The 52,954-nt window shown below is 70.6% G+C and carries 42 protein-coding genes and 6 pseudogenes; 18 read left to right on the forward strand and 30 right to left on the reverse strand.

The features are described 5' to 3' along the window. The first annotated feature begins 178 nt into the window (after window positions 1-178). A complete protein-coding gene (locus ACH47Z_RS41195; RefSeq protein WP_399083816.1) occupies window positions 179-640 on the forward strand; it encodes a UvrD-helicase domain-containing protein in 462 nt (153 codons plus the stop codon). Between the two features lie 52 nt (window positions 641-692). Here the strand turns inward: ACH47Z_RS41195 and ACH47Z_RS41200 are convergent, their stop codons facing one another. Further along, window positions 693-947, reverse strand: a complete 255-nt coding sequence (locus tag ACH47Z_RS41200) for a hypothetical protein (RefSeq protein WP_399083819.1) — start codon at window positions 945-947, stop codon at window positions 693-695. Between the two features lie 18 nt (window positions 948-965). Here ACH47Z_RS41200 and ACH47Z_RS41205 point away from each other — a divergent pair, with 18 nt between their 5' ends. From ACH47Z_RS41205 to ACH47Z_RS41235, 7 genes and pseudogenes are all read left to right on the forward strand, one after another. After that, the gene (locus ACH47Z_RS41205) at window positions 966-1,517 is read left to right on the forward strand and encodes a pyridoxamine 5'-phosphate oxidase family protein (RefSeq protein ID WP_399083822.1); all 552 of its coding nucleotides are present in this window, start codon (window positions 966-968) and stop codon (window positions 1,515-1,517) included. Between the two features lie 1,012 nt (window positions 1,518-2,529). Continuing rightward, entirely contained in the window at window positions 2,530-3,486 is a 957-nt protein-coding gene (locus ACH47Z_RS41210) for an alpha/beta fold hydrolase (protein ID WP_399083825.1), read from the forward strand. A 73-nt stretch (window positions 3,487-3,559) separates the two neighbouring features. Then, window positions 3,560-4,504 carry an NAD-dependent epimerase/dehydratase family protein gene (locus ACH47Z_RS41215; RefSeq protein WP_399083828.1) on the forward strand — a complete coding sequence of 315 codons (945 nt, stop codon included), beginning with the start codon at window positions 3,560-3,562 and terminating at the stop codon, window positions 4,502-4,504. Window positions 4,505-4,570: 66 nt separating this feature from the next. Next, a pseudogene (locus ACH47Z_RS41220) lies at window positions 4,571-4,666 on the forward strand (sigma factor); the annotation flags it as partial. Window positions 4,667-4,805: 139 nt separating this feature from the next. After that, window positions 4,806-5,480: a sigma factor-like helix-turn-helix DNA-binding protein gene (locus tag ACH47Z_RS41225; RefSeq protein ID WP_399083831.1), complete on the forward strand. Its 675-nt coding sequence runs from the start codon at window positions 4,806-4,808 to the stop codon at window positions 5,478-5,480. Window positions 5,481-5,547: 67 nt separating this feature from the next. Then, on the forward strand, window positions 5,548-6,312 hold the full coding sequence (locus ACH47Z_RS41230; protein ID WP_399083834.1) for an MBL fold metallo-hydrolase: 765 nt from the start codon (window positions 5,548-5,550) through the stop codon (window positions 6,310-6,312). Window positions 6,313-6,776: 464 nt separating this feature from the next. Further along, window positions 6,777-7,040, forward strand: a complete 264-nt coding sequence (locus ACH47Z_RS41235) for a hypothetical protein (protein WP_399083837.1) — start codon at window positions 6,777-6,779, stop codon at window positions 7,038-7,040. A gap of 1,111 nt (window positions 7,041-8,151) precedes the next feature. Here ACH47Z_RS41235 and ACH47Z_RS41240 read toward each other — a convergent pair. Continuing rightward, complete coding sequence (locus ACH47Z_RS41240) at window positions 8,152-9,000, reverse strand: LLM class F420-dependent oxidoreductase (RefSeq protein ID WP_399083840.1); 849 nt, start codon at window positions 8,998-9,000, stop codon at window positions 8,152-8,154. 183 nt (window positions 9,001-9,183) lie between these two features. On the opposite strand from ACH47Z_RS41240, the gene ACH47Z_RS41245 reads away from it, so the two are divergent. The 3 genes and pseudogenes from ACH47Z_RS41245 (at window position 9,184) to ACH47Z_RS41255 (ending at window position 10,479) form a co-directional block, all read left to right on the forward strand. Next, a complete protein-coding gene (locus tag ACH47Z_RS41245) occupies window positions 9,184-9,318 on the forward strand; it encodes a hypothetical protein (protein ID WP_399083843.1) in 135 nt (44 codons plus the stop codon). 504 nt (window positions 9,319-9,822) lie between these two features. Next, a pseudogene (locus ACH47Z_RS41250) lies at window positions 9,823-10,056 on the forward strand (hypothetical protein); the annotation flags it as partial. A gap of 72 nt (window positions 10,057-10,128) precedes the next feature. Beyond that, window positions 10,129-10,479, forward strand: coding sequence for a transposase (locus ACH47Z_RS41255; RefSeq protein ID WP_399083935.1), 351 nt, complete (start codon window positions 10,129-10,131; stop codon window positions 10,477-10,479). Here the strand turns inward: ACH47Z_RS41255 and ACH47Z_RS41260 are convergent. The 3 genes and pseudogenes from ACH47Z_RS41260 to ACH47Z_RS41270 all read right to left on the reverse strand — a co-directional run bounded on the left by ACH47Z_RS41260 (window position 10,463) and on the right by ACH47Z_RS41270 (window position 12,845). After that, entirely contained in the window at window positions 10,463-11,005 is a 543-nt protein-coding gene (locus tag ACH47Z_RS41260) for a GNAT family N-acetyltransferase (RefSeq protein WP_399083938.1), read from the reverse strand. The two genes, ACH47Z_RS41255 and ACH47Z_RS41260, sit on opposite strands and share 17 nt — an antisense overlap. 66 nt (window positions 11,006-11,071) lie before the next feature. Then, a pseudogene (locus ACH47Z_RS41265) lies at window positions 11,072-11,694 on the reverse strand (SAM-dependent methyltransferase); the annotation flags it as partial. Between the two features lie 86 nt (window positions 11,695-11,780). Beyond that, window positions 11,781-12,845 carry a hypothetical protein gene (locus tag ACH47Z_RS41270; RefSeq protein ID WP_399083846.1) on the reverse strand — a complete coding sequence of 355 codons (1,065 nt, stop codon included), beginning with the start codon at window positions 12,843-12,845 and terminating at the stop codon, window positions 11,781-11,783. A gap of 354 nt (window positions 12,846-13,199) precedes the next feature. Here ACH47Z_RS41270 and ACH47Z_RS41275 point away from each other — a divergent pair. Both ACH47Z_RS41275 and ACH47Z_RS41280 read left to right on the forward strand, forming a co-directional pair. Next, window positions 13,200-13,586, forward strand: a pseudogene (locus ACH47Z_RS41275) (short-chain dehydrogenase/reductase); the annotation flags it as partial. Window positions 13,587-13,838: 252 nt separating this feature from the next. Beyond that, window positions 13,839-14,426, forward strand: coding sequence for a histidine phosphatase family protein (locus ACH47Z_RS41280; protein WP_399083849.1), 588 nt, complete (start codon window positions 13,839-13,841; stop codon window positions 14,424-14,426). A 39-nt stretch (window positions 14,427-14,465) separates the two neighbouring features. On the opposite strand, the pseudogene ACH47Z_RS41285 reads toward ACH47Z_RS41280, so the two are convergent. Next, window positions 14,466-14,642 (reverse strand): annotated as a pseudogene (locus tag ACH47Z_RS41285) (transposase); the annotation flags it as partial. A 609-nt stretch (window positions 14,643-15,251) separates the two neighbouring features. On the opposite strand from ACH47Z_RS41285, the gene ACH47Z_RS41290 reads away from it, so the two are divergent. Beyond that, window positions 15,252-15,737 carry a carboxypeptidase regulatory-like domain-containing protein gene (locus ACH47Z_RS41290; RefSeq protein ID WP_399083852.1) on the forward strand — a complete coding sequence of 162 codons (486 nt, stop codon included), beginning with the start codon at window positions 15,252-15,254 and terminating at the stop codon, window positions 15,735-15,737. 272 nt (window positions 15,738-16,009) lie between these two features. After that, window positions 16,010-16,516: a hypothetical protein gene (locus tag ACH47Z_RS41295; protein ID WP_399083855.1), complete on the forward strand. Its 507-nt coding sequence runs from the start codon at window positions 16,010-16,012 to the stop codon at window positions 16,514-16,516. A 369-nt stretch (window positions 16,517-16,885) separates the two neighbouring features. On the opposite strand, the gene ACH47Z_RS41300 is transcribed toward ACH47Z_RS41295, so the two are convergent. The 3 genes from ACH47Z_RS41300 to ACH47Z_RS41310 all read right to left on the reverse strand — a co-directional run bounded on the left by ACH47Z_RS41300 (window position 16,886) and on the right by ACH47Z_RS41310 (window position 20,362). Next, on the reverse strand, window positions 16,886-17,092 hold the full coding sequence (locus tag ACH47Z_RS41300) for a hypothetical protein (protein ID WP_399083858.1): 207 nt from the start codon (window positions 17,090-17,092) through the stop codon (window positions 16,886-16,888). A gap of 10 nt (window positions 17,093-17,102) precedes the next feature. Further along, window positions 17,103-18,458 carry a diaminopimelate decarboxylase gene (locus ACH47Z_RS41305; RefSeq protein WP_399083861.1) on the reverse strand — a complete coding sequence of 452 codons (1,356 nt, stop codon included), beginning with the start codon at window positions 18,456-18,458 and terminating at the stop codon, window positions 17,103-17,105. A gap of 251 nt (window positions 18,459-18,709) precedes the next feature. After that, window positions 18,710-20,362, reverse strand: a complete 1,653-nt coding sequence (locus tag ACH47Z_RS41310; protein WP_399083864.1) for a helix-turn-helix domain-containing protein — start codon at window positions 20,360-20,362, stop codon at window positions 18,710-18,712. A 280-nt stretch (window positions 20,363-20,642) separates the two neighbouring features. Between ACH47Z_RS41310 and ACH47Z_RS41315 the strand changes: the two genes are divergently transcribed. Then, window positions 20,643-21,329 carry a phosphatase PAP2 family protein gene (locus ACH47Z_RS41315; RefSeq protein WP_399083867.1) on the forward strand — a complete coding sequence of 229 codons (687 nt, stop codon included), beginning with the start codon at window positions 20,643-20,645 and terminating at the stop codon, window positions 21,327-21,329. Between the two features lie 7 nt (window positions 21,330-21,336). On the opposite strand, the gene ACH47Z_RS41320 is transcribed toward ACH47Z_RS41315, so the two are convergent. The 21 genes from ACH47Z_RS41320 to ACH47Z_RS41420 all read right to left on the reverse strand — a co-directional run bounded on the left by ACH47Z_RS41320 (window position 21,337) and on the right by ACH47Z_RS41420 (window position 48,774). Continuing rightward, window positions 21,337-22,662 (reverse strand): glutamate-1-semialdehyde 2,1-aminomutase, encoded by a 1,326-nt coding sequence (locus ACH47Z_RS41320; RefSeq protein WP_399083870.1) that lies wholly within the window; start codon window positions 22,660-22,662, stop codon window positions 21,337-21,339. 7 nt (window positions 22,663-22,669) lie between these two features. Beyond that, window positions 22,670-23,221, reverse strand: a complete 552-nt coding sequence (gene rfbC, locus ACH47Z_RS41325) for a dTDP-4-dehydrorhamnose 3,5-epimerase (RefSeq protein WP_399083873.1) — start codon at window positions 23,219-23,221, stop codon at window positions 22,670-22,672. After that, the gene (locus ACH47Z_RS41330; protein WP_399083876.1) at window positions 23,218-24,444 is read right to left on the reverse strand and encodes a polysaccharide pyruvyl transferase family protein; all 1,227 of its coding nucleotides are present in this window, start codon (window positions 24,442-24,444) and stop codon (window positions 23,218-23,220) included. Before ACH47Z_RS41330 ends, rfbC begins: the two co-directional genes overlap by 4 nt. After that, window positions 24,441-25,388: a glycosyltransferase family 2 protein gene (locus tag ACH47Z_RS41335; RefSeq protein WP_399083879.1), complete on the reverse strand. Its 948-nt coding sequence runs from the start codon at window positions 25,386-25,388 to the stop codon at window positions 24,441-24,443. The genes ACH47Z_RS41330 and ACH47Z_RS41335 overlap by 4 nt, the downstream gene beginning before the upstream one ends. Beyond that, window positions 25,385-26,692: a hypothetical protein gene (locus tag ACH47Z_RS41340; RefSeq protein ID WP_399083882.1), complete on the reverse strand. Its 1,308-nt coding sequence runs from the start codon at window positions 26,690-26,692 to the stop codon at window positions 25,385-25,387. Before ACH47Z_RS41340 ends, ACH47Z_RS41335 begins: the two co-directional genes overlap by 4 nt. Further along, window positions 26,689-27,963 carry a DUF4910 domain-containing protein gene (locus ACH47Z_RS41345; RefSeq protein WP_399083885.1) on the reverse strand — a complete coding sequence of 425 codons (1,275 nt, stop codon included), beginning with the start codon at window positions 27,961-27,963 and terminating at the stop codon, window positions 26,689-26,691. Before ACH47Z_RS41345 ends, ACH47Z_RS41340 begins: the two co-directional genes overlap by 4 nt. Then, the gene (locus ACH47Z_RS41350) at window positions 27,960-28,985 is read right to left on the reverse strand and encodes an NAD-dependent epimerase/dehydratase family protein (RefSeq protein ID WP_399083888.1); all 1,026 of its coding nucleotides are present in this window, start codon (window positions 28,983-28,985) and stop codon (window positions 27,960-27,962) included. Before ACH47Z_RS41350 ends, ACH47Z_RS41345 begins: the two co-directional genes overlap by 4 nt. 3 nt (window positions 28,986-28,988) lie before the next feature. Next, the gene (locus ACH47Z_RS41355; protein WP_399083891.1) at window positions 28,989-29,636 is read right to left on the reverse strand and encodes a PIG-L deacetylase family protein; all 648 of its coding nucleotides are present in this window, start codon (window positions 29,634-29,636) and stop codon (window positions 28,989-28,991) included. Then, entirely contained in the window at window positions 29,633-30,427 is a 795-nt protein-coding gene (locus tag ACH47Z_RS41360) for a sugar phosphate nucleotidyltransferase (RefSeq protein WP_399083894.1), read from the reverse strand. Before ACH47Z_RS41360 ends, ACH47Z_RS41355 begins: the two co-directional genes overlap by 4 nt. After that, complete coding sequence (locus ACH47Z_RS41365; RefSeq protein WP_399083897.1) at window positions 30,424-31,659, reverse strand: class I SAM-dependent methyltransferase; 1,236 nt, start codon at window positions 31,657-31,659, stop codon at window positions 30,424-30,426. Before ACH47Z_RS41365 ends, ACH47Z_RS41360 begins: the two co-directional genes overlap by 4 nt. After that, a complete protein-coding gene (locus ACH47Z_RS41370; RefSeq protein WP_399083900.1) occupies window positions 31,656-32,864 on the reverse strand; it encodes a glycosyltransferase in 1,209 nt (402 codons plus the stop codon). The genes ACH47Z_RS41365 and ACH47Z_RS41370 overlap by 4 nt, the downstream gene beginning before the upstream one ends. A 3-nt stretch (window positions 32,865-32,867) precedes the next feature. Continuing rightward, window positions 32,868-34,100, reverse strand: a complete 1,233-nt coding sequence (locus ACH47Z_RS41375) for an O-antigen ligase domain-containing protein (protein WP_399083903.1) — start codon at window positions 34,098-34,100, stop codon at window positions 32,868-32,870. A gap of 1 nt (window position 34,101) precedes the next feature. Next, window positions 34,102-35,640: a right-handed parallel beta-helix repeat-containing protein gene (locus ACH47Z_RS41380; RefSeq protein ID WP_399083906.1), complete on the reverse strand. Its 1,539-nt coding sequence runs from the start codon at window positions 35,638-35,640 to the stop codon at window positions 34,102-34,104. A 9-nt stretch (window positions 35,641-35,649) separates the two neighbouring features. Then, on the reverse strand, window positions 35,650-37,608 hold the full coding sequence (locus ACH47Z_RS41385) for an alginate lyase family protein (protein ID WP_399083909.1): 1,959 nt from the start codon (window positions 37,606-37,608) through the stop codon (window positions 35,650-35,652). Beyond that, on the reverse strand, window positions 37,605-39,785 hold the full coding sequence (locus ACH47Z_RS41390) for a bi-domain-containing oxidoreductase (protein WP_399083912.1): 2,181 nt from the start codon (window positions 39,783-39,785) through the stop codon (window positions 37,605-37,607). Before ACH47Z_RS41390 ends, ACH47Z_RS41385 begins: the two co-directional genes overlap by 4 nt. A gap of 19 nt (window positions 39,786-39,804) precedes the next feature. Then, entirely contained in the window at window positions 39,805-41,739 is a 1,935-nt protein-coding gene (gene asnB / locus ACH47Z_RS41395; RefSeq protein ID WP_399083915.1) for an asparagine synthase (glutamine-hydrolyzing), read from the reverse strand. A gap of 3 nt (window positions 41,740-41,742) precedes the next feature. Beyond that, window positions 41,743-43,260, reverse strand: coding sequence for a Wzz/FepE/Etk N-terminal domain-containing protein (locus ACH47Z_RS41400; protein ID WP_399083918.1), 1,518 nt, complete (start codon window positions 43,258-43,260; stop codon window positions 41,743-41,745). Beyond that, window positions 43,257-44,624, reverse strand: coding sequence for a polysaccharide biosynthesis protein (locus ACH47Z_RS41405; RefSeq protein WP_399083921.1), 1,368 nt, complete (start codon window positions 44,622-44,624; stop codon window positions 43,257-43,259). Before ACH47Z_RS41405 ends, ACH47Z_RS41400 begins: the two co-directional genes overlap by 4 nt. After that, window positions 44,621-45,886 (reverse strand): glycosyltransferase family 4 protein, encoded by a 1,266-nt coding sequence (locus ACH47Z_RS41410; RefSeq protein ID WP_399083924.1) that lies wholly within the window; start codon window positions 45,884-45,886, stop codon window positions 44,621-44,623. The genes ACH47Z_RS41405 and ACH47Z_RS41410 overlap by 4 nt, the downstream gene beginning before the upstream one ends. Then, window positions 45,876-47,192: a nucleotide sugar dehydrogenase gene (locus ACH47Z_RS41415; protein WP_399083926.1), complete on the reverse strand. Its 1,317-nt coding sequence runs from the start codon at window positions 47,190-47,192 to the stop codon at window positions 45,876-45,878. The genes ACH47Z_RS41410 and ACH47Z_RS41415 overlap by 11 nt, the downstream gene beginning before the upstream one ends. A gap of 103 nt (window positions 47,193-47,295) precedes the next feature. Next, a complete protein-coding gene (locus ACH47Z_RS41420) occupies window positions 47,296-48,774 on the reverse strand; it encodes a sugar transferase (RefSeq protein WP_399083929.1) in 1,479 nt (492 codons plus the stop codon). A 1,306-nt stretch (window positions 48,775-50,080) separates the two neighbouring features. On the opposite strand from ACH47Z_RS41420, the pseudogene ACH47Z_RS41425 reads away from it, so the two are divergent. Together ACH47Z_RS41425 and ACH47Z_RS41430 are read left to right on the forward strand one after the other, a co-directional pair. Continuing rightward, window positions 50,081-50,799 (forward strand): annotated as a pseudogene (locus ACH47Z_RS41425) (transposase). Between the two features lie 221 nt (window positions 50,800-51,020). Then, complete coding sequence (locus ACH47Z_RS41430) at window positions 51,021-52,241, forward strand: metallophosphoesterase (RefSeq protein ID WP_399083932.1); 1,221 nt, start codon at window positions 51,021-51,023, stop codon at window positions 52,239-52,241. The last annotated feature ends 713 nt before the right edge of the window (window positions 52,242-52,954 follow it).

A 52,954-nucleotide genomic window follows, 5' to 3' on the forward strand; every position in this document is an offset into this window, starting at 1 on the left:
GACCGCCGCGACCTGGCACAACGATCACACCGGCCAGCTCGTCCTGCGCTCACTGATCGCCTACGATCACTGACCCCTTGGAATAGATCATCTAGTCGACGTATCGCACGTGCCGGCCGAGGAAGGGCCGGGTTCCGCAGCCGGAGCGAGCCGAGAGGAGGATGCCGCAACTCCGTCCTTGGAGGCGCTGCTCCTGGACGACCTGAACCTGCCTCGCAACGGGACCACGCGCGACATCGTCGACACGGTGCAGCGCGAACAACTGCTGCTGGTGGCCCATCAACGGCCCGGCGCTCTGGTCATCCAGGGCGGACCGGGGACTGGCAAGACCGCAGTGGGCCTCTACCGCGTGATGTGGCTACTGGACAACCAGCGCTGCTCGGCCCAGGACGTCCTCGTCGTGGGCCCGCACCAGGGCTTCCTCGATTACGCCGGGCAGGTCCTGCCCGCACTCGGCGGGGAGACGTCACCACCCTCACCCTCGACCGCCTCCTGGCCGGCGACGGTTCCAGATCCGCGACGGACACCGACTCCCCCGAGGCGGCCTTCCTCAAAGGTGAGGACCGGTTGGCCGACGTGCTGGGGCGGGCCGCCGAGGAGAACTGCCGTCCCCACCGTGCCCGAGTCTCACCACTGCTGACGGTCAGTGAGGACGACGAGGCTGTCTTCCGCTTCGTGTGTAACGGCCGCACCTACGAAGCCGACGCCGATGCCCTGTTCGCCATCGCCGCGAGGCACTGCGTGAGTCCGGCCCCTTCAACGTGCGCCAGGCCAACTTCCGTCTGCGCCTGGCTGGCAAACTCCTTCGCTCCGTTCCTGGCGCCACACCGGAAGACGTCCTGTCCAGCCAGGAGGTCGCCGCCTTCATCCAACGCGTTTGTCCTCTGCTGCAGCAGCAACTCGGCACCAGTGACCGAGCGGCCGATTTCTACGACCGTCAGGTACACCCCTACCTGACTCCCGCCTTGCGGGAGTTCATAGCCCGGCAGAGCATGGTGTTCCTGTCGACCGCCGACTCCCGAGGAGCCTGCGACAGCAGCTTCCACTCCGGGCCGCCCGGATTCTGCGTCTCCCTCGACGACCGCACTCTGACCTACCCCGAATACCGGGGCAACGGTGTCCTGGCCAGTGCGGGCAACATGGCCGAGAACCCCCACCTCGGCATGCTGTTCATGGACTTCACTCATGATCACATAGGGCTGCACGTCAATGGCACAGTGCGGCTGTGCACCGACCGCGACCTCCGCGCGTGGTACCCGCATCTGCCGACCGACACCGCGCCCGGTCGCCAACCCCACCTGTGGGCCCACCTCACGGTCGAGGAGGCCTACGTCCACTGTTCCAAGCACATCCCCCACCTGGAGCCGGCCCCGCGCCCCCGCCTGACCACGGAACGAAACCGCCCCAAGGACAGCGCCTACTTCACCGAGTCCGCCCCTTCTCACCCGGCCCCCGACGCGGGAGATGCCGACACCGGCCGCACCTCATGGCGACAGCGCTTGCGGCTCCGCCACTGATTCTGATCATCTCGTCGCTCCTACGACACCTGACCCCCAGCGCCTCTGCCAATCCGCCTGCGGCCGCAGGGTCCACGCACTGATCCCCGCATCGCGAACGACCTGTGTCCTACGCCACTTGCGCCTCGGCTGCAGGCTGCGTTCGCACAACACCCTGATCGTCTCGACTCCGTCGGCCGTACGCAGTGACTCCAGCAACGGCATCAGGTCAGACCGGGACAAGGTCAACGTGCTCTCCCCGGGTCGAACTGCCCGTTCACCACTCGGTGGGGCACCTTCCGGTACTCGGCTCCCTGCCAGGGGCGCCGGGTCAGTACAGCCGGGCCGGCCGCAGGCCGCCCGTCGACCGGTCCCTACGCACGACGACCGGGTACTCCCAGGCGCCCCGGCTGGCCTCCGCGACCGACCCCACACCGAACGCAGGTAGAACGCGTACGCCACCGGCGCGCCGCGATGAGCCCCGCCACCTGGCCACGAAGCGCCGGGTGGTACTCCACCTCGCCGCGCCCAGCAGGCACTGAAGCTTCGTCCGCGCCATGGTGCCTCCGCCCGGCAGATGCCACGCGCCCGGCGACCTCTCGTCGCACAGCCCTACCCAGCGGGATCGTCCGCGCGACCAGCCGCAAGTCTCCTGCGGCGTCATACCGTCCCAGCAACAAAGTGAACGGCGCCTTCACCGGCCCGGCGACACCGCCCACCACGCCTTCGGTGCCGGCGCCGAAGGTGGAAGCCGACGGCTTCGCGGAATCTCGTGGTGGTCGACGGCAAGCAAGTCGCCGCCTGCGGTGGCTCGGCAACCGGATCCGGCTCACCGGCCGTCGGAGGGGCGCCAACCTCAAACTGACGTCATACCGATAAACCGCCGCCGCTACGACGGCCAGACGCCCGGCAACGGCCATGACGCTCGTCAGCCATGCCGAGACCACGGCTCCTGCCCAGGGGAATGTCATGACACGGGGAGCTGTCTCGTCCTAGGGGCGAAACGTAAACCTCGACCAAGGAGTGACACCCGATGAATCTGCGTTCCGGTCTAGCACTCGCGGGTACGGCGATCGCCCTGCCCGTCCTGCTGCACCGCCATCGCGGTGAGACGATCACCATGGACGCCCGCGCCAGACGGGATGCGCCCGGATCCTTCGTCCGGCTCCGCCGCGGCATGACGCACGTCTTGGTGGATGGACCCGAATCAGGAGAGCCGGTCCTGTTCGTTCACGGAGCGACCCTGTCGCTGTGGGTGTGGGACGGACTGTTCGAACAGCTGGCACGGGCCGGGTACCGGACCATCCGTTTCGATCGGTACGGCATCGGCTTCAGCGACCGTCCCGACACCGATTACAGCCAGGCACTGTTCGAGGAACAGATCACCGACCTGCTGGAGGTGCTCGGCGTCGACCGCCCGGTGACGCTCGTCGCGCTGGCGTTCGGCGGCCCGATCGCGGCCGAGTTCGCCGTGCACCATCCCGGACGGGTCGCCGGCGTGTGTCTGGTCTCCCCCGACGGGTTCGCAACCCCGCTCAACCTCGGCCTGCGCCTGTCCATGGTGCCCGGGATCGGTGGGCCGTTCTTCCGGCTGACCGGAAACCGGGCGTTGAAGTCCCGCCTGCCCGGCTACTCCCGTGACCCGCGCGTGGTCGCCCATGTTCAGGCGCGTCTGCTGCCGGAACTGCGCTACCGGGGTTTCAAGCGCAGCCTGCTCTCCGCGCTCGGCAACGTCCCGATCCACGGCGCCGAATACCTGTACCGGTTCCTGGACACGCGCGACATTCCCGTCCAGGTGGTGTGGGGGCGCCAGGACCCCATCACCCCGATGCCGCCGGACGAGGTCCTGCGCACCGTCTTCTCCCGCGCCGACCTGCGCCCGCTCGACGGCGTGGGACACCTGCCGCACTACGAGCGCCCCGACGAGACCGCCGCGATCATCCTGGACTTCCTGCGCGCTGCGGTCGCGGACCGCCGTGCCGTCCTGTGAACCGGGTCACAGCCGATCATGGGCTGCCGGGGCGCCCCGTCTCCTGTATGTCAGCACGACGAACGGAGATGCCATGAAGATCTTCATTGCCGGCGCGACCGGCGCCGTCGGCAGCCGGCTTGTGACTCAACTCGTGGCGCGCGGCCATGAGGTCGTCGGCACCACCCGCTCGGCTGCCAGGACCGGTGCCCTGCGCGCGCTCGGTGCCGAACCGGTCATCGTTGACGCGCTCGACCCCGACTCTGTGGCCGACGCGGTGGCCAAGGCCGAGCCCGAGGTGATCGTCCACCAGCTCACCGCGCTGAGCGGACCGGCCGGGTTGAAGAGCGTGAAGCGGATGGCGGCCGCCACCAACCGGCTGCGCACCGAGGGTACCGACCATCTGCTTGCCGCCGGACGCGCCGTCGGCATCCGCCGGTTCGTGGCCCAGAGCAACGCTCTGTGGATGGAACGCACCGGCGGCCCGGTCACCGACGAGAGCGGCCGGCTCGAGCCGAACCCGCCGCCGGACGGCGCGGAGGCAGTGGCCGCACTGCGCCACCTGGAGGAATCGGTGACGGGCATCAGCTGGGCCGAGGGCATCGCGCTGCGCTATGGCGGCTTCTACGGACCGGGGACCGGCATGAGCGCCGCGCCGGACGCCGTCATGGCCGCGCAGATCCGCAGGCGGAAGTTCCCGATCGTCGGCGGCGGTGGCGGGGTGTGGTCGCTGGTGCACATCGCCGATGCCGCGTCGGCCACGGTCGCGGCCATCGAACGCGGCACGTCCGGGATCTACCACGTCGCGGACGACGAGCCGGCACCGGTACACGTATGGCTTCCGGAACTGGCCCACGCGCTCGGCGCCAAACCGCCGCGCCGCATTCCCGCGTGGCTCGTCCGTCCACTGGCCGGCAAGGCCGCGGTGGATACGATGACGCGGGCTCGTGGGATCTCCAGCGAGAAGGCCAAGCGCGAGCTGAACTGGACGCCTGCGTACCCGAGTTGGCGCACGGGTTTCACCCAGGGATTGGAATAGGCCGGTATGTCCGCCTCGGACCTGTACAGCGAGCTGCGCCCCCGGGCGTTCGCCATCGCCTACCGCATGCTCGGCAGCGTGAGCGAAGCCGAGGACGTCGTACAGGAGGCGTTCCTGCGGATGCACCAGACCCTGCAACGGGACGAGCCCATCGCCTCGCCGCGCGCGTACATCGCCACCTTGGCCACCCGGCTGGCCATCGACCAGCTCCGCTCGGCACGCGTACGGCGGGAAAGGTACGTCGGCGAGTGGCTCCCGGAAACCGCTGGTCACCGGTCCGACGCCGGCCGACCTCGCCGAGATGGCCGACTCGCTGTCGCTGGCGTTCCTGGTGCTGCTGGAAAGTCTGTCGCCGCGCCAACGAGCCGCGTTCCTTCTGCGCGAGGCATTCGACTATCCGTACGCGGAGATCGCCGAGATTCTCGGCACCGACGTGGACGGCACGCGGCACCTGGTCGCGCGGGCCCGCAACCACCTCGGCAAGCGCCGACCGCGCTACCACGCCTCACAGCGGCAACGAGAAGAGCTGGCCCAGAGCTTCTTCGCCACCGCGCAGAAGGGCGATCTGCGAGCACTGGAGACGCTCTTGGCTGAGGACGTGGCGCTGCACGGAGACGGCGGCGGCAAGGTGCCGGCACTCGGCCGGCCGGTGGGCGGCCGGGAGCGTGTGGCTCGAACCGTGCTGCGAGGGTTCTCCGCATACGCACATCACGGCATACGCATCCGCCTCACCGAAGTCAACGGCCAGCCCGGTGCCTTGGCGTACGACGTGCAGGACCGGCTGGTCGGCGTCCTGGGCCTCGGCATCGCCGAAGGCCGGATCCAGACGATCCACTCCATCAACAACCCCGACAAGCTGCACCACCTCGACCAGGTCAGCGACCTCGGCATCCGGGCGCGCGCGGGCCACCGATCCGGTGGCATGGCTACCCCGTCGTCTGTCGGGGAAGGACCGATTCTCGTTCAAGGAAGGTGACTGCCGTGCTCTCATTGCAAGACCTGGACTTCGCTGATCGGCATCTCGTCGCGAGCGGGGCAGGCCGATGACACTGGCGCGGGCTCGCGGCTGGTACGAGCTGGAAGAACTGGACGACGGCCTCGTACGCATCACCGAGCCGCACGCCGACAAGCTGGTGCGGGCCAACCTGTGGTGGCTGCGCGGCACGGACCGCGACCTCGTCGTGGACGCGGGCCTGGGCGTCGCCGCCCTGCGCTGGCACATCCCCCGCATGTTCGAACGAGACCCGCTGGTCGTCCTCACCCACGCGCACCTGGACCACGTCGGCGGAGCGCACGAGTTCCGCGAACGGGCGGCCCACAAAGCCGCCGAAGAGACCCTGGCACAGGGCGTACCCGCCAGCCTGTACGGCCCCGAGCTCTACACGGAACTCGGCATGGATCCATCCGGAGAAGACCTCCCCGGCCTGCTGATCGACGCGCTGCCCCACACCGGCTACGACCCTCGCACCTACCGCGTGGAGCCGCTCACGGTGCACCACCCGCTCCAGGACAGGGACGTGATCGACCTGGGCGGGCGCTCGCTGACCGTCCTGCACCTCCCCGGACACACCCCCGGCTGCATCGCCCTCCTCGAAGAGCGCACCGGGGCACTGTTCACGGGCGACGTCATCTACAACGGCCACCTCATCGACGATCTCCCCGAATCCGACCCGTCGGCCTACCGGCGCAGCCTGGCACTCCTGGCCGACCTGGACATATCCAGCGCCCACCCGGGCCACGGCCGCAGCTTCGACGGGCACCGCCTGCGGGAACTGGCACACAACTATCTCCGCGCACCCAACGCGTAGGCCCACCCTGGTGCCGGGGACCTCGACCAGGTGGCGGGCGTGTACGCCTGCCGAGCGATGTGACCGGCCCGGTGCGGGACGCCGAGGTGCTGGCTGACCGTTCCCGGGCTGACGCCCAGCCTGTGGGCCAGACCGGTGGTGTCGCCGGTTCCGTCAGCAGGGCGAGGATGTGGGCGCGGGCACCGATCAAGTCGGCCAGAGCTGTCGGAGGGGCGGTCGCGTCCGTGTGCCGGACCGTGGCAAGACCGCGGGCCGGATACCGGATCCAGGGTGGCAGAGCAAGGTCGACACAGTGACGGCGTGGTCGCGGAACAGGAAGGGCGTGAACGCCACCCCGTGTCCGCCGACGGCCAGATCGTGGCGCTCGCCGGGGAAGGCGTCGACGGCCGAAGTGCCCGTACCGGGCTGCCACTCCAGGCCGGGGCCGATGTCGGCGCAGATGATCACGAGCGCGGGGATACGTGGTGCGGTACGGCCTGGTGGTGGAGGAGGAGCTGGCCTCCGACGTGATGGGCGAGCTGTCGGCGGAGGCGCTGCGCGAGGTCCTGGAACCCGTCGAGCCGGTGCGCGCGGACCGACGTGCGTGGCCGGACGTACGGGATCCCGGTAGCGTCGAGGAGATCCGCGAGACGTTCGGACACCTCCGCCGGATTCCGTACATGCCGCATACCGGGGCCATCGAGGTACGCGAGATCGGCTGGGCCGGACAGCAGCACCATCTGGCTTGAGCGCCCACGGACATCCATCCGCGCCGGACCTGGAAGCCGCGCTGCCGATTCGGCGCCCCCTACCCTGTCCGTCCAGACGGTCCTGGGCATCGGCGGCAGCGGCATCCTCGGAGCCGAGACGGTCCGCCAGACCGCCACTGCGGGGCAAGGGGACAGCACTTATGGCAAGCGGTTGCGGCCTCAGCCGGAGTACTGACCGCTCTGGTGGCACTCGCGGCCTATCTGTGGCCTTCCTCAGGCGGCGAAACGGCCCAGCCGAAGAACACCCAGCCGGCAACCACCGACAGGACCCCGGCAACGGCTCCGCCGCGCCCGTCGGTGCCCGCCTCGGACACCCCCGCACAGCAGTCGGCGGCCGTTCTCGGCCGTGGCACCGTGCGCATGTCCGAAGAAAACGGCGACTCGCTGGACGTCGGGAATCTGCCGCTCACGGTCTCCCCGTCCGCCGAGGACATCACTGCCTCGTTCTGGGTGTACGGCGGGAAGATCCAGGCGGGCGCCGGCCAGAGCACGGTCATCGCACCGTGGTCCGGATCGGAACCCCCCCACGGCGTCCGGGTGTGCGAACCTGCTCCGTACTCAGCCCACTTCCCTGCTGACCAACCATGCCGGTCTGCCATTCTGCATGGACGACGCGTTCAAGCACCGGGTGGCGGCAGGTCACGTGCTGTCCTACGACGGAACGGTGAGCCGGACCCAAGTGACGGTGTGGGACACCCAGTTGAACTGACGGCCGTCACCTTGCGCCGGCTCCGGAGCGCCCTGGTCGAGCAGTTGGTGATCATGCGTCAGCTGCCGCGCGGTCGAGGTGCCCCATCCTCTTTTTCGTGCCGCGCCATGCGAAGACCAAACCGCGCGTCGTACCGCTTCCATCTGCGGTCGTGACGCTTGTAGCGCTGGGAGGCCGGCAGGCAGCGTGGTAGTTCTGCCGCAGGTAGATACTCTTCCCGACCACCTCGACGTGCGTCGCGTTCGGGGACGGCTTCGGGGCCTTGGAGCGGGTGCTCAGGCCCTCGACGCCCTCGGCCTGCTACCGATGATCGTCGGTTTTGGACGACAACGACTCATCACGAACTGGACGTCACATGACTGCGCCGAAGCCCTGGCCCGGTCAGTGCGGGAGATCGGCGTGCCTCTCCAGAAACGCGCCCACCTCGACCGGGTCCTCCAGCGGCAGCGGGTAGACCAGCAGCCGGTCCACGCCGAGTTCCGCGTAGCGCAGCGCGCTGTCCGCGTCCACCTCGACCGGATTGATCTGCATGAAGTTGATCTCCAACCGGCCCAGCTGCGCCGGCCGGGACACCTCGGCCGCGGCCTTGCGTAGCCCTTCGAGGTGGGTGACCAGGTCCTCTGGGGAGCTGCCGTTGCCGATCCAGCCGTGCCCCTTGACGACCGCACGCCGGTACGCGGCCGGGCTGTGCCCGCCGATCATGATCCGCGGGCCGTCCGGCCGCACCGGGCGCGGATACGCGTCCACGTGTTCGAAGTTCGCGTACCGGCCGTGGAACGCCGGTTCCGGCTCGGTCCACAGCTGCCGCATCGCGTCCAGGTACTCGTCGGTGCGGCCGCCGCGCTCGGAAAGCCGCACACCCACCGCGGCCATTTCCGGCTCGAGGTAGCCGGGCGCGACGCCGAGAAGTACCCGGCCCTCGGACAGCACGTCCAGGCTGGCGACCTGCTTGGCCAGCACCACCGGATTGCGTTGCGGCAGGATGAGGATCCCGGTGCCCAGCTCCATCCGCTCAGTCAGCGCGGCCACATAGGACAGATGCACCAGGGGGTCGAGAATCGGGTCGGTGGGTGCCATCGGCGAGTCGGGCACCCGGGGGCTGGGCAGCACCACGTGGTCCCCCACCCACCAGGAGCGGTAACCCAACTCCTCCGCCCGGCGGGCCAGCCGTGCCGTGTCGGCCGGCCCCAGCGTCGCCTTGGCACTCAGGCCGTACACACCCAGTTCCACGAACCGCTACCTCCATCGATCCCTACTCGGCGGCACCGTGTCCCGGACCACCCGCAGGCCCACTGCCAGGTGTCATAGGTGATCGCCGCGTTGTTCACCAGCACGTCCAACCGACCGTGCCGGTCGCCCATTCCCGGTGTCGGAAGATCCGGCCCTGCCGACTGCGCCTCCCAACTGCCGCTCGTGCTGACCGACGACGTCATGCCCCAGGCCCTCGCCCTACCCGCCGCCTACGTCGTTGCACCGGCCGTCGTCGTCACCAAGACCCTCGTCGAAGTCCTCGGCGTGGTCGCTTACGTCCGCCCGTGCCCCGCCTGATCTCCGCCCCGGAGCGGGCCGAGGTCGCACGCTGACGAATACGACAGCCCGCGAATACGTGCCGGTTACCAGCTTGTCCAGCCGCGGGATGAACGGGCCGGACCGGGGAAGGGGAGCGCGAGTGACGATGCCCAGCAGCATCGGCTTGGACGGCCAGAACAGGATGCAGGGATGTGGTTCTGCTGGGAGTCACAGGACCGCTGACCGACGGGCTCCCACCTGATCGGGGCGTTCGCCCTGGTGTCGGAATGAGTGTCCGGATACAAGAACGGCCACCGGGTGATCTTGGAGATGTCGAAGGCCCGAAGGAGATCAGCACGATGACCGCTCCAGACAGTGTGCCCCCGCACGCCCTCGCGGAAGACAACCTCGCCGCGGTGAGTCCCGCTCTGCTGCACGAGATGGTCAAGACGTTCGCCGACGCGCTCATGTCCGCGGAGGGCGACCCTCTGCGGAGCCGAATACGGCCAGGTCGGCGACGAGAGAGTCAACCACCGCAACGGGTATCGCCCGCGCGAGTGGGACACCCACGCGGGGACCGTCGAATGCGCCGTTCCCAAGCCTCTCATCAGCGCGGTCACCACGGCCTACCTACTCGGCGTCTACACCCGCCGCGTCGAGAAGCCGGGCCGTCCTCGCGTACCTCCGAACGGCCGTCGATGGGGTGAGAGTGGCGGCGGAGCCGGTGACGACGTCGACTGGGGCGTGCATCGAAAGCGGATCTTGGTCGTGGGATGATCTTGGTTCGTGGCACGTGGAGATCTGGCGGACGAGCAGTGGGCGGTGCTGGAGCCGTTGTTGCCGATGGGCATGAACCCCGGCCGCCCGCTGACGTGGGCCCGGCGACAGCCGATCGACGGCATACGGTTCCGGGTCCGCACCGATGTCCCGTGGCGGGACATGCCCGCCGAGTACGGACCCTGGGGTCGGGTGTACGCACACGCACCTGGCCGTCGAACAGAGGCAGAAGCCCATGTCCATCGTGATCACGGCCGGCAGCGCGGGGATTCTCCGCAGTTCGAGGTCGTGCTGGGCCGCATCCGGGTGCCCCGACTGGGGTACGGCAGGCCCCGTGTGCGCCCCGACGGGTGCGGCACCAATCGCCTCAAGAGACATCGAGCCGTGGCCATAAACTTTGCCGCTGTCAACGAGTGGTTGTGACGTACTGGTCCGACGACAACTCGAACACCCGTACTCGCCGACCGCAGGTGGGATTGACGGTCTCACGGACCGGATGCATCCCCAGTTTGGTCATGATCCGTTCGGAGGCGTCGTTGCCCACTTGAGCGATGCTGACGATCCGCTCCAGCCCTCGCTCTTCGAACCCGAACCGTACAGCGGCCGTAGCGGCCTCGGTGGCCAAGCCCTGCCCCCAGTGGGAACGTCCCAGCCGCCAGCCGACCTCAACCGCCGGCAGTACCTCCGGCAAGAAGTCGGGCACCGAAAGGCCGGTGAACCCGGCCAGCTCGCCAGTTGACCGGATCTCCACGGCGAACAGGCCGAAGCCCTGTGACTCCCACTCGCTCTCCCATGCCTGGACCCCGCAGCGAGTCTGCTGTTCGTCACGGACGCTGCCGTCACGGATCCACCGCATGACCTCGGGGTCGGCATTGACGGCAGCCATGGGTGCAACGTCTTCCTCGCGCCAGCGACGCAGGATCAAACGGGGAGTCTCAAGCGTGACCATCCAATCATTCTGGATCACAAATGGGCTCTCCGCCATCCTCACCAGGCACTTTCGATACACGCGCCCTAGGCGCACCGCCTCGCCGACGAGGGTCAACTGCGCGTCAGGCACGGCGCACTGGGCGAGGAACCGCAGGTGGAACGCTTCCGCGGTGGCGGCAGTGATCCGCTCCGGGGCGTGTCGGGCTGCACGCCCGGCCTGGGCAGGCCCGCAGCCCGGTGAGCGGGGTTGCCGAAGACCGCGCGGCGTGGGTGCGGGCAGACATGAAGGAGACTGTGCCGCCGATCAGTTGGCCCTCGGCGGTGCCGTCGCCGTTCACCGTGAGCAGAACGCGGGCGTATCCGTAGAGTCAGCCCGACAGGGTGAGCAGGAGCTTCCCGCCCGGCCGGGTCTGCGTAAGCAGGGCCGGGAGTACGACGCGTAAGGAGCAGGCGGCCACGATCCTGTCGATGGACGCCTCGAACCAGGACCCGTACAGCTGCGTCCGCGACCGCCGGCGTCGGCGTGTATCCGCAGCCGTACAGCGCGCTCGCGAGCGCAGTCGAGTAGCCGGTGCCGGCGCCGGTCTCCAGCGCCGTGTGTCCCTCCTGGATATCCGCGTCCGCCCACATCCGTGCGACGAGCGAGGGGAGCGTGGACGACGAGATCGGTGCCCCACCGTGCTGTGGGTGCGGGTTCTTCCCGTGAGGAGGTTGAACTCGTGATGTCGTCTCGCTGCTTGGCTGCTGTCAGGGCATAGAGGCAGGGCGACCCAGCGGCATCGATGCTGCCGATGTCATCGGTGGAGGATAGAGCTCGACGTGTCAGCCTGCATGGTCGCCTCCTCGCGTGCCCGCAGGTCCCCATGGAGATGGGCGAACACCGCGCACACCAGCGGCATGACCACTGGGGGCAGCAGAAGGAGGGCCACGGCGGTCGGCAGAATCATCACCAGCACGCCGGTGATCCACACGTTGCCATCGCTGAGCCACAGCATGCCGAGCCCGGCCAGGTGCGCCAGGGGAGCCGCCGCGTACCGGGCCAGCCCGAAGACGGACACGGCAGCCACAGTGACCAGCGTGCCCACGCCGAGCGTGCGCCACCGTGCGTGGCGGGTCAGCACCCAGGAGCGGTGCAACGCCACGAACGGGGAGTGGCGCTCCAGCACCGACTCGGCGGTGGCCGCCGAGAGGCGGAAGTACAGCAGCGGGCCGAGACACCCGACGGCGATCGGCAGTACCCATCCGACCAGCGTGTACTGCGGGGTCGCGGTTTCATGCAGATACGGGGGCTCGACACCGGGCACGTCGCTGCTCTGGATGAGGCCCCACAACACCAGACCCGTCACCTCTATGGCGCCCACAGCCAGCCCGGTCAGCGCGTTGACCGCGAGGGCGGCCGGAAAGCGTGGACGGGTGCGCCGCCACAACTCGCGGGTGGCGAGCGGTCCGCCGTCGCGCCTGGCGTGGGAGTCACCGACGGCGTACGCGGCGTGCAGGACGGAGACGACGAGGAGGGCCAGGACGAACAGCAGTAGCGACACCACGGCACCGACCCGTACCAACGGGGACATGCCGCCGTCGGCGTAGGCCACGTACGAGTCCTCATTGGCGATGTTGGAGTCCGCATAGTCCCGGACAGCCTCGAAAGTGTCCCATGTCGCCGCGAACCCCCCGGCCACGATCACGCAGCCGAGCACGGCCGTCAGGGCGGACACGCGGAGGGTGAAGCCGTACAGCGCGCGGCGGTAGCGCCTGACGACGCCGAGTGCCCCGCCGATGCCGGCGCCCGGCCGCTCGACGGGGTTGTCGCCGATCCCGTCGGCCACCCGGACGGTCGGCTGCTTTCCGTCGTGCGCCATGGTTTGGCCTGACCTCCGTGCTACTCAGTGGTGACAGCGGCCAAGACGCCGTGCGGGGCGCGTGGGGTTCCCGGGGACCGGACTCACGCCCGACGGACCGGAAACAGGCGCGCCCCCACGCCACGGGGTTGCGCGATTCCCCTCCTCTGACCTTGAGTTTTCACGCCCATCCCGGCTCATGGGACGCAGCCACCACGGCCGACCGCTCCTCGCGGACCGGCGGGCGTCTCATGATCTGCGTGCTGCCCGTGCGAGGTCTCGGGCTGCCATGGCGTGCGCACCGTGCCCACCACCCGGTGGCCCGCGGCCAACGCCGCGCACGCGAGTGCGCGGCCCAGGCCGGTGCTGACGCCGGTGTCGGGCATCCTCGAAACGCTCGGCAAGGAGGTCGCCGATTTCGGCATCCATGTCACCGCCGTCGAGCCGGGTAGTTTCCGGACCGACTGGGCCGGTCGCTCGATGATCCGCGCCCCCCGTGTGATCGCCGACTACGACGAGCTGTTCGAGCCGCTGCGCGCCCGGCGCATCCACGGCAGCGGGCACCAACCTGGCGACCCGGACAAGGCCGCGGCCGCGGTGCTGCGCATCGTGGCGGCCGACCAGCCGCCGACGCGCCTGCTGCTCGGCACCGAGGCGCTTCGGCTCGTCCAGGCCGGACGCGACGCCTTCGAGCGCGACATGCTGGCATGGGCCGAGCTGTCGGCCTCCACCGACTTCGACGACGTCAGCCGGTCCGCCTGACGTCACTCGCCGTCAGGCCCCCAGCGCGGGCCTCGACGGCGGCCGTCATCACCAAGCTGGCCCGCTCTTGGTCCACCACAGCCGGACCTGCTCGTAGCCGTTCACGTCACCCAGCGCCTCCTGGTAACCGGGTGGAGGTTGAAGTTCAAGCTAAGAAGCCATCTTATTCGGCCAGTTGGTGGCGGCAGATGGCGGGAGCGAAGACGGGCAATCGGGCCCGCCGTGTTGCATGATCAGATAGCGTGCTCGCCCATGGGGGAGCTGATATTGATCAGGCACGGCCAGACCGAGTGGAGCCTGTCGGGCCAGCACGCGGGGCGCACTGACGTTCCGCTGACTGACGCGGGTGAGGCATCGGCCAAGGCGCTCGCTTCGAGGTTGGCCCGACGCCCGCTGGTCGGCGTGTTCAGCAGTCCGTTGAACCGCGCCATGCGGACGGCTGAGCTGGCGGGCCTGACCGGCGTCAGGCCCGATCCCGACCTGGTGGAGTGGGACTACGGCGGTTATGAGGGCCTGACCGCCGCGCAGATCCGGGAAGGGCGGCCGGGCTGGGACCTGTGGCGGGACGGCGTCATTCCCGGCGACGCTGACCATCCCGGTGAGCGGCTCGAGCAGGTGGCCGCGCGCACGGACGCGGTGCTGGACCGGATCCGGCCGCTGCTGAACGACGGCGACGTCGCCGTGGTCGCTCACGGTCATCTGGCGCGCGTGCTCACCGTGCGGTGGCTGGGCCTGGACGCGTCGGCCAGCCGACTGCTGGGCCACCCACATCCCGGAACTCTGAGCTTCCTGGCCACTGAGGACGGGCAACCGTTCATCTCCGCCTGGAACGTCCCGTAGTGGCAGCCCGCCGCACGACCGCAGTGAAAGGCGCCGCCAGCAGATGAGAGCCGCGGCGATGCCGGCGAAGGCAAGGAAGTGGTCGGCCTTGCGTTCGTAGCGACGGTGCAGTCTGCGGCATCCGGCGAGCCAGGAGACGGTGGGTTCGATGACCCAGCGATGCCGACCGAGTCGCCGGCCGGAGTCCGCACCCCTGCGGGCGATCCGCGGTGTGATGCCCGGGATCGGCGCGATCTGGTGGGACTTCGCCCTGGTCGGCGGCGGTGTCGGGCTGAGCCTGACGCCGATGACCACCATCGCGGTCACCTCCGTCGCGGCCGCCCGTGCCGGGATGGCTTCCGCCGTCCACAACGCACTGCGCCAGCTCGGCCAGGTGCTCGGCGTCGCGATCCTCGGCGTCCTCGTCTACGCGAAGCTTCCCCACGGCCACGGGGGCGGCGGCCGCCTCGACCCGAAAGCCGGCCGCCTCTTCGTCACCGGACTCCATCACGCCATCTGGGCCTCCGGCCTGATCCTGCTGGCCGCCGCGGCCATGGTCGCCCTCCACGCGGCAAGCAGCCGCAAGCCCGTGGCCCGCGCTGCGCGGCCCTCCGACGGACCCGCTCGCGCGGCGTCGGCCCGCGCTGATGGTCCAGCAACTTCCCTTGGCGGAGCGGTGATTCACGGACGGGTTCGCGGGGCTGACGGCACAGCGATCCCAGGAACCACCGTCACCCTGGTCGCCGCCGCGGAACGGCATCGCACGGAGGCATCGTCCGTGGTGATGGGCAGCGAGCCGCTGCAGCACGATGTCGTGCTCCACCGGAGCGGCAGCCTGACGGCGAGGTGCACAGCGCGGTCGGCGGGGAGGCCATCGCGCAGGCCGTGGTCGTGGTCACCGACCCGGTCGGTGAGGTGCTCGCCTCAGGTCACACCGTGGCGGACGGCAGTTGCTCCTTCGAGGCGCCACAACCCGACAACGTCACGGTCGTGGCCAGCACCCCGCGCCACCATCCGGTGGCCCATACGTACTGCAGGCTGGACCTCCCCGCCGCCTTCGTACTGCGCGGGGCGGTGCTGATCGGCGGTACCGACCAACCGATACCGGGCGCCCGAGTCTCGCTGATCGATGCCGCGGGTTGCACCGTCGCGGGGACCATCACCGGAGAGACCGGCGAATACCTCCTCACCGACCTCGACGAGGGCGAATACACCCTGCTCGTCACCGGCTACCCCCCGGTCGCGCTCGGCGTGAACATCTCAGCCGCAGAGGACAACCCGTTCATCGTCCGTCTCGGCCACACCGGCTCCCCCGATTCGGCAGGCGATTGAGACCAGGGCAGTCGGGCTTGCCTGGCGCTTCGACTGGTGGTGATCAGCAGGAGGTCCGCCGGGTCAGCGCCGCTGCGGCGCGCACCGTGGCCACCGCGCTCTCCCAGCGGCCGCCCCACGTGGCTCCCTGCCCGAACCGGTCGCCCGATCCGGGACGCATCTCCCTGCCCGACGCGGCCGCGCCGCCGCCGCGCGAGCCACCGCACCGAAGTCGCCAGCGCGTCTTCTCTGCGGCGGTACCGTCTCCGGAGACGATCAGCAGGAGGGGCGGGATGACGAATGAACTCCAGTTCAGTTGGGAACTGAGCGGCAGTGGTTGGGCAACCTGCCGCATCAAAGACGACTCTGCGGAGCGGAAGGACGTCGTCAGCTACTGCACGGATGCCCTTTCCGACTTGCTTCACAGTGTGGCCGGTCTCTACGGACCCTCAGATGTCCAGCGTTTCTCCTTCGATCTTGAGCCAGCCGAAGTGAGGTGGGTACTGCGACGCAGGGGCGTGGGCGTCGACATGGCGATCTACCGCTTTCCTGACATGTCCACAAGTTTCGACGCGTCCGACCAAGACGGCACACTCGTCTGGGGTTCCACGCAACCCCGAACCGTCCTCGGTCATGCCGTCTTGGAGGCTGCTCAATCAGTACTGCGGCTCCACGGTGAGGATGGTTACCTGGCGAAGTGGTTCCGGCACCCCTTTCCCGTCGCGGCACTGCAAGATCTCCGCCGACTGCACCTGCAGCACGACACATGTGAACGCCAACACGATGCGGCCTTTCCATAGAGGCTCGGAGACCGGCCTTCGGCCGCGAGGACTACGAGGCCCGCCACACGGTCGAGTGCGGTATCGATCGGCTCGCACGCAACCGCGCGGTGGCCACCCGTTTCGACAAGCTCGATCCGGCCCTCGTGTCACAGCTGCATGCCATGCCGGCCGTCGGCGACCACATCGACGACCGCCCACCCCTCCGAGCACGCCCTGTTCATGCTGCTTGACGAGCCGTCCTGGACGAAGGCGGCTACGAGATCGTCCGCCGCGAGCACAAGATCACCACCGACACCAGCATCGGCAGCATCGGCAGCATCGCCAAGGACCTCACTCGTCCGGCCACGTGTGCTCTGGAGCGATCCGGCAATTTTCGACGCCCGTCCCCTAGCCGATGATCTCCTTGAAGAACAGCACGGCCGTGGCCGCGGTGCCGCAGCCGACGCTCACGGCGACCGGCCACGCGTCGCCGGCCAGGGCCGCCAGCACGGTGGCGCCGATGCCGGCCAGCGCCGCCAGCAGGAACACGATCGCGGCACGCTGGGTCAGGAGCGGCCCGTCCCTCTCGGGCCGCTCGGGTTCGCCCCGGCTCACCCTCGTCCTCTCACCGGGCGTCGCCGGCCGGCAGGGCCGCCGGTTCGAGGCCCGTTACGGCCACGCCGTCGTGCCCGGGCACCTGCCACGGGTTCTGCGCGGGACGCAGGAGCGTGAACCGGATCCGGCCGTCCGCGTCCGCGCGGACGCCGTGCACCGCGGGTTCGGGAAGGCTGTTGTAGTGGAACGGCGTCGAGAAGTAGTAGGCGCCGGTGTCCGGTACGACGACGAGGTCGCCGGGCTGGAGCAGCGGCAGCGCGCGGTCGACGGCCAGCAGGTCCCCGGCGAAGCAGGCGGGCCCCGCGACGTCCTGGCGCACGAGCGGCCCCCGCTTGGCCCCGCCGGACCCGTCGTACGCCTCGATCCGCAGCGGCCAGGCGTCCGGCGCGAACACGGTCCGGGTGGCGACCTGGACACCGGCGTGGGTGAGGGCGATCGGCCGGTCACCGGAGGTCTTGGTGTACTCGACGTACGCGGCCATGAACCCGTTCTTCGCCAGCACGGACCGCCCGAACTCGGTGATGATCCGGTAACGGCGGTCCGCGAAGAGCTGCGGCGCGGACTTCTTCAGATGCCCGACATACGCGGCGAACGACGGCGTGACCTCGTCGCCGGCGAAGTTCACCGGGAGCCCGCCGCCGATGTCGATGCCGACGATCCGGCCCGCGCCGTACGCCGCGTCCACCTGCTCGGCGAACCGCACCGCCTGCGCCACCCCCTCCGCGATCAGAGGGAGAGGGCAGCCCTGCGATCCGGTGTGCGCGTGCACCCAGGTCAGCCACGGGTACGCGCCGAACGCCCGCACCAGCCGCTCGCGGCCGCCCGGGTCCGCCAGCGGCACACCGAACTTGGACGTGCTCGTGGCCGTGCTCATCGCGGCGATGCTGCCGCCACCCACCTGCGGGTTCACCCGAACCCCGATCCGCGAGCGGGAAGGGCGGCCTTCGAGGATCCGAGCGACCCGCTCCAGCTCCTGGAAGCTGTCCACGTTGACGGCCACTCCCAGCGCCAGCGCGCGCCGGAGCTCCTCGCGGGTCTTGGTCGGCGAGTCGAACACGATCCGCTCGGGCGGGAACCCGGCCGCCAGCGCCCGGGCCAGCTCACCGGCGGTGGCGACCTCGCAGCCCATACCAAGACCGTTCAGCTCGCTCAGCACCGGCACCAGGGAGTTGGCCTTCGCGGCGAAGGCGTGCAGGGCACCGGGCGAGTCGGCGAAGGCGCCGTACAGGTCCGAGACCGTCGCGGCGACACCGTCAAGGTCGACGAACGCGACGAGCAGGGATTCCTCGGGGTCCAGCAGCCCCTGCTCCACGGCCTGCTGGAGGATGTGTGCGCGCCGTGCGGCGGCGGGGGACACAGCGGTCATGGGTGAGCCTTCCGGAGTCGGATCGCTTCAGTCCGGGCCAAGCCCCGGCTGATGTCCAGGCTGCTCGTCGCGCTGCGGCCGTGTCTTCGTCGCATCGGCAGGAACATCGCCGTCGGCGCGGCGACCGGGCCGGGCGACGGCATGCCCCGGGTCACACCGTTGTGCACGCGCACGAGAGCGGCGCCCCCCGATGGTGCACGCGCACGAAAGCGGCGTCCGTCGTGCCGCGGGCGCGCACTTGGGCGCCGACCTCATTCCTTCCCGGATCCGTACTCCCGTAGCCGTAACTCCAGTTGGGCCAGCAGACGTGCGTCCGCGTTGCCCAGGTCCAGCCCGCAGACCTCGGTGATCCGGCGCAGCCGATAGCGCAGGCTGTTGGGATGGACCGCGAGCGCACGCGAGGCGGCGGCCACGTCACCGAAGTGGTCCAGGTAGGCGCGCAGCGTCTCCACCAGCCGTCCGCCGCTCTCCGCGTCGTGCGCGGCCAGCCGCGCCACCGACGTCCCCCGCGCCAACGTCACGTCTCGCAGCGCCTCCACGACCTGCAGGACACCGACCGTGTCCGCGACGTCCGCGGTCCGGCCGACGGCGCGCGGCCCCCCGGCGTACGTCAGGGCCCTCAGGGCCAGCTCGGCCGACCGGCGGGACTCAGCCGCTCCCGCCAGCCCCGGCACCACCTCACCGAGCCCCACGCGCAGCTGCGTACCGGTGGCCGCCGAGGCACGCGCGACCAGCGACTCACCCAGCCGCTCGACCTCGCCTTCGGCCCGCTCCACATCGGGGTCGAGCGAGCCGACCAGCACCAGGAGCCGGCCGCCCGCCGGCACCACCACCGTGCGGTGCCCGAACGCGGCGCAGTGCAGCGCGATCAGCGCGTGCCACCGGGACGGCTCACCGTCCGCGGTCCCGGACGCGGCGGCCACCGACAGGACGGCGCAGGGCGCCTGGGCCGTCAGCGCGGCTCGCTCCGCCAGCGCCTCGGCTGATCCGCGTCCCTCCAGCAGAGCGCGCGCCGCGTCCTCCACCAGGCGGCTGTCCGCACTGCGGGTACGGTGGTGGAGCAGGTGCGCGGCGGCAGCCCGGGCAGCCGCGCGCAGCACCTCGGACGCGTCAGGGGTCAGGGGCCGGCCCGTGACCGCGGCCACCCACAGGGACCCCAGCACCTCACCGCCCGCCCGCACGGCACACACCAGGCGTTCGGGGTCCTCGCCCTGGGCCCGCCGGTACAGGACGTCGTCCGTCCCCCACAGGGCGGCGAAGAACCCCGCCTCCCGCATCGCCGCGACGCGCCAAGGCGGCACGCGACGCCCCAGGATGGTCAGCCGGCGGATGTCGTCCACGTCCTCCTCGGTCGAGGAGTACGCCAGCACGCGGGAGTCCGTGTCCTCGACGGTCACCGCGCCGCCGACCAGGGCAGCCACCGCGTCGGCCAGTCCGTTGAGGTCGCCGGGGGCGAGGTCCGGGGCGGCGGACAGCGGGGGTACTCCGGCCGAGGCGAGCCCGGCCCGTAGGACGCCGACCAGTTGGGCCCAGGAACACCAGGGAGTGCGGAACAGCACCGCCGTACCGGTCTCCCCCGCGGCCGTACGCAGCGCCCCGGCGGCCCGACCGGGCCGGTCCGGCCCGAACACCACACCCGCGGCGCCCGCCTCACCGGCCCGGCGCAGGACGTCCACCGCCTGGGCCGAACCCGCGTCCACACCGACGGCGAGCAGCAGTTCGCGCGGCCGGACACCGGGGTCCAGCACGTCCAGTACGGCGACACCGGTGACGGCCGCCGTCAGCCCGCCGGGTGCCGAGTCCAGTTCCAGGGCGCCGGAACCTACGACGGACAGCAATTGCTCCAAGGTCACCCGGGACTCGGCGGCGGCACTCCACCCCGAGGACTCCCGTAGATCCGGCACGGTCCCCCCTTCCCGGGCGCGTCCGCACACACGCCCGGCACGCGCTGTCGAGAGGTACGACACCACACACCGGGCACGCACTCAACGGCGCACCCGCAGTAACTTTCCCCGATGCGGTGCGCCTCCCGGACCAACGACGGACCAGTGGGCCGATCCCTGCCCGCCAGTGCCCGATGATTGGTTAGGGTGACAAGCGGGTGTCTGCGGGGCGTTATGGTCGCTGAAGTGTGCGTCGGACACGAGGGGGGCTCGCGTTGGGTCGACCGGATGCGGTGGGCGTGTGACCGGCCGACCGGCGCCCGCGGTGCTGCCCCCGTCGCTGCGCGTGTGGCTCAGGCTGATCGCGGCCCTCGCCGCGCTGGTGGTCGTCGTGCTCGGGGTCCTGTACGCCGGCCACAGCGAGCCCAGCAGGGTGGACAGGTGGGTCATCCAGCCGACGGCGGACAGTGTGCGGCCGCCGTGGCGGTATGTCGCTCTGTCCTTGGACTTCTTGGGGGAGCCCGCCGGATCGGCGATGGTGATCATGGCCGCCGTGGCGGGCTGCCTGCTGCTTCGGCGTCCTCGCGCGGCGGTGTTCATCGTTGCCGGCGTCGGCATGACCGTGGGGACGGGGACGCTGCTCAAGCACCTGGTGGGACGCACCATCCACGGCGACGGCAACCTCTCCTACCCCAGCGGGCACGCCGCCTTCTTCACCGCGCTCGCCCTGACGGCGGCACTGCTCACGACCGGCCGGCTCGGCCTCGGCAGGACGGCCGGCACGTCACTCGTGCTCGCCGCGGCGCTGGTTGCGGGCGCCGCGATGGGATGGGCAGAGGTCGCCCTGGGCGCGCACTACCCGACCGACGTCCTCGGTGGCTGGTGCACCGCGCTGGCGGTGGTACCGGCGACCGCGTGGCTGGTCGACCGGACGGCTGACCGGCTGGCCGATCGGATGGCCGACGCCGGTCGGCGGGAGCGTCGCTGACGTCACGTCACGCCAGGCGGCGGAACACGGGCTTCACCGGTCGTCCGGCCAGCCACGGGGTGGGGTCGGCTGCGTCCAGTGCCTTCCGGTACACCGCACATGCCTGGGCCACCACGTCGACGGTGTGATCGATGTCGGCGTCCTCCAGCGCGCTGCTCACCACGAACGACGGGGCCAGCACTCCGCCCGCGAGGAGTTGGCGCAGGAACAGGGTGCGGTACTGCTGCGACGGCTGCCGGTTCTCGTCGAGGGTGGCGAAGACCAGGTTGCTGGCTCGGCCCCGGATGACGACGTGGTCGCCGACGCCCATGCTCGCCGCGGCGTCGCGGACACCGGCGGCCAACCTCTCGCCGAGGGCGTGCAGCCGCGCGGTGACGCCCTCCTCGACGTAGGTGGTCTGCACGGCCATCGCGGCTGCCAGGGAGTGCGTTTCCGCGCCATGCGTGGTGGACAGCAGGAACACCCGCTCACCGGAGTGACGCAGCCCGCCCCGCTCCATCAGTTCGCGGCGCCCGGCCAGCGCGGAGACGGCGAACCCGTTGCCCAGCGCCTTGCCGAACGTGGAGAGGTCGGGGACGACGCCGTACAGACCCTGGGCGCCCGCCTCGGACCACCGGAAACCGGTGATCATCTCATCGAAGATCAGCACGCAGCCGTGCCGGTCGGCCAGCTCGCGCAGGCCCGCGAGGTACCCGGGCGGTGGCTCGGTGTGGGAGGCGGGTTCGAGGATCAGGCAGGCGACCTCGTCCTGGTACCGGGTGAGCAGCTCCTCCGTGGCGGCCAGGTCCCCGTAAGGGAAGGACACGGTGAGCTCGGTGGTCGCCGCCGGAATGCCGGCGGACATCGGCGTGGTGCCGATGAACCAGTCGTCGACGGAGAAGAACGGATGGTCGCCGCAGATGGCCACCCGCGGGCGCCCGGTGACGGCGCGGGCGAGGCGCACCGCGGCGGTGGTGACGTCGGAGCCGTTCTTCGCGAACTTCACCATCTCGGCGGTGGGCACCGTGCCCAGGAAGCGTTCCGCGGCCTCGACCTCCACGACGGACGGCCGGACGAAGTTGCTGCCGCGGTCGAGTTCCCGCCGCGCGGCCTCGATCACGCGTGGGTGTGCGTGGCCGAGGCTGACCGACCGCAGGCCGGAGCCGTACTCGACGTAGCGGTTGCCGTCGATGTCCCACACGTGGGCACCGCGGCCGTGGCTGATGACCGGGGCCAGGTTCTCGGGGTATTGGTCGTCGCCCTTGGCGTAGGTGTGCGCGCCCCCGGGGATCAGGGTGTGCAGCCGCTCGTTCGCCGCCCGCGACCGGGGTAGTTGGAACTCTTCGGTGTCCAAGCCGACTTCACCCTTCCGTGTGCTTCAGGACCTCGGCGAGGCTCGGTGCCTCCCGGTCCCGCTGGGACATGGATGTGGCCGGCAGCGGCCAGGGGATGGCGAGCTCCGGGTCGTCGAAGGCGATCGTCACGTCCTCGGCCGGATCGTGCGGGCGGTCGATCCGGTACGAGGTGTCGGCGGTTTCGGTGAGCGCCTGGAAGCCGTGCGCGCACCCCGCCGGGATGTACAGGGTCGTCTGCGTCTCGCCGGACAGCTCGAAGAAGGCCCGGCCCAGGTACGTCGGCGAGTCCGGGCGCAGGTCCACTACGACGTCGAAGATCCTCCCGTACGAGCACCGCACCAGCTTGGCCTCGCCGGCGCCGGAGCGCAGGTGCAGGCCGCGCAGCACGCCCCGGACCGAGCGGGAGACGCTGTCCTGGACGAACGCGTGCGGGTCGAGGCCCACCGAGCGGACCACGTCGGCGTCGAAGGTGCGGCAGAAGAAGCCGCGTTCGTCGGCGTACGGCGTCGGCTCGAACAGGTACGCGCCGGCGATCTCCGGGACTTCGGTCGCCTTCATCGAACCTCCCGATACGCGTGGGCGTGTGCGTGGTCTGTCGTCGGAAACAGGGCTGCGGTCAACGCGGCGAATTGGTGGGCGAGTTGCTGTGCGGCAGCCTGGTTCCGCTCGGTGAGGGTCTGCCGCAGCTCCGTCGAGTGCTTCTCCAGGTCCCGGAACTGCTCGAGCAGCCGGTCGGCGTCGACCTCGCGGGCCGGGTGGCAGTAGGCCCCGAGGCCCATCCGCTCCATGAGCGCTTCGCTCTTCGCCGCATAGCTGAGGGCTAGCACCGGGGTGCCGGTCTTCAGCGCGCAGATCAGGTTGTGGTAGCGCACCGCGACCACGGTGTCGGCAGTCGACATCTCCTTCATCAGGTCGGCCAGTGAGGACGGTTCGGCTGCGGTGACCAGCGGCGAGTTCACCGCGTCGAGGATCGCGGCGACCACCGCCGCATCGCACCGGTCGCCGGTGAGCAGCCGGACCGGCCTGCCCTCCTCCACCAGCGCGCGGACGAACCGGATCGTCCCGTCGAGGTAGCGCCGGTATATCTCGTCGGCCCGGGCGCGGTCGTCGTTGCCGCCGTGAAAGTCCATGACGCCGACGCAGACCGTGCCCGGCGAGCCCGAGGGCGCGCCCGCCTGCGGCGTCGGCAGGGAGAACGCGAGGTCCGGGTAGACCTCGTCGCGCGCCGTGTCCACGCCCATCGCCCGCATCGCGTCGCGGGACTGGGCGTCCCGGTAGGACCGGTACGGGGCCAGCCGCGCCGACCAGCGCACCAGGGCCCGGGTCGGCCGGTTGCCGATCTCGGCGGCGCCGACGCTGACGAGCGCGACCCGGGTACCGAACAGCCGGCCACTCGCGCAGAGCAGGAACAGCGAGTACGGAAAGCCCCACGGCCGCAGCGGCAGCGTGGCCTCCAGGACGCCCATACCCGGCACGATCACCACGTCGTGCCGGCGCACCCAGGCGGCGGTGCGGAAGACGTCGACGAGTTTGCCCAGACCCTTCGCCGCGATCGCGCCCGCCCGTGACGCGGTCCGGTACTCCGCGCGGTTCCAGTGCAGCCGCGTGGCGGGGATCCCGAACCGGGCCGTCACGGCCTCGGGTCCGCCGCACAGGGCGTCCACGTCCGCCTCCGGGTGCTCGGCGCGGAGGTATCCGAGGACGGCCTCCAGCGAGCCGTCGTTGCCGAGGTTGCCGGAGCCGAGCAGGCCGAACACCCCCACACGTGTCGTCGTCTTCATGCCCGCCTCCCCTCACGGCCCGCGACGAGCGCGTCGACGGAGACGGTGAGCAGGGCCGGGTCGACCGGGGCGCGGTCCTCGACCCGCTCGCCGGCGCCCGGCCGGACCCGGCTGGCCATCCAGGCCGCCAGGTGGCGGTAGCATGCGCGCCGGTCGGCCGGGGACAACGGGGCCCGCCGGATCGCCGAGGCGAAGCCCCAGACGTACTCGGCGAGCAGCCTGGGCGTCGGGTGCAGCGGGCCCGCCCGGCGCGGGTCCAGGTTGACGCACCGGGAGCGCTTGGAAGGGTTCGCCCGCTCGGCGCGGGTGGGGTGGTCGCGGCGGAAGTACAGCAGCTCCGGCACCTGGTGGAAGCGCCCGTGCAGGGTGATCTCGGCGACGAAGGTGCGGTCCGCGTGGTGGTAGCTGTCCATCGGCTTCACCCGGCGCAGCGCGTCGGCCCGGATCACCCCGTAGAAGTCGTCGCCTCCGGGCTCGAACAGCAGGCTGCGGAAGCGCTCCGGCGCGCGCGGCGAGTCGGTGGCGAGCGTGTACTCGTAGGGGACCGTCACCTGGCCGTCGCCGTCGATGACCGCCTGGTCGGCGTGCGCGAGGATCACGTCGGGCCGCTCGTCCAGCGCCTGGACGCAGCGCCGCAGCAGATCGCGGGCGTACAGGTCGTCGTGCGAGGCCCACTTGAACAGCTCGCCGCGGCACTGGGTGAACACGTAGTTGTGGTTCGGCGTGGCGCCGACGTTGCGGAGCAGCCGGATGTACCGGATGCGCGAGTCCTGCGCGGCGTACTTGCGGCAGATGTCCTCGGTCCCGTCGGTCGAGGCGTTGTCCGAGATGACCAGTTCGAAGTCCTCGTAGGTCTGGCCGAGCAGGGCGTCCAGCGACTCGGCCAGGTACTCCTCGCCGTTGTACACGGGCAGGCCGATGCTCAGCCTGGGTCGGTCGGTCATGAGGTCCTCACTTCGGGAACGGAGTTGTGGTGGCGCTCGCGCAGGGCGGACCGCAGCTGCAGCCACCACACGGCCGAGCCGCTGACGGTCGCGGAGGCGACGCCCCAGGCCGAGCCGACCGTGCCGGCCATGGCCGCCCCACCGAGCCCGCCGCCGACGTAGCAGGCGGAGGCGAACAGCTGGCAGCGCAGGCTGCGCCGGGCCGCACCCAGCGCGCGCAGCCCGGCCGCCGCGCCGGTGCCGAGGCCCGCGCCCGCGACGCTGAAGGTGATCGCCACGATGAGCTGCGAGGCGGAGTGCCAGACGTCGCCGAGCCCGAACTCACCGAGCCGGTCCGGCATCAGCAGCAGCGCCCCGCCCCAGAGCAGCGCGGCGGCGGCCTGCCCGCCGCCCAGCAGGAGGCAGAACGGGCCGAGGCGGTGCGGGGCCTGCCGCAGCACCCGTGCCGCCTCCGGGACGGTGACCAGCGACAGGCCCATCAGTACAGCGAGGAACGGGCCCATCAGGAGCTCGGCACCCCGCACCGCACCCACCGCACCGACCCCGGCGATCGCGCCGAGCCCGTACGCCCGCAGCTGGCTCGCGCCGCTGAGGCTGACGTTCTCGACCAGGTACCGGTAGCCGAGGTCGCGCTGTTCACGAAGCCATCCGCGCGCCTCGGCCATCCGGGGCCGGATGCCGGACTGGATGTAGCCGTACCCTGCCGCCACCGCGGCGGACGCGCCCCAGGCGAGCACGAAAGCGGCCACGCTGCCCACACGGGCCGCCACGACCATGGCCGGGACGAGCGCGATGCCCCACACGACGTCGTTGACGAATGCCTTCCGCCCGTTGCCGGCGGCGAAGAACCCGAACCGCCAGGCGTCCTGCAGCAGCAGTCCGGGCAGCATGACGCCGAGGCAGGCGAACGCGGGCCCCAACCGGCCGCCGAGGCCCAGCCCGGCCAGCAGACACGCCGCACCTATGGCCGTACCGACGCCGAGTGCGGTACCCGTCGACCGGGCCACCGCCCCGCGCCAGGACACGTCCGGCACACCGCTGAAGCGCACCACGAGCGGGTCGGTGGAAAGGCCGCGGGAGACGTTGAGCACCACGCCGTAGGTCACCCAGGCCAGGCTGAACACGCCGAACGCGGTCACCCCCAGCGAGCGGGCCACGTAGATGCCCACCGCGAAGTTGGACATGCTGGAGGCCGCCTGGTCGGCCAGCCCCCAGGACAGCCGGCCGAGCAGGGCCCGCTTGGCGGATCCGGCCGGTGGCGCCGTTGTCTGTGGATTCTCCCCCTCGATGGTCATCGGCGTCATGCCTTGATCAGCCCGGCGCCCTGCAGGGCGTCGGCCGCGGCGGCGACGGTGTCGAACGGCAGCCCGGACCGCTCGGCGACGTCCAGCAGACTGTGCTCGCCGTCGGAGAGGTTGAGCACCCAGAGCATGGCCATCTGGGCCTGCTTGGTGTCGCTGCGGCCGCCGAGCGCGTCGTACAACCCGCGTCGGCCCAGCTGTGGTTCGCCGTAAGGGCTGAGGTTCAGGTACGTGCGGTTGCGGTCGAGCACGGCGAACGCCTCACGGCAGACGGCAAGGGTGTCCGCCATCGCCTCCGGGGAGACGAAGTCCAGGTTGTCCGCCGAGGTGTGGTACTCGGGGTAGCCGGCGTACGGGGTCCGGGTGAGCGAGCCCACGCCCAGATTGAACCCGGGCGAGCAGAACTGCCGCTCGTCGTAGCCGTACGGAGTGAACTCGTTGACGTGGTGCGGGCGTTCGGATGCGGCCAGCACGTGCCGCATCACCCGGTCGATCTCCGCGTCGCCGCGCCTGCTCTGCTTGTACGTCACCTGGCCCCGGTCCCCGGCGCAGGCCAGCACCAGGCCGTGCTTGACCCGGTCCACCCGCTCCGCGTTGCGGGCCAGCCAGGTGATCGCCCCGATGGTGCCGGGCGCGAACAGGAACCGGTAGGTGTAGTACGGCGTCTGCTCCGCCAAGGCGCGGGCCAGGAACGTCGCCACCGCGATGCCGGCCAGGTTGTCGTTGGCCAGCGAGGGGTGGCAGACGTGGCAGGAGACGATCACCTCGTCGGGGACCTGCCCGGGGACCACGTGCTCGGCGTAGGTGAGGTGGCCGTCCGCGAGTGTGGAGTCGATGCGTACCTCGTACTCGCCGTCCGGCAGCGCGTCCAGGGTCTCCTGGGCCAGGCAGAACCCCCATTCCGGCTTGTAGTAGCTGGTGCGGTACGGCACCCAGGACGGGTGGTCCGGCAGGGTGTGCAGGTGGCCGCGCAGCTCGGCCAGCGGCATGGTCGCCGACACCGGCACGCTGTAGCCGAGCACGTGCAGGCTGGACGCGGCGAAGTCGACGACCCGGTGGCCGGCGGTGTCGGCGATGTACGCGTCGCGGATGTTCCACTCCTGCGGCACCGTCCAGTCGAGCACCTGCGTCCCGGTCGGCACCTCGTGCACCCGCAGCGGGACGTACTCCCCGACGATCTCCAGGGTGGCGCGCACACCGTCGCCGGTGATGCTCCGGCACAGCGGGTACATCCGCTCCACCAGGGCGTGCATCTCCTCGCCGGCGTTGGTCATCGGCGCCACCGCAGGGTGTCGTCGACGGCGCCGGCGTCGGACGCCGCGCGCAGCACGGCGAGCCGGGTGAAGCGGCGGTCGAAGTCCTCCTTGGTCAGCCCGAACTTCCGGTAGGCGTCGGCGAGTTCGAGTGCGCCCTGCTTCACCGTCCACTCGCAGTCGAAGCCGGGGATCGCGGCGCGGAACCGGGAGAAGTCCACCCGGTACGAGCGCGGGTCGGCGCCGTTCTCCCCGGTGATCCTCACCTTCGCGCCGGACACCGCCTCGGCGACCTGCTCGGCGATCTCGGCGACCGTGACGTTGTTGGTCTCGCTGCCGATGTTGAACGCCCGGTCGTGCACCGCGTCGCGCGGCGCGGTCAGCGCGGCCGTGAAGGCGCGTGCGATGTCGGCGGCGTGCACCAGCGGGCGCCAGGGCGTGCCGTCGGAGAGCACCAGCACTTCTCCGGACAGCAGCGCGTGGCCCACCAGGTTGTTCAGCACGATGTCGGCGCGCAGCCGGGGCGAGTAGCCGAAGGCGGTGGCGTTGCGCATGAACACCGGGGTGAAGTCGTCGTCGGCCAGCGCGTGCAGGTCGTCCTCCACCCGCACCTTGGACTCCGCGTACGGCGTCACCGGGCGCAGCGGGGCGTCCTCGGTCACCAGGTCGTCGCCGCCTGAGGCGCCGTAGACCGAGCAGGTCGACGCGTACAGGAAGCGCCGCACTCCGGCGTCGCGGGCCAGCCGGGCCAGGCGTACGGACGCGTGGTGGTTGATGTCGTAGGTGAGCTCCGGCGCCAGCGATCCCAGCGGGTCGTTGGACAGGGCGGCCAGGTGGATCACGGCGTCCACCCCGGCCGCGTGTTCGGCGGTGACGTCGCGCAGGTCCACCCGGTGACCCGGCGGGTCCGCGGGTGTCGGACCGAGGACGCAGTCGGCGAACAGGCCGGCGTCGAGGCCGACGACCTCGTGTCCGGCGGCCGCGAGGACCGGGGCCATCACGGTGCCCAGATAGCCCTGGTGTCCGGTCAGTAGTACGCGCATGGTTCAACCCCCCAGGTTGAGCGTGAGTTTGGTGACGGCGAACGCCTCGGCGTAGCGCTCGTGGCATTCGATGCCGCGGATCCGGGCAAGACCGAGGAAGGCCTCGCGGTCGTACCAGGGCCGGTGTCGCTGCGAGGGGTAGTGCTCCTGCAGCAGCCGTACCTTGTGTTCGGCGATCTCCGGCGACAGCGGCTGGTACGCCGACGGACGGCCGAGATCGCCGTCCCACTTGACGATCTCGTAGCCGAGCACGAGGTGGTCGCGGAATGCGGTGGGTATCAGCTGCGCCAGGCCGCGGTGGTCCTGGTGGGCGTCGTCGGTGCGCGGGGCCAGGATCAGATCCGGGTCGGTCTGCGCGCGCAGTTCCTCGACCGCGGCCTTGGCCTCGTCCCAGTGCACGGGCAGCCGGCCGTCGGGCAGCTTGTGCACGGTCAGCCGTAGGTCGGCGCCCGGGCAGAAGGCGGCGAGCGCGGCCTGCTCCTCCTGCTCGCGCTCGCTGCCGCCGCCGGAGAGCACCAGCGCGTCGACGCGGATACCAGGCCGCGCGTGACACAGCGTCAGCAGCGTGCCGCCGGCGCCGATGGCGATGTCGTCGCAGTGCGCGGCCACCGCGACGATCCGGTCCAGGCGCCCGGCGCCGAGGCGGATCACGCGCTGACTCCGGCGTTGTCCCGTTCCCACACGGCCCACGGGCGGTCGCCCCGGGCGTAGGCCTCGTCGAGCGCGGCCCGTTCCTTCACGGTGTCGGTGGGCTTCCAGAAGCCGCGGTGCTGGTGCGCCACCAGCCGCCCGCGCTTGGCCAGTTGGGCACATCCGTCGGCGACCAGGTCCCCGTTCTCCGGGATGTGGTCGAAGACTTCCTGACGGAGCACGAAGTAGCCGCCGTTCTCCCACAGCGGCAGTTCGCTCACCGCGGTGATGCCCCCCACCAGGCCGTCCTCGCCCAGGTCCACGCAGTGGAACGAGGACTGCGGCGGCACCACCATCATCGACGCACCGGCGTCGCGCCGGGCGAAGTTCTCGATCATCTCCGGCAGCGGAGCGTCGGTGAGCACGTCGGCGTAGTTGGCGAGGAACATCTCGTCGCCGTCCAGGTGGTGCCGCACCCGGCGCAGCCGCTCCCCGATCGGCGACTCGATGCCGGTCTGCGCGAACGTGATCGTCCAGTCGGCTATGTCGGTGGACAGCAGCTCGGTCCGCCCGCCCCGCAGCACGAAGTCGTTGGACGTCGTCTCCTCGTAGTTGAGGAAGAAGTCCTTGATGTGGTGCGCCCCGTAGCCGAGGCACAGGATGAACTCCCTGTGCCCGAAGTGCGCGTAGTAGCGCATGACGTGCCAGATCAGCGGCCTGGGGCCGACCATCGCCATCGGCTTGGGCACGTCGTCGGAGGTTCCGTTGCGCATGCGCATCCCGTAACCGCCGCAGAACAGGACGACCTTCATCGCTTGACCTCGACAATGCTCAGTTCCGGGATGGGGAAGACCAGTCGGCCGCCCCAGTCGTGCACGAAGGACAGCTGCTCGACCAGCTCGGCCCGCAGGTTCCACGGGAGGACGAGGACGTAGTCCGGCTTGTCGGCCGCTATCTGCTCGGGCGGCAGGATCGGAATGCGGGTGCCCGGGGTGAACCTGCCGTGCTTGTACGGGTTGCGGTCGACCGTGTACGGGAGCAGGTCGGGCCGGATGCCGCAGTGGTTGAGCAGGGTGTTGCCCTTGCCCGGGGCGCCGTAGCCGACGACCGTCTCGCCGCGCTCGGCCGCCTCGATGAGGAACCGCAGCAGGTCCCGGCGCACCTTGGCCACCCGGGCGGAGAACTCGGTGTAGCCGGACAGCTCCTGCAGCCCGGCGGCCTTCTCCCGGGCCAGCACGTCGGCCACCCGTTGCGTCGGCTCGCCGGCCGCCTCGGCCGGCCGGGCCCACAGCCGGATGGAGCCGCCGTGCGTGGGCAGCAACTCGACGTCCACGAGCGCGAGTCCCCCGCTCGCCAGGGCTCGGATCGCGGACGCGACCGTGTAGTACTGGAAGTGCTCGTGGTAGATCGTGTCGTACTGGTTCTCCTCGATCAGGGTCAGCAGGTGCTGCACCTCGATGGAGACCCAGCCGTCGTCGGCGACCAGGGCGCGCAGCCCCTGGGTGAACCCGACGACGTCGGGGATGTGCGCGTACACGTTGTTGGCCACCACCAGGTCGGCCGGGCCGTGCTCGGCGCGGACGGCCGTACCGGTGGCCGGGGACAGGAACTCCGTGAGGGTGGGCACGCCCGCGTCCCGTGCCGCCGCGCCGACGTTCACCGACGGCTCGATGCCGAGGCAGCGGATCCCGCGGTCCACCACGTGCCGCAGCAGGTACCCGTCGTTGCTCGCGACCTCGACCACGAAGGCGTCGGGGCCGAGGGCAAGGCGCTGTACGGCGTCGGCGACGAACGTGCGCGCGTGCTCCACCCAGGAGGTCGAGTAGGAGGAGAAGTACGCGTACTCCTTGAACGTCTCTTCCGGCGTGATCAGCGGCAGGATCTGCGCCAGCCAGCAGTCGGTGCAGACCCGAAGGTGCAGCGGGTACGCGGGCTCCGGTTGATCCAGTTGGTCCGCGGAGAGAAAGCTCTCGCACGGTGGCGTCGCCCCGAGATCGACGACGCTCGCGAGCGTCGTCGAGCCGCAGAGTCGGCATCGTGTCATTTACTGCCCCCCATTGATTCCGTCCGACCCGCGATAGCGGTGCGGTACTCCTCCACCAGGCGCTCAAGGCCGACGGCCGGGCTGAAGCCGTGCTCGTAGCGGCGCCGGGCCGCCTGGCCCATCTCCCGGTTGCGGGCCGGCTCGGCCGCGATCCGGCGTATGCAGGACGCGAGCGAGGCCGGCTCGCCCGGCCGGTGCAGCAGACCGGTCGCGCCGTCCTCGACGAGTTCGACGAAGGCGCCGTGGCCGGCGGCGACGGTCGGGACCCCTGCCGCCATCGCCTCCACGACCACGAGGCCGAACGCCTCCAGCCACGTCGAGGGCGCCACCACGGCGACCGATTGCGCGATGGCCTGCCGGCACTGAGCCGGGTCGTACAGGCCGACGTAGCGCACGTCGTCCCGGCCCGCCGCCCAGGCGGTCACCTCTCGCTCCAGCGGACCCGCGCCGGCGATGACGAGCGGCACGCCCACACCGCCGTCCGCGGCGATCTCGTCCCACGCGGCCATGAGCAGCCGTACGCCCTTGGCCTCCGCGAGCCGGCCGAGATAGAGCAGGTGCTCGCCGCCACCCTCTCGGCAGGCGCCCGGGTCGGGCACGAAGTTGTGCTTCACCGCCAGCCGCTCGGCCGGCATGCCGGCCCGCACCAGGACGTCGCGCTGCGCCGCGGAGATGCAGAAGAACCGCTCCACGCCGGACCACCAGCGCCGCCGGTTGACCGACAGGCTGACCGCGAGCGGCACCGTCGCAAGCCGGGAACTCCGGTAGCAGCCGTGCCGGACGGCGGGCAGTGGTGCAGAGCCGACGCACTCGGCGCACGCCCGGCCGTCCCGTTGCAGCGTGCCGGGCGGGCAGACCTGGGTGTAGTTGTGCAGCGTGGCGACGGCGGGCACTCCGGCGTCGGCGCAGGCGGCCAGCACCGCGGGCGACAGGAGCGGGAAGACGTTGTGGACGTGCACCACGTCCGGCCGCTCGGTGCGAAGCCGGGCGGCGAGTTCCGCGCGGACCGCCGGGTTCCACGGCACAAGCAGCGGTACCGCGGCCTTGGCAAGGAGGGACCGGGCGGCGATGTCGTCGCTGCGCCGCTCGAACACCTCGACCCGGTGGCCGGCCGCGCGCAGCAGCTCCACCTCCTGGTCGACGACCTTGTTCTCCCCGCTCGGCTGCGCCGAGGCGTAGCGGTTGTGCACCACGAGGACGTGCATGGATCAGGTCACCTCCGATCTCCGGGCCCATCGCGGGATGCGTTGTCGAGGGACTTCGGGCGTCGGGACGGGCGTGGCCGCGGCAGGTGCCGCCAACAGAGAGGCGGCGACGGCCAGATGCAGCAGATACGGCGAGGCGTCGCCCAGCCCGGCCTCGGTGTACGACGCGATCGCGCAGTAGCTGATCAGGAAGATCGCGCAGGCCCGCTGCAGCGACGGTGGCCGCAGCAACGCGACGCCGCCCAGCACGATGAGGATCGCCGCGACGAGGGTGACGCCGATCAGGCCCTGCTCGTTGTAGACGGCCAGCCAGCTGTTGTCGATCGGCAGCCCGCCGAACGACTTGTCGCCCAGGCCCACGCCGAACACCTGCTCCGAGGTCGACCGGGGCGCGGCCAGCAGGGCGTCCCAGACCTTGGCCCGACCAGTGAGACTGGAGAAGTTCTCCTTGCTCTGTCCGCGCAGGAACCACGCCTGCAGCACCGAGCCGAGCGCCACGGCGGCCACCGCGGCGCACAGCACCGCCCAGGTGAAGAACCGGCGGGCGGCGGCGCTCGTCAGGAGGAGCGAGCCGATCGCCAACGCAAGCCCGATGAACAGGCCGAGTGTGGCCGTCCGGGTATGGGTCAGCGCGAGCAGGACGAGTGACGGCACGATGACCACCACTGCGCTGGTTTTGTCGGTCCGGCGCCCCAGCAGGAGCAGCACGGTCAGCCCGATGATCACCGCGGCGTACTGTCCGATCTGCGGCGGGGTGAGCGGCCACAACGCGCCGACCAGGCGTCCGCCGTAGAGGTCGGGCAGGGCCGCGCCCGGTGAGACGGCCAGGCCGGCGGCCACTGACCCGAGCACCGCGAAGTACATCCGGATGTGGTGCCGGACGAACGTCAGGCCACCGTCCCACCAGCGGGTGAGCAGCCACAGAGTGCAGACGAAGAGAGTCAGCCGGAAGCAGCGGAACAGCGCGCCGAACCCGGACTCCAGGTTCGCGCTGGAGATCACGCTCGACACCAGCAGCAGGGTGAGCAGGGACACGTACGCACTGGGTCGGATGCGCAGCTGGAGATTGACCGCGAGCGCCAGCGCGAACGCGGCGACCAGTGCGCCCATGGTGACCATCTGGATGAGGGAGCGGGGCAGCGGGACGATGGTCTTCGCCCCGGCGGAGCCGAGCGTGTTGAGGACCAGCAGCCCCCAGACGATCCCGACGATCTTCGGTGTGTGAGCCCCGTGCATCTCAACCACCGGCCTGTGCGCGGAGGGTGCTGCCCGCGTCCTGCTGGTACGGCGTGCCCTTCCAGTCCTGGAAGGTGAGCACCTGGCTCGGGTCGTGGACGACGAAGGTCCACGGCCCGGTGTACACGTTGTCGTACCAGAGGTTGTGCTGCTTGAGGGTGATCGCCTCGGCCACCTGCTCGCCCTTGTACGGCGACCAGTCCGGATAGGTGCCGTAGTTGGAGAGCACCGCCATGCGGTCGCACTTCGTCGTGCACTTCATGACGGACTTGTCGAGCACGAAGCGGTTGTTGTGGATGTCCACCCGCTGGGTCTTCCACCGGCAGTCGGCGTAGAGCGGTGCCTTGGCGATCGCCGGGTCCGCGCAGCGGCTGGTCTTCTGCACCAGCAGCGTGCAGTCCCCGGACGAGGTGTTGGCCGGGCTGTTGCAGAACCGGTCGGCGTTCTCCCACAGGGTGATCCCGGACCAGTTGTTCTCCAGCAGGTTCCCGTAGATCTCGATCTTGTCCGTGCGGGCTTTGATCCGTGGTTCGCCACCGGACTCGGACAGGTAGACGGTCGCGAAGGGGAAGCTGTCGCCGCGGTCGGCCGCCTTGCGCCCCTCGACCCAGTTGTTGTGCCGGATCGTGTTGTTCCGGATGACCGCGTTGTAGCTGGTCTCGTAGATCAGCGCGGCACCGTCGTTGGCCTCCAGCACGTTGCCCTCGATGCGGAAGTCGTTGTTGTCGGTGTCCGCCCACAACCCGGTTCCACGGTTGTCGTGCACCCAGTTGCCGCGTACGTCGGCGCCGTTGACGGCCCAGAACTTGATGCCTCCGGTGCAGCCGCAGCCCGGCTGCCGCCGCTCCCAGTCGCCGGTGTTGTTGCCGACGATCTCGTTGCCCTCGACCACCAGGCCGCTGATCCGGCCGCTGCCCTTGTACGCGTTCATGCCGTACTGGCCGTTGGCGCGCAGGCAGCTGGCGCGGACCTGCTGGCGGGCACCGGCCATCAGCCCCGCACCGGAGTTGTTCTGGATCGTCGCGTGCTCGATCACCCACCCGTCGGCCGAGTCGTGGTTGACCACGCCCTCGTTCTGCGGCGGCACGAAACCCTGCACGGTCAAGTAGCGGATGGTGACGCCCTCGGCGGTGCCGGCGAACGCGTACTGGTTGGTCTTCCGGCCGTCGAGCACCGCGCCGGGCGCGCCGAGGTAGTGGTCCCCCTTCTTGGGGATGACCTGGGCGTAGCGGTCGGGGTCGAGCCTGTGCCGGCCCGGTCGAAGCCAGAACGTGGTGTTCGGGGGGTTGCTCTTGGTCTTCGCCGCCAGGTCACCGACCTTCGCGGGGTCGACCGTCACCGCGCCCGCCGGCGCCTTCGCCGGCCCGGCCTCGGGCGTGTCGCACACCCGGGCCACGGGCGTGGACCGGGCCCCGGACGTGGTGGGCGCAGCGGTCGTCTTTGCCTGGGCGCCGTGCGTGCTGTCACAGCCGGTCACCGTCAGCAGGGCCAGCGCCAGCGGTGCCGCCGCCCACGCCCAGTGCCGCCTCTTGATCTCCACGCGCCCCTCCTAGCCGTGGAACCCGAGCACGGTGGTGAAACCCTCCGTGCCGTCGGTGAAGCCGGTTCCGACCAGCGTGGTGGCGGGTTCCTTGCGTCCGAATCCTGCGGAGTACCAGCCCAGCGGCGGGTCGGTCTCGCCGCGATGCGCCTGCCAGGACAGCTGCCCGGGCAGGTCGAGCGTCGCGGAGCGGCCCTCGCCGTCCCGGGTCCAGGTGAGTTCGGCCCGGTTGTCCACCAGCTGAGCGGTGATCGCCGGGCCGAGGTGGAACGCCAGGCGTACGGCGCCGCCCGGGCCGCGTACCTCGTCGACCACCCTCAACTCCTGGCTCTTGGCGGTCAGTTCCACCCGGCGGCGGTGCACCGAACCCTCGTAGCCGTCGTGCTCGGCACACCAGCGGGCCAGCCCCGCGCCCGAGGTGTCCGCGGTCAGCACCCGGCTCCGGGCATGCCGGGTCCACAGGAACGGGCCGCCGGAGACGGACTGGTCAGCGCCGTCCAGCTGCAGGGTGTTGTGGCCGAGGGTCGAGCGGAAGTACTGCCGCCACTCGGGCTGCCCGTGGTAGCAGAACGTCCCCGGGTCGGCGAGCACGTCGACCCCGTCGTACCGGACCTCCACGGACAGCGCGTCCGCGTGGGCGTGCGCGGCGATGGACAGGAAGCCGTGCGGGCCACCGTCGCAGCGGCACCAGATCTCCCCCGGGCCGCGCAGGATGGTCATGCCCGCGTCGGCGAAGTGACCCGGCCTGCTTGCCGGGCGGGTCACGGCCGGTGCGGTTCCCTTGTCCGAGTACGGCTTGATGAGCGCGGCCAGCAGCGGAGTGCGCACATCGGTGCCGGTCACCGCCGGCCACCAGGTGAGCCGGCCGAACACGGCGTCCCCGGTGGCCAGTAGCGAGGCCCAGCGGTCGGTGCCCGCGCCGTCCAGGACCAGCCCGTGCCCGTCGTCCGCGTCCCCCTGGCGCGGCGGCCGTAGCCGGCAGTCCACGATGGCCGCGAGCGCGTCGGTCATCCGCAGCAGCACCAGCCGGATCGACGCGGGGACCGGCACGCCGGCGGCATCCGCCTCGGCCACCGCGGCCAAACCGAGCTCCAGCACCAGTCCGTGATACTCGGTGGCCAGCTCGCGGTTGAGGCCGGAGCCGAAGGTGTTGCTTCGCAGATGCCGCTCCAGCGACCGCAGCGCGTCGGCTCGCCAACGCGCCGAGGAGGGGAACCACCCGAACGCGCAGGCTGCGGCGAACTGCCCGGCGGCCTCGGCGATCACGTGGTTGTTCGCCGAAGACCCCCGGCTGGGGAACGCGGCCAGCCAGCGCTGGTGGTGCCAGATCTGGTTCAGCGCCACCGGGTTGCCCTCGAACAGCCCGGCAACGCCCGGCCAGCCGTCGAGCAGCCGGCGGATCCACACCCAGGACAGCAGCCGGATGCCCAGCTCGATGCCGCTGATCCAGTGCACGCCGCGCAGCGGTGGGTTGGCCGCCCACCACGACCGCAGGTGCTCGGCGACTCGCTCGGCGTACCGCTCGTCCCCGGTGATCGCGTAGGCGGCCGCGAGCTGGGTGAGGTACTGATGCCGGGACAGCTCCCAGATCTGCTTGATGTCCCCGACCGCGTCCTCGTTCCGGTACGGCACGTCGAACGCGTAGCCCCACGGAGCCCGGCGCCCGGTCTTCGGGTCACACCACCAGTCCGGGTCGGCGAGGTCGTCGCGGACCACCCCGAAATACTCGACGTGCCCGTACATCAGCCGGTCCGCCTCGGCGATGAGCCGTTTCGCGGCGTCCGGTGGCACCGCGGCGATCGTCCCGGCGGGCAGTACCGCGGTGAACCGGCCGCCGGTCACGCTCGGGCAGTTCGGCCGCGCGGACCGCCACCGCCGTCTGCGCACCGTGTCGCCCACCCGGCCCGCGACCTCCTGCGGTCCCATCCGGGACAGCCGCCGCAGGTACCAGCCCGCGCTCATGGTCATCGCGCCCCCGCCAACGTCACCGGCGCGCCGCCGGCCAGGCCGGCCTGCACGGCGAGGGTGGCCGCCGTGGTGGCAACCAGCGACTGAAGCGGCACCGGCATCGGTCCGCCGGTCCGCACGGCCTTGATGAACGCGGCCAGTTCGGCGTTCTGGCCCTTGTCCCGGGCCTTGGGCAGCCGCGAACTGACCCACCGCTTGCGGCCGTAGACCGACGCACGCACGAAGTCGTCGAGCCGCAGCACCTTGCCGTCCGCGACCAGGTCCAGCGTCTCCTTGGGGAAGCCGGGCGCGCCGGTGGTGACGTAGCTGATGGTGGCGGTGGATCCGTCCGGGTAGCGCAGTACGACCTGCAGGTCCTCGTTGCCGGACGGGGCGACCGCGTACACCGAGACCGGGTCGGCGTCGAGCAGCCAGCTCGCCGTGTCGATGAAGTGTCCGCCCTCGCCGGCGAACCGTGAGCCCTCGGTGCCCTGTTGGAGGTACCAGCTGCCGTGCTGCAGCCTGCCCGCGTTGACCAGGTAGCGCAGGCTCGCCGGACCGGTCCGGGCGCCGAACCGCTTCCTGGCCTCCTGAAGCAGCGGCGCGAACCGGCGGTTGAAGCCCACCTGCAGCCGGTCGTTGCCCGACTCCTCCACCGCCGCGAGCACGCCGGCCAGCTCGTCCTCGGTAAGGGCCAGGGGCTTCTCCACGAACACCGTCTTGCCGGCCAGCAGTGCCTGGCGGGTGAGGTCGGCGTGCGAGCTGTGGCGGGTGACGACGAACACCACGTCGATGGACTTGTCGCCGAGCACGGCGTCGAGGTCGGTGGTCGCCTCGGCGAAGCCGAACTTCCGCTGTGCGTTGGCCGCGGACAGCGCGGTCGTGGTGACAACGGTCGACAACTCGACGCCGTTGCGCTGCGCCAGGTGCGGCAGCAGCATCGACGTCGCGTAGTTGCCCGCGCCGACGAACGCCAGCTTCACCGGCGTCCTGGTGGCGCGGGCCGGACTCGGCTTCATGGTGACCGCGGGCACGGCCACCGCCGCGGCCGCCGCATCCCCCGTGTCCTGCGCCTGGTCCGGGTACCGAAACAGCACGGCCACGGCCTTCAACTCGCCGTCCTTCAGACGCTGGTACGTCTCGACGGCGTCATCGAAGTCGGCGATGTGAGAGACCAAGGGCTCCACGTTGACGCTGCCGCGGGCGAGGAGATCGAGGAAGCACGCCAGGTTGCGGCGCTCGGTCCAGCGCACGTAGCCGATCGGGTAGTCGCGCCCCTCCAGCTCGTACTCCGGGTCGTAGCGCCCGGGGCCGTAGCTGCGGGAGAAGCGGACGTCGAGTTCTTTCTCGTAGTACGCGTTCCACGGCAGGTCCAGGCGGCACTTGCCGATGTCGACGACCCGGCCGCGGTCCCGGCAGAGCCGGGCGGCCAGCTCGACGGGCTGGTTGCTGCCGCCGCCGGCGGCCAGGTACACCTGGTCCACGCCGTGACCGCCGGTGAGTTCGGCGACGGCGGTTTCCACGGCCGCGGACGCGGGATCGCCGCAGGCCGCGGCGCCCAGGCGCTCGGCGAGCTCGCAGCGCACCGGGTCGGGGTCGGCCCCGACGACGCGGACTCCCGAGGCGGCGAGGAGCTGCACCACCAGCTGCCCGATCAACCCGAGGCCGATGACCAGTGCCACTTCGCCGAGTTGTGGCTCGCCCTGACGGACACCCTGCATGGCGATCGACCCGACGGTGCCGAAGGCCGCGTGCTGCGGCGCGAGGCCGTCCGGCACCGGTACGTAGAGGTTCTTCGGCACCCAGTTCAACTCGGCGTGCAGCGCGTGCTCGTTGCCTGCACAGGCCACGAGGTCGCCGACCTTCACATCGTCGATCCCGGCGCCGACCTGCTCGACCACCCCGCACAGCGAGTAGCCCAGCGGTGTATAGGAGTCCAGCTTGCCCATGACCTTGCGGTAGGTGGCGGGCACCCCGTTGGTAGCCACGCTCTGCATGACCTTGGCCACCTGGTCCGGCCGGGAGCGGGCCTTGCCCAGCATCGACATGCCGGCCTCGGACACCTTCATGAGCTCGGTCCCGGTGGAGATCAGCGAGTAGGCGCTGCGGACCAGCACACCGCCCGGCTTGCACCCCGGCACCGGAACGTCGAGCACCGCCAGCTCGCCGCTCTTGTAGTTCTGTACAACCTGCTTCACCCAAACTCCTCTGAAATTCCTAAGCCGTCAACCGAGTGCTCTGGCCGGACCCAGAGGTCGCGTCGCGATACCAGTACTCGAGGGTCAGTACGTGCCACAGATGCTTGGAGAAGTCCTGCTGCCCGGCGGCGTCCTCGGCGACCATCCGTGCCAGAGCGTCGCGGCGCAGCAGCCCGGAACGGACGAGCTCGCCGTCGTTGACCACCTCGCGCACCAGCGGTGCCAGATCCCGGCTCATCCAGGCGCGCAGCGGGGCACTGAACAGGCCCTTGGGCCGGTACACGATCTCCCGGGGCAGGATCGAGGTGGCCGCCTCCTTGAGGACGGCCTTGCCCTGTCGTCCGACGATCTTGCGATCGCCGGGCACGGCGAACGCCGCCTTGACCACCTCGACGTCCACGTACGGCACCCGTACCTCGGTCGACGCGGCCATGCTCGACCGGTCCGTGTACGTGAGGTTCAGGCCCGGCAGGAACATCCGGGCATCGGTCAGGCACATGCGGTTGACGAAGTCGCCGAGGTCGTTGTCCTGGTAGACGTCCGCATGTTCGGTCAGCACGTCGTCGACCGTCCCGGCCAGGTCCGGATCGAGAAGGGCGAGCAGCTCGTCCTGGTCGTACATGGTGTAGCTGCGCCGGAAGGCGGTCTCCTCCGGCAGGTCGGCGAAGGAGAGGAACCGCTTCGCGAAGCGCACCGACCGGTACCCCCGGCGGGACGTGGCGACCGGCAGCCTGTCCACGGCCGCGGACAGGCCCCGCCGCAGAGGCCGCGGGACGCGCTGGTAGCGCAGCGCGATCAGGTTGGCCAGGTGCTTGCGGTAACCGGCGAACAGCTCGTCGGCGCCCATGCCCGAGAGCATCACCTTGACCCCGGCCTCCCGGGCGGCCGTACAGATCAGGTACGTGTTGATCGCGGCGGGGTCGCCGATCGGCTCGTCCAGGTGGTACGTCATCTGCGCCAGCAGGTCGAGCACGTTCGGGGCGATCTCGATCTCGTGCAGATCGACGCCGAACCGCTCGGCCACCTGCCGGGCATAGCGCAGGTCGTCCGGCATCGCCTCGAACTTGGCGTCCTCGGCGCGGAACCCGATCGTGTAAGCGGAGATCCCTGGTTGGTGGCGGGCCGCCAGCGCGGTCAGGTAGCTGGAGTCGAGGCCGCCGGAGAGGAAGGTCGCCACGGGTACGTCGGAGAGCAGGTGGCGCCGGGTCGACTCCTCGACGATGGCGGCCAGGTCCGGCTGCTCGCCGGCCCGGGCCCGCTCCCGGCCCTCGGCGGCGACGTCCTTCAGGTTCCAGAACCGGCCGCGCTCCACCCGGCCGTCGGGCCGGCACCTCAGCCAGCTTCCCGGCTGCAGCTTCTCCGCCTCACGGAACGCGCACCGTGAGTCCGGCACCCAGTAGTACAGGAGCGAGGCCACCAGCGCCGCGTGGTCCACCTCCAGCCTCCCGCCGGTCGCGGCGGCGAGTGCCTTCAGCTCGGAGGCGAACACCAATCCCTGGCCGCGCCGGAGCAGGAATAGCGGCTTGATGCCCAACTGGTCGCGGACCAGGACCAGTTCACCGGTGCGCTCGTCGAAGATCCCGAACGCGAACATGCCGCGCAGCCGGGGCAGGCAGTCCATGCCCCAGCGCCGCCAGGCCTCGAGGAGCACCTCGGTGTCGGAGGTGCCGCGGAAGCGCACCCCGGCGGCGGCCAGCTCGGCACGCAGCTCGGGCGCGTTGTACAGCTCGCCGTTGTACGTCAGGACCAGGCCGTCCGAGACCATCGGCTGGGCGCCGGTCTCGGACAGGTCGATGATGGCCAGCCGCCGGTGCCCGAGCTGCACTTCGCCGTCACCGACGGGGTGGCCGTACCGGCCCGCCCCGTCCGGACCACGATGGGCGAGGGTGTCGGTGAGCCGGTCGGTCACGACCTTTCCGTCCGGCCAACGGTAAGTGCCTGCGATGCCACACATGTCCTACCGCGCCTCCTGGTCGTTACCCGGAACGTGTGCGGCCCACATCGGCTGCCGCTCCGTCCGCGGCTGGTTCGTGCCGTTCTGCCGGGGCAGCCGCTCGGCACGGCCGCGCAGCGCGGTGTGCAGCCCGTCCCACAAGGTGCCGTCGGTCCGGTCACGCGGATCAGGGTCGATCAGCACCACACCGATCACCGGGATGCGCTGGTCCGCGAGCTGCCGCGCCACAGTGTGCAGCCATGCGGCGCTGCCGTGCCCGGCACGCACGACGAGCACGGTCTGGGTGCCGAGGTACTGGAGGTCGGTCCACGCCGTGCCGGGCGCCACCGAGCCGACGCCGATGCGGCGGTCCTGAGGCGACAGGGTGGCGGCACGCTCGCCGCTGACCACGGGTGGATCTCCCGGCTTCTTGCGGCCTTCGAGCTGCCCGCCGGGCAGAGCGTCGACGACGGTCACCGGCCCCTGTGCCGCCAAGGCTCTGGCGAGGTCCAGGGCGATCACACTGGTGCTGCGCGCACAGCCCAGTTCCAGCAGCGACACCGGTTCCGCGGAGTCACCCGTGGTGCGGGCCAGGGTCGCGGTGAGCCGTTCGCGTGTCACCCGGGTCCGTCGGCGCTGCCACAGCTTGCCCGACCGGCGGGGCAGCTCCGCGATGACGGAGGCGCCCAGGTTAGCGGCGATGTCCCGGCGCAGCACGGGGCGGTCCGCCACCACCGTGCCGACGGCGGCCAGCGCGAGCCCGAGGAAGAGCCCGAGGACGAGCCCGACCGCGGCATCGGTGACGAGGGCCTTGGGCAGGGACTGGCGCACCGCGCGCGGGGCGTCCACGATCTGCGTGCCGGCGATGACCTGGGGCGTGCCGGTGCGCGCGTCCGCGGCGCGCTGGTCGAAGTCGGAGATGCGCGAGTTGAGTTCGGCCCGGCGGGCGAAGAGCGACTCGATGCTCGCCGACGCCTTCGGGTCGCTGTCCGGCGATCGGTTTCCTATCTCCTTGTTGACCTGGGCGAGCTCGACCCGCATGCGGTCACGCTGGTCGAGCAGGGCCTTGGCCTCGGCCTGCGCGGTGTCCTGCATCCGCCGCACATGGTCCGCGACGAACGAGTCGGCCAGCGCCTTGGCGCGGGCCACCGCTTGTGCGTCGCTGTCGCCTGTCACGGTGATCTGCAGCAGGTTGTTCGTCAGACCGGCGCCCCGGTAGTCCTTCATCAAGTCCTCAGGTTTCTCGGGGGACTTGAGGGACTGCAGGGCCTTGTCGGCGATCCGCGTGGTCTGCAGCAGCTGGACGTCGGTGCGGATCAGCGTTCCGGTGTCGTTCGGCTGGTCCTCCGCGTGGGCGACCAGCACCTTGGTCACCGCGGTCGGCGGCGGCGGCATCAGGACCGCCACCGCAGCGCCGGCCAGCAGGCCGAGGAGCGCCATGGCGCTCCAGAGGCGGCGGCGCCTGCGCACCGACACCACCAGCGCCTGCAGGTCGATGAGCGGAGTGGCGGCCGACGACTCCGAAGTCGTGCTTGTCGTCACGCTGAACCTCCCGTCGCGTGGCCGCGGACGGCGAGCGCCAGAGTGGCGTCGTCCGGAAGTTGGCCGGCAGACCGCGTGGGGCGGTCCTGGACCAGGTCGGCGACGACGATGCCGACCACCTCGTGCCTGCCGTCCGCGCACGCCTCCGCGATGCCGGCGAGCTCCTCGGCGGTCCAGCTGTCCGCGCTGAGGACCACCAGGGCGCCGGACTCGGTGTCGCGGTCCGGCACGATCGGCCGGTCCACCGAAACCTCCACCACCCGCAGCGACGGACTCTTGGCCTCCGCCACGAGCTGCCCTGCGGCTCGGCGGGCGATCTCGTCGCCGTCCGGTACGACGACCAACAGCCGCTGGGCGCCCGGCAGTCGGTCCCTCAGCCGAGTGCACACCCGCCGGTAGCGGAGCCGCCTGGAGGCCTCGTCGCCGGACTTCTGCGGGGCCGGTGTGTCCCACGGGGTGTCGACGCCGAGGAGTCGGCGGATCCGGGCTCGTGAGCCCCCGCCTTCCGGCCGGTGCGCGCGCCGTTCGCCAGCCACGTCGACGGTGCCGAGGAGCGTCGAACCGAGCGCTGCGGCGATCTCGGGTTCGGTGCGCAGCCGGCGGTTCATCCGTGCGGCGACGAGATGGCCGATGACCGCGAGCAGGAAGAACAGCAGCGCTCCGCCGACGATGAGCTGCATCCTCGTCGGCGCCGTCTCGCCGGTCGGTGGGGCGGCGGGCCCCATGACGACCATGCCTGCCTTGTTGGTCGCCGGGTTGGCCTCGTCCACCTTCTTCATGGCCCCCTCCAGCGAGGTGCGCAGGTTCTCGAGCGCGGTGCGGGCCTGCACGCTCTCCACGGTCTGACCGGGGTCGGCCGCCTTGGCCAGGTCGCTGATGCGGCGGTTGGTCTCCTCGACCTGCTTCCGCAGCGCGTCGTTTGCCGTGGTTTTTACGGAGTCCGTGCCGCTGCCCGCGATCTGCGCGGTGTACTGCACGAATTGCTGGGCCACCTGGTCGGAAAGCTGCTGCGCGCGCTTCGGGGTGTCGGCCGTACCCGAGATCGTGATGATGTTCCCGTCGGCCGCCTTGGCGCTCACCTGGTCCCGCAGCTCGGTGCCGCTGGCGCCGGGCCAGTGGAGAGCATCGGCCGCGCGGTCGACCACCGCCGAACTGGTCGCGAGGTCCACCTGGGTGAGCAGCTCGCGCTCCTCCCACAGTCCCGGCAGCAGTACTGGTGACGATGCCGTGTAACGCGGTGGGAACACCACCACTGAGGCGCCGTAGCCGACCAGCGCACCTACGACGGCGAGGACGGCGAGGAGCCGCCAGCGCCGACGGAATATCCGCCCGATGGTGACCAGGCGTATCGTGTCCTCGCTCAACTGCGCTGCCTCTTCCTTGTGCGGACCGGGTCGCCCGCCGACACCGGGGTGTGGTCACGGCAGGCGGCGGCGTAGGCGGCTAGCAGCGACGCTTGCGAGTTCTGCCAGGAGAGCGGCCCGCTGATCCGCTCCTGGCCGATCTTGCCCATCCGGGCCCGCTTCTCCGGATCGTCCAGGAGCAGCGCGACGAGCTCGGCGAATTGGGCCTCGTCGTTGGCCGGCGCGTAGACGGCGGCGTCACCGGCGGAGACGCGCGCCTCCTTCAGGTCGAACGAGACGATCGGCCGGCCCATCGCCATGTACTCCAGGACCTTGTTCATGGTCGACACGTCGTTGAGCGGATTGCGCGGGTCGGGAGAAAGGCACACGTCCGCGGTGGACAGGTAGCGCACCAGGTCGGCGTCCGGAATGCGTCCGGTGAACTGCACCTGCTCCGTGAGACCGAGCTGCCGGGACAGCTCCACCATCGCGTCGAAGGCGTCGCCGGAGCCGACGAACACCGCATGCCAGTCGGTCCGCCCGAGCTCGTCGCGCAGCTTCGCGAGGGCCCGCAGGGCGTAGTCGACGCCGTCCTGGGGGCCCATGACACCGAGATAGCACAGCAGATGAGGCTTGCCGCGCTTCAACTCCGGCTCGGGCGGCACTGGTTGGAACCGGTCGATCTGGGGTGCGCTGCGCACCACGAACACGTCCTGCGGCCGCCGGCCGCCACGGCGCACCGCGACGTCCCGGTAGCTCTCGTTCGTGGCGAGCACGATGTCCGCGGCCCGGTAGGTCCTCCGTTCCAGCGCGCACACGCCGCGGTAGAGCAGATCCTTGCCCCGGTCGAACCGGGAGAGGTACAGCTCGGGCACCAGGTCGTGCTGGTCGAAGACGAATCGCGCGCCGTGCCTCTTCAGCCACAGTGCCGGCAGGAACAGCAGGTCGGGCGGGTTGCAGGCGTGGACCACGTCGACCGGGCCGACCTTGCGGGCCAGCCGGGTCGTGTGCCACAGCGCCGATCCGTACTCCTTCAGGTAGCCGGCCGGTCCTCCGGTGGCCGCGCGCAACGGGTAACGGTGGATCCGCACCCCGTCGATCTCGGCCTCCGCCTCCGTGTCGCGTTTGGTGCCCTGCGGGCAGATGACGTTCACCGTCCAGCCCGCGTCGCGCAGCGTCGTGCACTCCTGCCACACCCGCCGGTCGAACGGCACCGACAGGTTCTCCACCAGGATCAGCGCGCGCCGGTTCGACCCGTCGCCGCTGGTTGCGTCACCAAGCAAGGCCTATGTACCCCGGTTCGGTCCGGCGCGCCTCGGCGTCGGGAAGGCGGATGAGGTCGACGATCACCGGTCCTTCGCCATGGGGCAGCGCCGACAGCACGGCCGGGTCCCTGGTTCCGACCAGGCACACCTCAGCGTGCTCGATCACCTCGTCGACGGACTCCGCGAGCAGCTGCGCGAGGTGCGGCAGCCGGTTCTCGATGTACTCGCGGTTCGCGCCGAGCAGCCGGGAGAGGCTCACGTTGGCGTCGTAGATCCGCAGGTCGTAACCCTTGCCGAAGAGCCTCTCCGCCAGCTCGACGAGCGGGCTCTCGCGGAGGTCGTCGGTGCCCGGTTTGAAGGACAACCCGAACAGGCCCACCCGGCGCTTGCCGGTGTGCTCGACCAGCTCGACCGCGCGCTGCAGATGGTCGGAGTTGGAGGGCAGCACGTGGGCGAGGATGGGCACCGAGACGTCGGCCCGCTGCGCCGCGTGGACCAGGCTGCGCAAATCCTTGGGCAGGCAGGAGCCACCGAAGGCGAAGCCGGGCCGCAGATAGGCGGGGCTGATGTTCAGCTTGCGGTCGGCCAGGAACACGTCCATCACCTGGTGCGAGTCCACCCCGAGCGCCTGGCACACCGCGCCCAGCTCGTTCGCGAAACCGATCTTGAGGCCGTGGAACGCGTTGTCCGCGTACTTGATCGCCTCGGCCGTCGGGACCGGCACCCGGAACACCTCGCCGGGCAAGCCGTCGTACAGCGCCATCACCGCATCGCCGCTTGCCGGGTCGAGCTCGCCGATGACGGTCTTGGGCGGGTCGAAGAAGTCCCGCACGCTCGTGCCCTCGCGCAGGAACTCCGGGTTGACCGCGACCCCGATGTCCACCCCGGCCGTGCCGCCGACGTACTTCTCCAGGATCGGTACCAGCAGGTTCAGGCAGGTGCCCGGGAGCATGGTGCTGCGGAACACGACGGTGTGCCGCCCACCCCGCTCGGCCAGCGCTGCGCCGATCTCTTCGGTGACCCGCTCCAAGTACGTGGTGCACAGGCTGCCGTTGGGCTCCGACGGCGTGCCCACGCAGACCAGCGACACCTCGCTGTCCATGATCGCCTCGCGGACGTCGCCGGTGGCGCGTAGCGCTCCGGTCCGCACGACCTCGGCGATGAGCTCGCCGATCCGCTCCTCGACCACCGGGGCCTTGCCGTCGTTGACCAGGTCGACCTTCACCTGGTTCACGTCCACCCCGATGACCTCGTGACCCATGCTGGCCAGGCACGCGGCCGATACGCAGCCCACGTAGCCGAGCCCGAAAACGCTGACTCTCATGACCCGTCTCTCCCCCCAGGCAGGCCCTTGTGGCCTGCGGTCCCCCAAGTCAGGCCCTTGTGGCCTGCGGTCCGCGCGTCGGCCGGACGACGCCCCCCGCGCATCAGTAGGCCCCCTGCCCATGGAGCACCGCACGCATCGTCTTCCACAAGATCACCGTGTCGAGGGCGAGCGACCAGTCCTCCACGTACCGCAGGTCGAGGCGGACCGCCTCCTCCCACGGCAGGTCGCTGCGTCCACTGATCTGCCACAGGCCGGTGAGCCCGGGTTTGACCAGCAGTCGCCGACGGATGTCCGGGTCGTACGCGGCGCACTCCTCCGGTAGTGGAGGCCGTGGACCGACGAGCGACATCGAACCGGTAAGTACGTTGAGAAGTTGCGGGAGTTCGTCGACCGAGTAACGGCGCAGTACTGCTCCCACCCGGGTCACTCTCGGATCCCGGCGGACCTTGAACAGCAGCCCTGCGCCCTCGTTGCGGTCGGCGAGCTCGGCACGTGCCCCGTGCGCCCCGGAGACCATCGTGCGGAATTTGAGAATGGTGAACTCGCGGCCGTCCTTGCCCACCCTGCGCTGGCGGTAGAAGGCCCCGCCCCGGCTGTCCACCAGCACGAGCAGCGCGACAAACACCATCAGCGGCGCGAACAGCATCAGCAGGACCGCCGCGCCCACCCGGTCGACGACCCCCTTGATCGCCCGGCGGCCCCCGGTGAAGGTCGGCATGCTGACCCGCAGCAGCGGGATCCCGAGCACCGCGTCGACGTGCAGCCGCGGGCCGGCCACCTCCATCAGCACAGGGGCCACGACCATCTCGGCATCGCTGCCTTCGAGGTTCCAGGCCAGCCGCTGCAGCCGGTCCGGCGTCCAGTGCGGGTCCGGTGTGACCGCGACGACACGGTAGCCGTCGTGGCGGACGTGCTTGGCGACGTCCGCCAGTCGGCCGACGACCGGGACTCCGTCCAGTTGGTCACCGTCGAGCCCGCGACCGTCCGTCGTGCACACCGCCTCCACCCGCCAGCCGATGTGCGGGAACTTGCGGGTTCGGGTGATCAGGTCGCGCACGGTGACCGAGCTTCCGGCAGCGAGCACCGGTCTCAGGCACCGCCCTTCCTTCCGCTGTTTGTGCAGCCAGAGGCGGAGCAGATACCGCGCGGTCATGGTGACGAGCGCGATCGCGGGGATCGCGACGAAGATCCAGAGCTTGATGTTGCGCGAGGTGAGGGCTATCCCGCCGAGCGCCAGTACGACGGTCGCCGCGAACAGTGCGCGTCCGAGCCGGCGGAATTCCTCGGCACCCTGGCCGAGCACGGCCGGAGCCCACGACCGGCTCACCGCAAGCGCTCCCAGCACCAGCAGCTCGGTGCCGAAAGCGAGAATCCCCCACTTCTCGTGCCAGTTGGCCGCGTCCCGGGCCCCGAAGAAGTTGCCTATCGCCGCCACCACCACAGCGGTGGCCACGGTATCGCTGGTGATCACGATACGGCGGTACCGCTGCTCCCAGTCGTTCGCGGGCTGGCTGATTGCCCCGTTCGCCAGACGCCCACGCGCCGACGGAAAAGGGCCGACTAGTCCCCCCTGCCGCACAGAACCCCCCAGGTCCCCAGTCGTTCGACGTGATCGCCTGACACCGTTCCTCCCCCCGGGAGGCCCCCGCCCCCCGCACGCTTCCTCCCCCCGGGTGCCGCGCTGTTCCTCCCCGCGGGAGGCCCCCGCCCCCGCGCATGACATCCCGGCTACTTCAGCGCTACTTCAACAACCCGCCCCGGCCGCAGCGGACTCGCATGTCCGGCCAGACTCTCGAGCTGCACGGGAACCCGTCGAAACCTCGGGTGCTCCCCGCACCCAAAGCCCCTCTCGGGCTCCAAGAACTGATCACCCCCACGTCCGGCGCCAGAGACGCGGCTACTGGCCGTCTGCATCGCCGGACCCATAGATCATCATTTGTCGCCTCGTGTCCCAGCATGCGAAGCACGGTCAATCTAGACCATCGGGGCCCGTCTGAAGAGAGGGATGTGTGGAATTTGTGCTGGAGATTTGAAGCCGGGTCAATGGATCGGTGACCGCCTGCGGGTGCCTTGGCGACGGGAGACGTGCCTTGTGACCTGTGATGACGGAAGTTCTCCGGGCTGCCGGCACCGGCAGCACGGAGGCGTCCCGGCACTGCCTGCTGTGCCGCACTCAGGGCCTGTCCGGCGGACCTCGTCGGTGAGCAGCGCGGGCTCGCGCAGGCAGACGCCGAGGGCGACCCCGACCGGGTCGTCGCCGCCGACTCCACGATCGTGGGCGCTCACCAGCACGCCGCCGGATGCGGTCCTGACCGACAAGGCGTACTTCTCGCGAGCCATCCGAACTCACCTCGGCAGGCGAGCATTTGTGCAGTGGTGCCGCAACCGGCCGATCAGACCGCTGCCTCGCTGGTACGGGAGCACAACAAGACCGCGCCGAACACCGCACACCAAGCCGTCCCCGAACTCAAGATTCATTTTCGACAATCCGTGCCATGGAGTGCCGCGTACCACAAGCAGACGACCTCCCACGGCTGTACCCCTCCTGACCAGTGCTTCCGGACCAGTCACGGACCAAACCCCCGGTTCGGCCTTCGGGTACGCCACCTTGGCTGACGCGCTGCCACTCGTTCATGGACTGCTCGATGAGGCGGTACGCCTGCTCGCGAAGATGGATGGGAACAGGCCGCGTCGCACTTGCCGCGCGACGCTTGAGCGAGTGCGCCTCGTGCACCTCGCCGTGGTCGGTCCACTCCGAAGATGGATCACCGCAGCTGGCCGCATAGCCGCGAAGTACCCCTTCTCCACCGCCGTGTTGAGAGCTTCGTTGAACGCAGCCCTCTTGCGCCGGGCTGTCTCAGAGGTCCTGACAGAAGTGGTTGATCATGTGGCTGTTGGCTTGTCCGCTCGTTGGTCTGGCCGTGGGGAAACGTCAGTCGCAGCCGTGGATCGTGTCGGATGAACGGTGGGCGCTGATCGAGCCGTTGCTGCCCGAGCCGGGCCGAAGCTGGTCGAGGGACGGCCGAGGGTGCCGGACCGGCAGGCGTTGTGCGGGATCCTGTTCGTGCTGCACACCGGCATCCAGTGGGAGTACCTGCCGCGGGAGCTGGGCTTCGGTTCGGGCACGACCTGCTGGCGTCGGCCGGCCACGTGGAACGAGGCCGGGGTGTGGGACCAGCTGCATGTGCTGCTGCTGAAGAAGCTGCGGTCGGCCAAGCAGGTGGACTGGTCGCTGGCGGTCCCAGTCCGGTCGACCGCGCACCACGTCCTCACCGACGCCCAGGGCATCCCGCTCGCGGTGCCGCTGACCGGCGGCAACCGCAACGACGTCACCCAACTCCTGCCCCTGCTCGACAAGATCCCGCCTGCCGCCGGGGTTGTCGGCCGGCCCAGACACCGCCCCGTGATCGCGAGGCGAGGTGAGCCACACGGCTCCGGCCTGGGCGTCTTCCGGTACGTCGTCGAACGGACGATCGCCTGGCTGCACGGCTTCCGCCTGCGCGTCCGATGGGAGCGACGGGACGACATCCATGAAGCGTTCCTCGAGCTCGCCGCCTGCCTCATCACCTACCGACACGTCCGGCGCTTTGTCAGGACCTCTTAGGCCATCGTCCCACCGGCGCGTGCTCCGCTGGCGGCAGCACCAAGCGGGGGCAGTAGCGCCCTGGTCGCGGCTCATGCCAAGGGAGGTGTCTGCGGCGGAGTCTTGCCATCCCGCACAGAGCCCTTCGCCCCAAAGGGCCGCTCCCATGAACGCCGGTCCGGACGGCCCGAGGGCGACCGGATACAGTGCGCGAGACGGCAGCCTGGTCAGGGAGGGGAAACGTGACCGATACCAGCAACACCCGGCCCGCCGAGGGTGAGGTGCAAGCGCCGCGGCAGAGCCGACTGCACCGCCTGATGCGCTACCTCCCCCTGATCGCCCCCGTCCTGCTGTGGACCGTGCCCTGCTGGGTGCTCCTGCACAGCGGCCAGCACTGGCCGCTCCCTGTCACGCTGGTCGGCACCGCCCTGTTCGCCCTCGGCCTCATCGGTATGCCGCTCGCGATGGTGCGCGGCCACGGCCGGCGCCAGCAGGACCGGGCGGCGATCGTCGGTGACACCCTGCTGGGCTCCAGCTGGGTTCTGTTCACCTGGTCCGTTCTGCTCGGCGTCCTGCTGCGGCTCGCCCTGACCGTGGCCGGCGTCGGCGAGAGCCAGGACCGGGCCCGAATCGTCACCTGGGCCGTCCTCGGCACAACCGCCGTACTGCTCGCCTGGGGGTACGCCGAGGCCCGCCGCGTGCCGCGCGTGCGCCGACTCGACGTGCACCTCCCGCGTCTGGGTGCCGGGCTGGACGGCCTCCGCGTCGTCCTCATCACCGACACCCACTACGGCCCACTCGACCGCGCCCGCTGGTCCGCACGGGTCTGCGAGACGGTCAACACCCTGGAAGCCGACCTGGTCTGCCACACCGGCGACATCGCGGACGGCACGGCCGAACGCCGCCGCGCCCAGGCCGCCCCGCTCGCTACCGTGCGCGCCACCCGAGCCCGTGTGTACGTCACCGGCAACCACGAGTACTACAGCGAGGCCCAGGGCTGGGTCGACCTGATGGACGAGCTGGGCTGGGAGCCGCTGCGCAACCGCCATCTGCTCCTCGAACGCGGAGGCGACACCCTCGTGGTCGCCGGCGTGGACGACGTCACCGCCGAGTCCTCCGGCCTCGCCGGCCACCGCGCCCACCTCGCCGGAGCCCTGCACGGCGCCGACCCCGACCTGCCCGTCCTGCTCCTGGCCCACCAACCCAAGTTCATCGACCGGGCGGCAGCCGCCGGCATCGACCTCCAACTCTCCGGCCACACCCACGGCGGCCAGATCTGGCCCTTCCACCACCTGGTCCGCATCGACCAGCCCGCCCTCGCCGGCCTCAGCCACCACGGCACCCGCACCCACCTCTACACCAGCCGTGGCACCGGCTTCTGGGGCCCGCCCTTCCGCGTCTTCGCCCCCAGCGAGATCACCCTGCTCGTACTCCGCTCCCCGCAGCGGCCCCCCACGCCGTAGCACTGGGCGGGCCAACACATCCACTTGGAACAGTCCACGAGCCGAGGGGTCCGACGTCGACAGATGAACAGGCGCGTAGTAAGCGTTGTCCACTGCCAGCCACCAGGTCTGCCGTCGCCAGTTGCCGTCACCGAGTGAACGTCCAGCACGGCCTCTGGTGAGCGTGGTGAAGACGAGCGCATCAGGAGGCAGGCCGTGCATGTGGCGCTCAAGGGCTTCCAGGACGTGGGGTGGGAGCGGGACTTCGCGTCGGCTCTTGGCTGTCCGGTGTAGAAGCCGAGCAAGCACATGGTGCGCCAGACAACAGGGAGTCCATGCAGAACGCTCTGGGTCTGATCGAGCGTGAACCACTGCGGCGGTTCCGTGCCACCTGGGACGGAACAGGGAGCGTAGAGAACGCCTCCAAGGCGTTGGAGTCGGCCAAGGGCTACGACCTCGTTCGGCGCGGGGAGTTCCCGTGCCGCGTGATGCGCATCGGGCGTACGACACGTGTCGTTACAGCCTCCTTGCTCCGTGTGCTCGAAAGCGGAGAGCCGGAGTACAACGGTGTCCGCGTCGGACGCTGCATGCCGTAGTAGCCCGCCGCGCGAGGAAGCCCCGGCCGGAAGCACTACCGGAGTACGGCCCTTCGCCGTGAGCGGGGTGCAGATGAACTGGGTCAGTCCTCGTCCTGGGCGCGTCGGTAGAGCTTGGCGATGTCGTCGTCGAAGTAC

It is taken from the genome of Streptomyces sp. NPDC020192, assembly GCF_044388685.1.
Lineage (GTDB): Bacteria > Actinomycetota > Actinomycetes > Streptomycetales > Streptomycetaceae > Streptomyces.

What these genes read in the sequence shown, in the direction of transcription:
- ACH47Z_RS41210 (WP_399083825.1), top strand. Translation starts at nt 2,530, where the DNA reads ATGAATCTGCGTTCCGGTCTAGCACTCGCGGGTACGGCGATCGCCCTG.
- ACH47Z_RS41215 (WP_399083828.1), top strand. Translation starts at nt 3,560, where the DNA reads ATGAAGATCTTCATTGCCGGCGCGACCGGCGCCGTCGGCAGCCGGCTT.
- ACH47Z_RS41225 (WP_399083831.1), top strand. Translation starts at nt 4,806, where the DNA reads ATGGCCGACTCGCTGTCGCTGGCGTTCCTGGTGCTGCTGGAAAGTCTG.
- ACH47Z_RS41230 (WP_399083834.1), top strand. Translation starts at nt 5,548, where the DNA reads ATGACACTGGCGCGGGCTCGCGGCTGGTACGAGCTGGAAGAACTGGAC.
- ACH47Z_RS41255 (WP_399083935.1), top strand. Translation starts at nt 10,129, where the DNA reads ATGAACCCCGGCCGCCCGCTGACGTGGGCCCGGCGACAGCCGATCGAC.
- ACH47Z_RS41260 (WP_399083938.1), bottom strand. Translation starts at nt 11,005, where the DNA reads ATGGTCACGCTTGAGACTCCCCGTTTGATCCTGCGTCGCTGGCGCGAG.
- ACH47Z_RS41270 (WP_399083846.1), bottom strand. Translation starts at nt 12,845, where the DNA reads ATGGCGCACGACGGAAAGCAGCCGACCGTCCGGGTGGCCGACGGGATC.
- ACH47Z_RS41280 (WP_399083849.1), top strand. Translation starts at nt 13,839, where the DNA reads ATGGGGGAGCTGATATTGATCAGGCACGGCCAGACCGAGTGGAGCCTG.
- ACH47Z_RS41295 (WP_399083855.1), top strand. Translation starts at nt 16,010, where the DNA reads ATGACGAATGAACTCCAGTTCAGTTGGGAACTGAGCGGCAGTGGTTGG.
- ACH47Z_RS41305 (WP_399083861.1), bottom strand. Translation starts at nt 18,458, where the DNA reads ATGACCGCTGTGTCCCCCGCCGCCGCACGGCGCGCACACATCCTCCAG.
- rfbC (WP_399083873.1), bottom strand. Translation starts at nt 23,221, where the DNA reads ATGAAGGCGACCGAAGTCCCGGAGATCGCCGGCGCGTACCTGTTCGAG.
- ACH47Z_RS41330 (WP_399083876.1), bottom strand. Translation starts at nt 24,444, where the DNA reads ATGAAGACGACGACACGTGTGGGGGTGTTCGGCCTGCTCGGCTCCGGC.
- ACH47Z_RS41335 (WP_399083879.1), bottom strand. Translation starts at nt 25,388, where the DNA reads ATGACCGACCGACCCAGGCTGAGCATCGGCCTGCCCGTGTACAACGGC.
- ACH47Z_RS41340 (WP_399083882.1), bottom strand. Translation starts at nt 26,692, where the DNA reads ATGACGCCGATGACCATCGAGGGGGAGAATCCACAGACAACGGCGCCA.
- ACH47Z_RS41345 (WP_399083885.1), bottom strand. Translation starts at nt 27,963, where the DNA reads ATGACCAACGCCGGCGAGGAGATGCACGCCCTGGTGGAGCGGATGTAC.
- ACH47Z_RS41350 (WP_399083888.1), bottom strand. Translation starts at nt 28,985, where the DNA reads ATGCGCGTACTACTGACCGGACACCAGGGCTATCTGGGCACCGTGATG.
- ACH47Z_RS41360 (WP_399083894.1), bottom strand. Translation starts at nt 30,427, where the DNA reads ATGAAGGTCGTCCTGTTCTGCGGCGGTTACGGGATGCGCATGCGCAAC.
- ACH47Z_RS41365 (WP_399083897.1), bottom strand. Translation starts at nt 31,659, where the DNA reads ATGACACGATGCCGACTCTGCGGCTCGACGACGCTCGCGAGCGTCGTC.
- ACH47Z_RS41370 (WP_399083900.1), bottom strand. Translation starts at nt 32,864, where the DNA reads ATGCACGTCCTCGTGGTGCACAACCGCTACGCCTCGGCGCAGCCGAGC.
- ACH47Z_RS41375 (WP_399083903.1), bottom strand. Translation starts at nt 34,100, where the DNA reads ATGCACGGGGCTCACACACCGAAGATCGTCGGGATCGTCTGGGGGCTG.
- ACH47Z_RS41385 (WP_399083909.1), bottom strand. Translation starts at nt 37,608, where the DNA reads ATGACCATGAGCGCGGGCTGGTACCTGCGGCGGCTGTCCCGGATGGGA.
- asnB (WP_399083915.1), bottom strand. Translation starts at nt 41,739, where the DNA reads ATGTGTGGCATCGCAGGCACTTACCGTTGGCCGGACGGAAAGGTCGTG.
- ACH47Z_RS41415 (WP_399083926.1), bottom strand. Translation starts at nt 47,192, where the DNA reads ATGAGAGTCAGCGTTTTCGGGCTCGGCTACGTGGGCTGCGTATCGGCC.